This is a genomic window from Sorangium sp. KYC3313 (assembly GCF_052075895.1).
Taxonomy (GTDB): Bacteria; Myxococcota_A; Polyangia; order Polyangiales; family Polyangiaceae; genus Sorangium; species Sorangium cellulosum_B.
The window spans coordinates 9,372,672-9,430,342 of sequence record NZ_CP197255.1; the positions used below are offsets into that span (position 1 = coordinate 9,372,672).

Annotated in this window: 42 protein-coding genes and 1 tRNA gene (2 of these 43 cut by a window edge); 33 read left to right on the plus strand and 10 right to left on the minus strand. The window is 70.4% G+C overall.

Annotated elements, in window-relative coordinates:
- A protein-coding gene (locus ACSRUE_RS35460; RefSeq protein ID WP_441287450.1) for a leucine-rich repeat domain-containing protein crosses the window boundary here: on the minus strand, positions 1–908 show its 5' portion. 448 nt of this gene lie to the left of the window's left edge; 908 of the gene's 1,356 nt are visible here — the first part of the coding sequence; it begins with the start codon at positions 906–908; its stop codon lies beyond the left edge, outside the window.
- A gap of 262 nt (positions 909–1,170) precedes the next feature.
- On the opposite strand from ACSRUE_RS35460, the gene ACSRUE_RS35465 reads away from it, so the two are divergent.
- A tRNA-Arg gene (locus ACSRUE_RS35465) sits at positions 1,171–1,308 on the plus strand.
- Between the two features lie 165 nt (positions 1,309–1,473).
- Positions 1,474–3,105 (plus strand): TROVE domain-containing protein, encoded by a 1,632-nt coding sequence (locus tag ACSRUE_RS35470; protein ID WP_441287451.1) that lies wholly within the window; start codon positions 1,474–1,476, stop codon positions 3,103–3,105.
- Positions 3,106–3,275: 170 nt separating this feature from the next.
- On the opposite strand, the gene ACSRUE_RS35475 is transcribed toward ACSRUE_RS35470, so the two are convergent.
- Both ACSRUE_RS35475 and ACSRUE_RS35480 read right to left on the minus strand, forming a co-directional pair.
- Complete coding sequence (locus tag ACSRUE_RS35475; protein ID WP_441287452.1) at positions 3,276–3,677, minus strand: hypothetical protein; 402 nt, start codon at positions 3,675–3,677, stop codon at positions 3,276–3,278.
- Positions 3,678–4,538: 861 nt separating this feature from the next.
- Positions 4,539–5,786: an aspartate kinase gene (locus ACSRUE_RS35480; protein WP_437769860.1), complete on the minus strand. Its 1,248-nt coding sequence runs from the start codon at positions 5,784–5,786 to the stop codon at positions 4,539–4,541.
- Positions 5,787–6,163: 377 nt separating this feature from the next.
- On the opposite strand from ACSRUE_RS35480, the gene ACSRUE_RS35485 reads away from it, so the two are divergent.
- The 10 genes from ACSRUE_RS35485 (at position 6,164) to ACSRUE_RS35530 (ending at position 19,046) form a co-directional block, all read left to right on the plus strand.
- Complete coding sequence (locus ACSRUE_RS35485; RefSeq protein WP_441287453.1) at positions 6,164–7,351, plus strand: ATP-binding cassette domain-containing protein; 1,188 nt, start codon at positions 6,164–6,166, stop codon at positions 7,349–7,351.
- A 5-nt stretch (positions 7,352–7,356) separates the two neighbouring features.
- Positions 7,357–8,091, plus strand: coding sequence for an ABC transporter permease (locus tag ACSRUE_RS35490; RefSeq protein WP_437552361.1), 735 nt, complete (start codon positions 7,357–7,359; stop codon positions 8,089–8,091).
- Positions 8,092–8,100: 9 nt separating this feature from the next.
- A complete protein-coding gene (locus ACSRUE_RS35495) occupies positions 8,101–9,945 on the plus strand; it encodes a GldG family protein (RefSeq protein ID WP_437768627.1) in 1,845 nt (614 codons plus the stop codon).
- A 27-nt stretch (positions 9,946–9,972) separates the two neighbouring features.
- Entirely contained in the window at positions 9,973–11,049 is a 1,077-nt protein-coding gene (locus ACSRUE_RS35500; protein ID WP_441287454.1) for a DUF4340 domain-containing protein, read from the plus strand.
- A gap of 629 nt (positions 11,050–11,678) precedes the next feature.
- On the plus strand, positions 11,679–13,466 hold the full coding sequence (locus ACSRUE_RS35505) for a fatty acyl-AMP ligase (RefSeq protein ID WP_441287455.1): 1,788 nt from the start codon (positions 11,679–11,681) through the stop codon (positions 13,464–13,466).
- The gene (locus ACSRUE_RS35510) at positions 13,453–14,337 is read left to right on the plus strand and encodes a class I SAM-dependent methyltransferase (protein WP_437768630.1); all 885 of its coding nucleotides are present in this window, start codon (positions 13,453–13,455) and stop codon (positions 14,335–14,337) included. Before ACSRUE_RS35505 ends, ACSRUE_RS35510 begins: the two co-directional genes overlap by 14 nt.
- A gap of 3 nt (positions 14,338–14,340) precedes the next feature.
- A complete protein-coding gene (locus ACSRUE_RS35515; RefSeq protein WP_437768631.1) occupies positions 14,341–14,592 on the plus strand; it encodes an acyl carrier protein in 252 nt (83 codons plus the stop codon).
- Positions 14,589–15,464 carry an acyl-ACP desaturase gene (locus ACSRUE_RS35520; protein WP_441287456.1) on the plus strand — a complete coding sequence of 292 codons (876 nt, stop codon included), beginning with the start codon at positions 14,589–14,591 and terminating at the stop codon, positions 15,462–15,464. Before ACSRUE_RS35515 ends, ACSRUE_RS35520 begins: the two co-directional genes overlap by 4 nt.
- A gap of 35 nt (positions 15,465–15,499) precedes the next feature.
- The gene (locus tag ACSRUE_RS35525; RefSeq protein WP_441287457.1) at positions 15,500–16,828 is read left to right on the plus strand and encodes a beta-ketoacyl-[acyl-carrier-protein] synthase family protein; all 1,329 of its coding nucleotides are present in this window, start codon (positions 15,500–15,502) and stop codon (positions 16,826–16,828) included.
- A gap of 67 nt (positions 16,829–16,895) precedes the next feature.
- Positions 16,896–19,046, plus strand: a complete 2,151-nt coding sequence (locus tag ACSRUE_RS35530; RefSeq protein WP_441287458.1) for a thioredoxin domain-containing protein — start codon at positions 16,896–16,898, stop codon at positions 19,044–19,046.
- Between the two features lie 278 nt (positions 19,047–19,324).
- Here ACSRUE_RS35530 and ACSRUE_RS35535 read toward each other — a convergent pair whose 3' ends face one another.
- The gene (locus ACSRUE_RS35535; protein WP_437768635.1) at positions 19,325–21,010 is read right to left on the minus strand and encodes an OmpA family protein; all 1,686 of its coding nucleotides are present in this window, start codon (positions 21,008–21,010) and stop codon (positions 19,325–19,327) included.
- 353 nt (positions 21,011–21,363) lie between these two features.
- On the opposite strand from ACSRUE_RS35535, the gene rpmH reads away from it, so the two are divergent.
- The 13 genes from rpmH to ACSRUE_RS35600 all read left to right on the plus strand — a co-directional run bounded on the left by rpmH (position 21,364) and on the right by ACSRUE_RS35600 (position 39,254).
- Complete coding sequence (rpmH, locus tag ACSRUE_RS35540) at positions 21,364–21,513, plus strand: 50S ribosomal protein L34 (RefSeq protein WP_012235155.1); 150 nt, start codon at positions 21,364–21,366, stop codon at positions 21,511–21,513.
- A 10-nt stretch (positions 21,514–21,523) separates the two neighbouring features.
- Positions 21,524–22,069 carry a ribonuclease P protein component gene (rnpA, locus tag ACSRUE_RS35545; protein ID WP_441287459.1) on the plus strand — a complete coding sequence of 182 codons (546 nt, stop codon included), beginning with the start codon at positions 21,524–21,526 and terminating at the stop codon, positions 22,067–22,069.
- Between the two features lie 75 nt (positions 22,070–22,144).
- Positions 22,145–22,525 carry a membrane protein insertion efficiency factor YidD gene (gene yidD, locus ACSRUE_RS35550; RefSeq protein ID WP_441287460.1) on the plus strand — a complete coding sequence of 127 codons (381 nt, stop codon included), beginning with the start codon at positions 22,145–22,147 and terminating at the stop codon, positions 22,523–22,525.
- Positions 22,526–22,683: 158 nt separating this feature from the next.
- Entirely contained in the window at positions 22,684–24,468 is a 1,785-nt protein-coding gene (yidC, locus tag ACSRUE_RS35555) for a membrane protein insertase YidC (protein WP_441287461.1), read from the plus strand.
- Entirely contained in the window at positions 24,461–25,018 is a 558-nt protein-coding gene (locus ACSRUE_RS35560) for a protein jag (protein ID WP_437768639.1), read from the plus strand. The genes yidC and ACSRUE_RS35560 overlap by 8 nt, the downstream gene beginning before the upstream one ends.
- Positions 25,019–25,336: 318 nt before the next feature.
- On the plus strand, positions 25,337–25,690 hold the full coding sequence (gene rplS / locus ACSRUE_RS35565) for a 50S ribosomal protein L19 (RefSeq protein ID WP_437552348.1): 354 nt from the start codon (positions 25,337–25,339) through the stop codon (positions 25,688–25,690).
- A gap of 281 nt (positions 25,691–25,971) precedes the next feature.
- The gene (locus tag ACSRUE_RS35570; protein ID WP_441287462.1) at positions 25,972–27,156 is read left to right on the plus strand and encodes an FHA domain-containing protein; all 1,185 of its coding nucleotides are present in this window, start codon (positions 25,972–25,974) and stop codon (positions 27,154–27,156) included.
- A gap of 225 nt (positions 27,157–27,381) precedes the next feature.
- Positions 27,382–29,523 carry an FHA domain-containing protein gene (locus ACSRUE_RS35575; protein ID WP_441287463.1) on the plus strand — a complete coding sequence of 714 codons (2,142 nt, stop codon included), beginning with the start codon at positions 27,382–27,384 and terminating at the stop codon, positions 29,521–29,523.
- 42 nt (positions 29,524–29,565) lie between these two features.
- Positions 29,566–31,692, plus strand: coding sequence for a protein phosphatase 2C domain-containing protein (locus tag ACSRUE_RS35580; protein ID WP_441287464.1), 2,127 nt, complete (start codon positions 29,566–29,568; stop codon positions 31,690–31,692).
- Between the two features lie 197 nt (positions 31,693–31,889).
- Positions 31,890–32,027 (plus strand): hypothetical protein, encoded by a 138-nt coding sequence (locus ACSRUE_RS35585; RefSeq protein WP_441287465.1) that lies wholly within the window; start codon positions 31,890–31,892, stop codon positions 32,025–32,027.
- A gap of 220 nt (positions 32,028–32,247) precedes the next feature.
- Positions 32,248–35,292, plus strand: coding sequence for an FHA domain-containing protein (locus tag ACSRUE_RS35590; protein WP_441287466.1), 3,045 nt, complete (start codon positions 32,248–32,250; stop codon positions 35,290–35,292).
- Position 35,293: 1 nt separating this feature from the next.
- On the plus strand, positions 35,294–38,116 hold the full coding sequence (locus tag ACSRUE_RS35595) for a TonB-dependent receptor domain-containing protein (RefSeq protein WP_441287467.1): 2,823 nt from the start codon (positions 35,294–35,296) through the stop codon (positions 38,114–38,116).
- A 1-nt stretch (position 38,117) separates the two neighbouring features.
- Positions 38,118–39,254 (plus strand): hypothetical protein, encoded by a 1,137-nt coding sequence (locus ACSRUE_RS35600; RefSeq protein ID WP_437768646.1) that lies wholly within the window; start codon positions 38,118–38,120, stop codon positions 39,252–39,254.
- Positions 39,255–39,281: 27 nt separating this feature from the next.
- On the opposite strand, the gene ACSRUE_RS35605 is transcribed toward ACSRUE_RS35600, so the two are convergent.
- From ACSRUE_RS35605 to ACSRUE_RS35615, 3 genes are all read right to left on the minus strand, one after another.
- Entirely contained in the window at positions 39,282–40,151 is an 870-nt protein-coding gene (locus ACSRUE_RS35605; RefSeq protein WP_441287468.1) for a PTS sugar transporter subunit IIA, read from the minus strand.
- Between the two features lie 6 nt (positions 40,152–40,157).
- Positions 40,158–42,353 carry a cation:proton antiporter domain-containing protein gene (locus tag ACSRUE_RS35610; RefSeq protein ID WP_441287469.1) on the minus strand — a complete coding sequence of 732 codons (2,196 nt, stop codon included), beginning with the start codon at positions 42,351–42,353 and terminating at the stop codon, positions 40,158–40,160.
- Between the two features lie 260 nt (positions 42,354–42,613).
- A complete protein-coding gene (locus tag ACSRUE_RS35615) occupies positions 42,614–44,203 on the minus strand; it encodes an SDR family NAD(P)-dependent oxidoreductase (RefSeq protein WP_441287470.1) in 1,590 nt (529 codons plus the stop codon).
- A 243-nt stretch (positions 44,204–44,446) separates the two neighbouring features.
- Here ACSRUE_RS35615 and ACSRUE_RS35620 point away from each other — a divergent pair, with 243 nt between their 5' ends.
- Positions 44,447–45,664, plus strand: coding sequence for a sensor histidine kinase (locus ACSRUE_RS35620; RefSeq protein WP_441287471.1), 1,218 nt, complete (start codon positions 44,447–44,449; stop codon positions 45,662–45,664).
- A 9-nt stretch (positions 45,665–45,673) separates the two neighbouring features.
- Positions 45,674–46,027: a response regulator gene (locus ACSRUE_RS35625; RefSeq protein WP_441287472.1), complete on the plus strand. Its 354-nt coding sequence runs from the start codon at positions 45,674–45,676 to the stop codon at positions 46,025–46,027.
- Positions 46,028–46,054: 27 nt separating this feature from the next.
- Here ACSRUE_RS35625 and ACSRUE_RS35630 read toward each other — a convergent pair whose 3' ends face one another.
- The 3 genes from ACSRUE_RS35630 to ACSRUE_RS35640 form a co-directional block, all read right to left on the minus strand.
- On the minus strand, positions 46,055–46,612 hold the full coding sequence (locus ACSRUE_RS35630; RefSeq protein ID WP_437768650.1) for a hypothetical protein: 558 nt from the start codon (positions 46,610–46,612) through the stop codon (positions 46,055–46,057).
- Positions 46,613–46,747: 135 nt separating this feature from the next.
- Complete coding sequence (locus tag ACSRUE_RS35635; protein ID WP_441287473.1) at positions 46,748–49,798, minus strand: SNF2-related protein; 3,051 nt, start codon at positions 49,796–49,798, stop codon at positions 46,748–46,750.
- 220 nt (positions 49,799–50,018) lie between these two features.
- Positions 50,019–50,864, minus strand: coding sequence for a hypothetical protein (locus ACSRUE_RS35640; RefSeq protein WP_441287474.1), 846 nt, complete (start codon positions 50,862–50,864; stop codon positions 50,019–50,021).
- Positions 50,865–51,531: 667 nt separating this feature from the next.
- On the opposite strand from ACSRUE_RS35640, the gene ACSRUE_RS35645 reads away from it, so the two are divergent.
- The 6 genes from ACSRUE_RS35645 to ACSRUE_RS35670 form a co-directional block, all read left to right on the plus strand.
- The gene (locus ACSRUE_RS35645) at positions 51,532–52,482 is read left to right on the plus strand and encodes a hypothetical protein (protein WP_441287475.1); all 951 of its coding nucleotides are present in this window, start codon (positions 51,532–51,534) and stop codon (positions 52,480–52,482) included.
- Positions 52,483–53,035: 553 nt separating this feature from the next.
- Complete coding sequence (locus ACSRUE_RS35650) at positions 53,036–53,533, plus strand: hypothetical protein (RefSeq protein WP_437768654.1); 498 nt, start codon at positions 53,036–53,038, stop codon at positions 53,531–53,533.
- Between the two features lie 86 nt (positions 53,534–53,619).
- Complete coding sequence (locus tag ACSRUE_RS35655) at positions 53,620–54,741, plus strand: hypothetical protein (RefSeq protein WP_441287476.1); 1,122 nt, start codon at positions 53,620–53,622, stop codon at positions 54,739–54,741.
- A 97-nt stretch (positions 54,742–54,838) separates the two neighbouring features.
- Positions 54,839–56,125: an RNA polymerase sigma factor gene (locus tag ACSRUE_RS35660; protein WP_441287477.1), complete on the plus strand. Its 1,287-nt coding sequence runs from the start codon at positions 54,839–54,841 to the stop codon at positions 56,123–56,125.
- Positions 56,126–56,421: 296 nt separating this feature from the next.
- On the plus strand, positions 56,422–57,195 hold the full coding sequence (locus tag ACSRUE_RS35665) for an RNA polymerase sigma factor (protein ID WP_441287478.1): 774 nt from the start codon (positions 56,422–56,424) through the stop codon (positions 57,193–57,195).
- A gap of 216 nt (positions 57,196–57,411) precedes the next feature.
- Positions 57,412–57,671: the 5' portion of a 3-deoxy-7-phosphoheptulonate synthase gene (locus tag ACSRUE_RS35670; RefSeq protein ID WP_441287479.1), read on the plus strand. 808 nt of this gene lie beyond the right edge of the window; the window shows 260 of its 1,068 coding nt (coding positions 1–260); the start codon lies at positions 57,412–57,414; its stop codon lies off the right edge, out of view.

The following is a 57,671-nucleotide window of genomic DNA, read 5'->3' on the forward strand; positions in this document are numbered from 1 at the left end:
GCGATCGACGCGATGTGATTGCCGTTGAGGTTCAGGTTCGCCAGGGCCGGAAGGACCGCGCCGAGGCTCACGTCATCGACCTCCGCGTCATCCAGGATCAGCGTGGTCAGGGAGTGGAGGCCCGGCAGCGTCGCGAGGCTCGTCACCTCGGTGTCGGTGAAGTCCGCATTGTTCAGGCGCGGAAACCTGGAGAGGCTCGAGAGCTCGGCGACGTCGGTGTGGTCGACCGAGAGATGGTACAGGGCGTGTGTGCCGTCCAGGCCTTCGAGGGCCTCGAGCGGATTGCCCGACAAGATCAGGTTCTGAAGCTCCGCAAGGTCCTTGAGGTCGCTCGTCGACGAGACGAGATTGTCCCTCGCGTACAGCGCGAAAAGCGCCGGGTGCCCGGAGAGCGCGCCCAGCGAGACGATCCGATTCCCGTCCAGGTGCAGGTTGTAGAGCCGCGGCAGGCGCGCGAGGACCGAGATGTCCTCGATCCGATTGCCGTGGAGGAACAGCTGCTCGACCGATCTGGCGCACTCGAGGCCGCTCAGGTTCTCGATGCCGAGGCCGGCGAGGTCGAGCACTTCAGGCGCGGCGACCGCCGCCCCCGGGATCGGTTCGCCGGCGCCGAGGCCGAGCTGCTCTCGCAAGCCCGCGGCGAGCGCTGGATCCGGCACCGCCAGATAACCGTTGCAGCCCTCCGGAGCCGGCCTGGCGTCGACGCTCCCGCCGCCCGGAGCGCCCGTATCGCTCGACGTATCCCCACCGTCGACGACGCTGGCACAGCCGAAGAGGGAAAGGCACATGGCCCAGACGAAGGAGCTCCGCGTGCTGGTGAGCATGAGGCGGCTCCAGCAAACCCGGTGCCGCCGCCGAGCACAGCCAGTTCTGGCCGATCTGGCGCATCGACCCGACAGATGAGTCATCTTGCGCCACCTCCCCTGTGCCAAGCCGCGGCCTGCTCACTCGACGGGCGCACTCCTCGGCGGCGCGCCCCCTTCTGACGCGAGGACCATGGCGACCGCCCCGATCTATCGGTTCATCTAGGATTTTATCTCATGGGATAGGTCCACTACCGGCGGGAGACGTCCGCTGCCCTTGCCGCCGCCCGCTTCACCGGGGTTTCTGCGGTCGGCACCGGCCGAGACCACCTTGGCATCCGCCCTGCAATACCCCCCGAGCGTCCACGCCAGAGTAGCTCAGCGGTTAGAGCGCGAAAACAACTCCGGACGGTGTTCTCCGGCGCGATGAGCGCCGGCAGTGAGATCCGGGGTTACTTCCCTTCTAAGGACGAGGTCGCGGGTTCGAGTCCCGCCTCTGGCACCAGGGCGCAGCGCGGCAGTGAGCGTCACGGCTCCTTCGTTTTGACACGACCAACCCCGTGACCACCATCCTCCGCGCTGCGCCCGCTTTCTCGAGCGGGGCGCACCTTCGACCTGCGCCCCGCTCTCGACCCCTCGCCGCGCGTGCGTCGAGGATGGAGGTGTCATCATGGCGTTCTTTCAGCATCTCAAGCGTCAGGACAAGCGCAGCGCCGACTCGCACCTGAACTGGATGGGCGGCCGCTCCTACGACATCGCCGATCCGCTGAAGCGCCTGCGCCTCGCGGCCTCGTCGTGCTTCTTCGGCGAGCCCATGTACTACCACCTCGAGCCCGCGGATCCGCGCCCGGCGAAGGCCGTGAACGCGGCAAAGGCGAAGACGTCGGCGAAGGCGGCGAAGAAGGCGGCCGCCCGCGCGCGCCTCTCGGACGCGGAGGTGCGGCGCCTGCGCGAGACGCTCGGCGCCGTGGACCCGGCCGAGTGGCGCAAGCTCTCGCCGGCGGCGCTGATCGAGAAGGCCATCGACGAGGCGCTCGCGGCCGACCCGGAGGCGACGCTCGCCGAGGCGGCGCGGCTGCGCGAGGAGGAGCACATGCGCACGACGCCCCAGGTCATCCTGGTGCGCGCGGCGAACACCGCGTCCGTGCGCGGGACGGGCCTCGTGCGCAGCTACGCGCCGCGCATCCTGAAGCGCGCGGACGAGCCGGCGGTCGCCCTCGCGTACCAGCTCTACCGCTTCGGCAAGCCGGTGCCGAACGCGCTGAAGCGCGCGCTGCGCGACGCGCTCGAGCGCTTCGACGATCACGCCCTCGCGAAGTACCGGCTCGAGGGCAAGGGGAGCAAGACCGTGGACGTCATGAACCTCGTGCACCCGAAGAGCCCCAGCGTGGACCGCCTCGCGAAGGGCGCGCTCCGCGCGACGGGCCGCACGTGGGAGGCGATCGTCTCGGCGCGCGGCTCGAACCGGACGGCGTGGCGCAAGGCGCTGCCGGTCATGGGCCACATGGCGCTGCTGCGCAACCTGCGCAACCTGATCGCGGCGGGCGTGCCGTTCGACCAGTTCCTGCCGAAGCTCGTCGAGACGGCCGCGGAGGGGAAGCAGCTGCCGTTCCGGTACTACAGCGCTTACCGCGCCGTGAAGGGCTGCGCGCCGGGCGCCGTGCTCGACGCGGTGGAGAAGTGCCTGAACCGCTCGCTCGGCCAGGTGCCGTACTTCCCCGGCCGCGTGATGGTGCTCTGCGACAACAGCGGCTCCGCGCAGGGCACGACCACGAGCAGCCTCGGGACGATGCAGATCTCCACGATCGCGAACCTCACGGGGGTCGTGGCCGGGATGCGCGCGAGCGACGGGCACCTCGGCGTCTTCGGTGACCGGCTGGAGACCTTCGCGGTGCGCAAGCAGGAGAGCGTGTTCTCGCAGCTCGAGAAGGCGGAGCACATCGCCCGCACGATCGGGACGGCGACCGAGAACGGCGTGTGGCTCTTCTGGGATCGCGCGATCCGCGAGCGGCAGCGCTGGGACTCGGTGTTCGTGATGAGCGACATGCAGGCCGGCCACGGCGGCCTGTACGGTACGCGGCCGAAGGACTACGCGGACTTCGCCTGGAACGGGCACACCATCGACGTGGCGAAGCTCGTGGCGACGTACCGCGCGCGGGTGAACCGCGACGTGCGCGTGTTCCTGGTCCAGGTCGCCGGGTACCAGGACACGCTCGTGCCCGAGTTCTACGACCGCACGTACATCCTCGGCGGCTGGGGCGAGGGGCTGCTGCGCTTCGCCGCGGCGATGGCGCAGGACTAGCGTCCCGTCCCTGGAGAGCGCGAACTCAAGGAGCGCAGCAGCGGGTGCCGAGTCCGCTGCTGCGCCAAGGACGGCCGCTCGATCCGGCAGGCGCCGATCAGAAGCTCAAGGCGTTCGGCGCCCGCGTCGCGCGCGACGTGCGGCGGTGAAGGTCGGCGCGGGCTGCGCCGTCACTCGCACGCGTAGCCCACTCCGCTGCAGTCGTTCGGGCACTCGTCGCAGTAGACGCAGGAATATATGGCATGGGCCAGGGCGGCGCCCGCCGGGAACGTCTCCGCGCATTCGGCCACGCATTCAGGATCCAGCCCGCACGTGACCGTAGTGCACTCCAGGTAGAAGATGCATGGGTCGCTGACCCCGCAGGCGTCGAGAGCAGCCGAGCAGTTGCCTGCGAGCGCGCATTGGACGCACCCGCTGGTGGAATCTCCGCAGACGCTCGTGTTGTCGCAGACGAGCTCTTCCTCCAGGGCGAAGGCGTCTGTCGCGTGGCTCTCGCTGTCACACCCCGCCTCGCCCGGCGCGCAGTCGCTCGCGTCGCCTGGTGAGGCGACCGTGCACGACGCCGCGGACACGGCACTCCCGCGGCGACGCAGAACAACATGAGCGATGATGCAACCCTGAAGCGCAAAGCGAGCTTTTTCGTTGTCATTGTTCTTCCTCCAGCAGACGTGGTGACGAGGCGGGTTCTAGACTAAATACATGTCGAAGACAGGCCTGTCCCCGCCCCACGGCAGCGATAACCTAATCAGAGGATCCGATCAAGCGGCCGCTGCTCTGACGCAGCGGCGTGACATGTCACGTGACATGGGACATCGAAGGCCCGACTCCGCAGGCCGGCCGTGAAGTGAAATTGGCCCCTTCGATATGTGGATAGGGAATCGATACAGCATCACTTTTCCAGCAGAGATGCAGTTCACGAAAGGAGCCTTCTGTCACCTGAAGTGGGCGCGGCGATTCGCCCTTGACATCCTCGAATTGTTTTACTCTTCCTTCTCCGTCGTGCAGCTCTCCGCCGAGGGCGAGAACCTCTGCCCGTACGTCCCGAAGGACCGGAGCTGGGGCACGCCGCGCGCTTGTTCGCCGGCTGCGAGCTCCGGATACAGAAGTTGTTTTGAACGAAGCGATCGACCAGCGTGAAAACGATATCCACGCTCGAGGAGATCGGCCCCTCGTGCCAGGCGCTCGGCGCTCCGCCCATGGACTGGCCCTTGTCCACCACCCGCGCAGGGCCGCCCTGGAGGTGGACGTTTCCACGGGTGCCGAGCCGACGGCAACGTCGCTCGATCCGATGACCTCATCGCTCGCATGGAGCGACGCCGTGCACCTCTGACGGAGCGATGACGACGCCACAACGCAACACGCCGCGAGCAGCCTCACCGACCGGGTCGGGGGCCGCTCACGGCGAGCGCATCACGACGGTGGCAGAGGTTCGCTCAGGCTTTGCCGCCGAGCCCGAAGCCATCGTGCAGCGCACGGACGGCGAGCTCGGCATACTTCGTCGAGACAAGGCACGAGATCTTGATCTCGCTCGTGGAGATCGCCTGGATGTTGATCCCCTCCGCCGCGAGCAGCTGAAACATCCGCGCCGCCACGCCCGCGTGCGTCCGCATCCCGAGGCCGACGATCGACACCTTCACGATGTCCTCCTCGTAACGAATGCTCACGGCGCGCACGCCGCTGGAGACCTTCTCCATCACGAGCTTCGCCCGCGGGAGATCCGCCTTGCCGACGGTGAACGTGACGTCGGCCTTCACCTCGCCGGAGGCGCCGCGCGCCTCCAGGCCGTAGCTCGGCGCGTTCTGGATGATCATGTCGACGCTGATGTTCTCCTCGGCCAGCGCGCCGAAGATCTGCGCCACCACGCCCGGCTTGTCGTCGACGCCGACGAGCATCACCCGCGCCTCGTTCCGGTCGAGCGCCACGCCCGTCACCGTCACGCTCTCGAGAGACTGCTCCTCGCTGACGACCCACGTGCCCGGCACGTCCGAGAACGACGACCGCACATGCACCGGGACACCGTACTTCATCGCAACCTCCACGCTCCGTATCTGAAGGACCTTCGCTCCCAGCGAGGCGAGCTCCAGCATCTCTTCGTAGCTGATCCGCTCGATCTTCCGCGCCGTCTTGCAGATGTTCGGGTCCGTTGTGTAAACGCCGTCGACGTCCGTGTAGATCTCGCACTCGGCGCCCACCGCCGCCGCGATCGCCACGGCGCTCGTGTCGCTGCCGCCTCGGCCGAGCGTCGTGATGTTGCCCGCGTCGTCCACGCCCTGGAACCCGGCGACCACCGCGATCTTCCCCCCGGCCAGCGCCTCGTGCAGCCGCTGGGCGTCGATCGCCTTGATCCGCGCCTTCGTGTAGGCGCTGTCCGTCAGGATCTTCAGCTGGTGGCCAAGGAAGCTCCGCGCCTGGCCCCCCTGCGCCTGGATCGCCATCGCCATCAGCGCGGCCGAGACCTGCTCGCCTGTCGCCGCCAGCGCGTCCATCTCCCGCGCGTCGGGCACCGGCGCGATGTCCGACGCCAGCTTGAGCAGCCGGTTCGTCTCGCCGGCCATCGCGCTGACGATGACCACGACGTCATGACCGGCCTGCTGTGTGGCGAGCGCCCGCGCGGCCGCCCGCTGGATGCGCTCGATGGACCCGACGGACGTGCCGCCGAACTTCTGGACGATGAGGCTCACGCGAGGTGTGGCCAACTAGTCCAACACAGACGCCCAGGTCAAGGAGAAATTCGACCGCCGCGCACGCCCGGCGAGCCCGCCCTGCGCACGACATGTCGCGGAGAAACCGCTGCGATCCCGCCAAACCGGGGATAGCCCGGACAACCGCGCCCGGAGCGGCCCCGATCGCCGGGAATAAACCGCAGGTTCAACCGCTTCGGGTCGGCGCTGTTGACAGAGATCCACCCGCCGCTACGATGGCGCCGCCTTTCACCTGGGTAATGGGTGATCCAGGGTGCTACAACGGCGCGCCCGCCGGCCATGGCGGGGGGGATCGCCAGGGGCGAACGACGGAGCAGGGCGCTCCGCTTCTCAAGGAACCATCTAAGGAGGTCATTTTGGCTAGCGATGTGATGATCGAGGCGAGCTCGCTGACCAAGCGCTATGGGTCGCTGCGCGCGCTCGACAAGGTGAGCTTCGAGGTCCATCGCGGCGAGGTCGTCGGCTTCCTGGGACCGAACGGGGCCGGCAAGTCGACGACGATGCGCATCCTCACCTGCTTCCTCTCGGCGTCGGCCGGGACGGCGCGGGTCCACGGGTACGACGTCTTCGACGACCCGCTCGATGTCCGGCGCAAGCTCGGGTACCTGCCCCAGCGCGCCCCGCTCTACGGCGAGATGAACGTCTGGGAATACCTCTCGTTCGTCGCCGACATGCGCGGCCTCGATCACTCGCTCTTCAGGAAGCGGATGAAGGGGATCGTCGAGGTGTGCGGCCTCGCCCAGGTGCTCGGCAAGGACATCGGCACGCTCTCCCACGGCTATCGCCAGCGCGTCGGCCTCGGCCAGGCGCTCGTCCACGACCCCCCGATCCTCATCCTCGACGAGCCGACGAGCGACCTCGACCCGAACGAGAAGGCGGAGGTCATCCGCTACATCAAGGAGATCGGCAAGGAGCGGACGATCCTCCTCTCCACCCACAACCTCTCCGAGGTCGAGGCCGCCTGTGCCCGCGCCATCGTCGTCTCCAAGGGGCGCGTCGTCGCCGACGGGCCGCTCGACGACATCCGCGCCAAGAGCGGCAAGGTCCGGTACGTCATCACCGTCCACGAGAAGAAGGTCTTCGAGGGCGGCGACGGTTACCGGTCGGGCGCGCGCAAGCCCCCGACGGCCCAGGAGGTCCAGGAGGCGCTCTCCGGTCTGCCCGGGGTCACCAGCGTCACCGAGCTGCCGACCGGCGACAGCGCCCACAGCTTCCAGCTGCTCGGCGCGCTCGGCGGCGACATCCGGCCCGAGCTCTTCCAGCTCGTCGTGCAGAAGGGCTGGCTCCTCCTCGAGATGCGGCGCGACTCGCAGAGCCTCGAGGACGTGTTCAAGGCGCTCACGCGCGGCGACGAGCGCAAGGACCGCGGCCGCAAGCTGATCACCGACGACCTCGACGACGAGGACGAGGCGAGCGCGACGGCCGACGACGAGGACGACGAGGACGAGGACGACGACAGCGCCGGCGACGAAGCCAAGGGCGACGGCGACGGCGACGAGGACGAAGGCGCAGAGGAAGAAGCGCCCGCCAAGAAGAAGGGCTGAACGGTATGAGCACCACCCTGACCATCGCGAAGCGGGAGTTCCGCTCCAACTTCGATTCCCCCCTGGCCTATGTCGTGATCTGCTTCGGGCTGATCGCGCTCGGCGTCATCTTCTTCCTGATGAACGGCGGCTTCTGGCAGGCGGACCGCGCCTCGCTCGTGCAGCTGTTCAGCTGGGCGCCGATAGGGCTCTCCTTCCTCATCATCCCCGTCATCACGATGCGGCTCCTCGCCGAGGAGAAGCGGAGCGGCACGCTGGAGATGCTGATCACCCTGCCCGTGCAGGATCACGAGGTCGTCCTCGGCAAGTTCCTCGGCGCGTGGGGGCTCGTCCTCGTGCTCGTCTTCTCGACGATCCTCTACCCGCTGATGATGTTCGTGTGGCCCTGGCACCTCGGCGCGCTCGACAGCGGGCCGGTGCTCTCGGGGTACATCGGCCTCGTGCTCTACAGCGCGGCGGCGGTCTCGATCGGCCTCCTCATCTCGTCGCTGACCGACAGCCAGGTGATCGCGTTCTTCATCACCTTCCTGGTGCTCGGCTTCCTGCACGGCGTGGACAACCTCGCCGACTACGCCCCGTCGCTCTTCCGCGACGTCCTCTCCTTCATCAGCTTCGACACCCGCCTCACGCCGTTCGCGCGCGGCATGGTGTCCACCCGAGACATCGTCTTCTTCCTCTCGATCACAGCGGGCTGCCTCATGGCCTCGTTCAGGGCGCTCGAGCGCAGGAAGTGGGCGTAAGGACCAACCATGGAACGGAAAGCCAAAGCCGCGACGCAGACAGGCGTCTACCTGGCCATCGTGGCCGCCATCCTCGTGGCGGCCAACATCATCTCGTACGGCGCCTACAAGCGCTTCGACATGACGAAGGCCGAGAGGTTCACCCTCTCGAAGGGCTCGGCCCACCTCGTCCGCGAGGGGCTCAAGCAGGATCTCCAGATCGACGTCTACGTCACCCGGGGGCTCCCGAAGCACGAGGCGTTCATCCAGGACCTCACCGACCTCATGAACGAGTACGAGCAGGCCTCGAACGGCAAGCTCCACTACACGATCATCGAGGCGAAGACGGACGAGCAGCGCGCCGCCGCCAAGGAGGCGGGCCTGCAGGAGGCCGCCTTCGGCGAGGGGAGCGAGACCGGCCAGGATCAGGCCACGATCACCCGCGGGTTCATGGGCATCGCCTTCAAGTACGGCAGCGAGAAGGAGGCGATCCCGATGCTCTCGCCGGACCAGGCGCAGGGCCTCGAGTTCTGGATCACGAACACCATCCGCGAGATCCGCGACAAGGCGGACGCCATCGACACCAAGATCGGCGTCGTGACCGGCAAGGATGAGATCAAGCTGACCGACGCGAACCTCGTCGCGTCGCAGGGCGGCCGGGGCGGCGGCCCGTCGATGCGCGCGCTGCTCGAGCACCACTTCCCGTTCTACAAGTTCGAGGACGTCGACCTGAAGGGCGGCGACAGCGAGATCAACAAGGAGCTCGCCGGCCTCGTGATCACGCAGCCGGGCAAGGAGTTCACCGAGAAGGAGCTGCGCCGCATCGACCAGTTCATGATGCTGGGCAACAAGGCGCTCGCCGTGTTCGCCGGCGCGGTGAACCTCAAGGCGTCCGACCCGGCGATGAAGGCGTCGCTCAACACCTGGGGCCTCGAGAAGCTGCTCGACGGCTACGGCGTCGAGATGAAGAAGGAGGCGATCCTCGACTGGAGCCGCTCGATGGCCATCCCGGTGCAGACGCAGTCGGGCCAGATGATGTGGTTCCGCGCGCCGGGCATCCTCCAGCTCCAGGAGGACAGCCGCTTCGACGAGAAGGAGCAGATCCTCGACTCGTCGTTCCCCGGCTTCTTCCGCCTCCCCGAGCTCTCCTTCCCCTTCCCGTCGACCCTCGTGCCGCACCCGGAGAAGCAGCCCGAGGCGACGATGAAGGTCGTCGCGCGCTCGACGCCGAAGACGACGGTCGACGTGTCCGAGGCCATCGACATGAAGTTCTCGGCCGACTGGAAGCCGAAGGGCGAGTACGCGCAGCGCGCGATCGCGGTGACGGTCGAGGGCAAGCTGAAGAGCGCCTTCGGCGGCCAGGAGGGGCTCGGCATCAGCGCGCCCGCGGAGAGCGCGGACAAGGGCCGGATCCTCGTGCTCTCGGCGTCGCAGTTCCTCGCGAACCCGTTCGCCCGCTCCGGCAACCCGCCCCCCATGCCGCCGCAGATGGCGATGATGGGCGGGATGGGCGGCGACGAGGATCTGCTGATGCTCTCGCAGCCGTACGCGCAGAAGTACCTGACCGCCACCATCCTGGCGTTCAAGAACACCCTCGACTGGATGGCGGGGGACAGCACGCTGCTCGCCGCGACCGCGAAGATGTTCGGCGAGACGAACCTGACCTACGCGGGCATCGAGAAGCCGAAGCAGGAGGCCACGGACGACGAGGCCACCCTGGCCAAGAAGGCCGAGGAGTACCGGGCGGAGCGCAAGACCGTGCAGCAGCGCGTGCAGTGGACGCTGACGCTCCTGCCGGCGGCGCTCTTCGCCGTGTTCGGCCTCATCCGGTGGCGGCTTCGCGAGAACGCCCGCGAGAACATCACGCTCGACTGAGCCAGAGCCCCATCGGGTGAAAGAGCCATGAAGACCGAGCACAGAATCTACATCGCCTTCGCCGTCCTCGCGCTCCTCGGCCTCGGCGTGTACTTCACGCAGAAGAAGCAGAAGGACGAGCTCGCCGCGCACTCGGCGACCGCCGCCACGGCGGATCTGCCGAAGGTGGGGGTCTCGAAGGAAGACGTCGAGAAGGTCACGAAGATCGCGATCAAGAACGCCGACAAGTCCGACGTGACGCTCGAGAAGAAGGGCGACACGTGGGAGGTCACGAAGCCCGTCAACGCGAAGGCGAACGCGGCGAACGTGCGGAGCCTCCTCGACAACCTGAAGGAGCTCAAGCTGAAGGAGGTCATCGACCGGACGAGCGGCACGTATCCTCAGTACGAGCTCACCGACGAGAAGGCGGTCCACGTCGTCGCGTACAAGGGCGAGGAGAAGGCGCTCGACCTGTACTTCGGCAAGAGCGGCTCGCGCGGGCAGATGGCGCGCGTCGACGGGCAGGACGGCGTCTACATCGCGGGCGGCTACTCGAGCTACCTCTACACGCGGGAGCCGAAGAACTGGCGCGAGACGTCGATCCTCAAGTTCGAGGACGAGAACGCAATCCAGGTCTCGGTCGAGAACAAGAACGGCCTGTTCAGCTTCTCGAAGAACGGCGACAAGTGGGCCGGCACGTTCGCTCAGCGCGACAAGGGCGGCAAGCTGGGCGCGCCCTCCGCGAAGTGGGAGAAGTTCGACGAGGCCAAGGTGAAGGACCTGCTGCGCGCCTACAAGAACCTCGGCGCGGAGGACTTCGGCGACGAGAAGTCGGACACCGGGCTCGACGCGGCGGCCTCGAACGGCGGCATCATCACGATCAAGCTGAAGGACAACGCGGGCGACTTCACCGTCAAGGTGGGCAAGACCGCGAAGGGGTCGAGCCGCTACGCCACGAAGGAAGGCGGCGACGGCACGATCTACGTCCTGTCGTCGTGGTCGGCCGACTGGGCCCTCGGGGAGCCGAAGAGGTTCGAGAAGACCGAGAAGAAGGACGACAAGAAGGGCGAAGACGCCCATGACGATGAGGCGGCGGGCCACATGGGCCTGGACGGCGTCGAGTAGCAGGCGACGTCGCGCATGAGAGCGGGAGGCGCTGGGAGACCGGCGCCTCCTTGCATTTTGTGCGCCCGCCTCCTGCTGCTCAACCTCAACCTGGGTCGGTGCCAGCAACCTCAACCTGGGTCGGTGCCGGCAACCTCCGGCAACCTCAACCTGGGTCGGTGCCGGCAACCTCCGGCAACCTCAACCTGGGTCGGTGCCGGCAACCTCAACCTGGGTCGGTGCCGGCAACCTCAACCTGGGTCGGCGCCGGCAACCTCCGGCAACCTCAACCTGGGTCGGCGCCGGCAACCTCAACCTGGGTCGGTCCAATCAATCGGCCCGGTGTGGTTCCCGCGCCACGCGAACCTCGATTCGCACTCAGGGGCCGATGTGACGAATATTCGACGCACTCTGCGCACGATTTTTCGTCACCTATGACCCTCGCGCCCGGTGGGTTCAGAGGCGTTCACGGCGGAATCAAGCTCAAACCCTGGACTCCCGTGTTTTCTGTTTGCCCTGGCTCGATTTTCGCTTATGGCTGCGCTCACTCAGGCCCCCGCTGTCCTTAACGGACGGATCACGACGTCCGGCCGACCTGAGCCGCCAGAGAGCCTATGCGCACGTTCGTCGAAGTCCTTCAGCAGAATTCGGTGCACGCCGACCGCGCAGTCACGTTCGTTCGCAGCTCCGGGGAGGAGCGAGCGATCAGCTACGCCGAGCTCTGGCTCGAGGCGAGGCGCCGGGCCTACGCGCTTCGCAAGCTCGGGCTCCGCAAGGGCGACCGCGTCGCGCTGATCCTGACGGAGGCCGACGAGTTCGTCCTGACCTTCGTGGGCGCGCTGACGGCAGGCATCGTCGCCGTCCCGATGTACCCGCCGCAGTCGCTGGCCAAGCTCGAGGCGTACGGCGAGACGGTGCAGCACATCCTCGAGGCGTCAGGCGCCAGCGTGCTCGTCACGAACGAGCAGCTCAAGGAGATGATCGACGCCTACCTCGCGGCGAACCGAGAGAGCCGTGAGGCCCTGCCAGGCCTGCGCGTCGTCCTCGAGCGCGACCTGCGCGCGCGCGATGGGTTGGACGCGTCCGACGCGTCGCACGAGGCCGAGCCCTGGCGCGTGTCCCTCGACGACCTCGCGTTCCTGCAGTTCACGTCGGGGAGCACCTCGCGGCCGAAGGGCGTGATGGTGACCCACCGCAACCTGACGGTGAACAGCCACGCCATCATGTTCGACGGGCTGCGCTCCACGCCGGAAGATCGCGGCGTCAGCTGGCTGCCCCTCTACCACGACATGGGGCTCATCGGCTTCGTCATCGCGCCGCTCTACGCGCTCGTGCCGGTGATGTTCCTGCCGACGACGGCGTTCATCCGCCGCCCCTCGCTCTGGCTCGACGCGATCCACAGGTTCCGCGGCACGATCACCTTTGCCCCGAACTTCGCCTTCGCCCTCGCCACGCGCGCCGTCACCGACGCGCAGGCGGGCAGCTGGGACCTCTCCTGCGTGCGCGCGCTCGGGTGCGGCGCCGAGCCGATCCAGGCCGACGTGCTCCGCGCGTTCCTCCGCCGCTTCAGCGAGCGGGGGCTCCGCCCGGAGAGCGTCCTTCCCTCGTACGGCATGGCCGAGGCCACGCTGGCGATCACGTTCAGCGACCTCAAGGCCCCGCTCACCACCGATCGCGTGGACGCGAAGGCGATGCAGGCCGGCAAGGCGTGGCCCGCGAACGGCGGCGCGTCGCTGGAGCTCGTCTCCTGCGGTCGCCCCCTCCCCTGCCACGAGCTCATCATCGCGGGCCCTGGCGGATCGCCGCTCGGCCCGCGTGAGGTCGGGGAGATCTGGGTGCGCGGCCCGAGCGTCGCCGCCGGCTACTTCAACGAGCCAGAGGCGACCGAGGCGGCGTTCGGAGGGGGCTGGCTGCGGACAGGCGATCTCGGCTATACCGTCGCCGGCGAGGTGTACCTCTGCGGTCGCTCCAAAGATCTCATCATCCTGGGCGGCAAGAACTACTTCCCCCAGGACATCGAGCGCATCGCGTCCTCCGTCGAGGGGGTGCGTGACGGCCACTGCGTCGCGTTCTCGTGCCTCACCGCCGAGGGGGCCGAGCGCGCGATCGTCATCGCCGAGGCCAAGCGGAGCGTGGCCGGCGTCGCGCAGGCGATCACCCAGGCCGTGCGCGCCCAGCTCGGCGTGCAGCTGTCCGAGGTCGCGCTGATCAAGCGGGGGACGCTGGCGAAGACGTCGAGCGGCAAGGTGCGGCGCCGCGAGATGAAGCGGCGCTTCGAGGCCGGCGAGCTCGAGGTCGCCTCGGACGTTGACGAGGGCGCGACGCCCTCTCCCCATGGCGACGTGGTCCGCGCGGGCGGCCCTGTGTCGCGAACCGAAGGGGGCCGCGCGGGCGGCGCCCCGGCACGTGTCGAAGGAGTCATCGATGGGATCCAGTAAGGCCGAGGTCGAGGTCAGCTACGACGTCTCGAACGAGTTCTTCAGGCTCTGGCTCGACGAGCGCATGAACTACACATGCGCCGTCTACGAGTCCCCCGAGCAGTCGCTCGAGGCCGCGCAGCTGAACAAGCTCCGGGTCCTGTCGGACTTCGCCAAGGCGGGGCCCGGGAAGAAGGTGCTCGACATCGGCTGCGGCTGGGGCGCGGCGCTCGAGTACGTGGCCACGGCGCGCGGCGTGACGCGCGCGGTCGGCGTCACCCTGTCCACCGCGCAGGCCGCCGAGGTGAACGCCCGGAAGATCCCCGGCGTCGAGGTGGTCGGCGGCGACTTCCGGACCTTCGCGACGGCCGAGCGGTTCGACAGCCTCATCTCGATCTGTATGATCGATCACCTGTGCTCGCCGGAGGAGGCGCGCCAGGGCAAGGCGATCGACATCTATCGGGCTTACTTCAAGAAGGCCTGGGAGCTCACGAACAAGGGCGCCTGGTTCGGCCTCCAGACCATCCTCCGCAACCGGACGCCGCGGATGACGCCCTGGGGCGGGCTCCCCGCCGGCACGAGGAAAGATCTGGAGGACATCTACTTCGTCACGCGGGAGATCTTCCCCGGCGGCCTGAACCCTCGGCTCGAGGACATCATCCAGGCGGCGAACCCCTACTGGGAGGTGATGCAGGTGAACACGCGGCGCGAGCACTACCAGCGCACCACCGCGGAGTGGCTCCGCCGGCTCAGGCTGAACGAGAAGACCATCCGGTCGACGTGGGGGGACAAGGTCTTCGATGACTACGATCGTTACCTGTCGACGTGCGTGAACGCGTTCGACAAGCACTACAGCTCCCTCGCTCAATACGAGCTTCGCAGGATCGACTGAACCATGACGGACAAGACCAATCTGCTCGAGATGTTCAAGACGGTTGCCGCCCGGGTGGACAAGCGCGAGTTCCCGAACGTCACCGCGACCTCTGTGATCACGGAGCTCGGCATCGACTCGCTCTCGATGATGCAGATCGTCGGAGAGATGGAGACCGAGCTCGGTGTCATGATTCCGGACGAGGATCTGGTCGAGCTCATCACCGTGGGCGACCTCTGCAAGAAGGTCGGAGAGCGGCTGGAGGCGACGGTATGAGCCGGCTGGAGGAGAAGATCTTCCAGGAGTACATGACGTTCTTCGAGAAGGCGGAGCGCGAGCGCCGCTGGAACGTCTTCCAGGACATCCCGTGGGAGCGCGTGAACAAGGACGCGAGCGAGGAGCTCGCCCTGTGCGCGGAGACCTTCTGCTCGGTCGAGATGTACCTGCCCGACTACGTGGCGAACGGCATCAACCTCGTGCGGAAGTACTTCGGCCAGGCGTGGTTCCAGGCCAACTGGGCCTACGAAGAGTCGAAGCACTCGCTCACGCTGATGCAGTACCTCCTGCGCTCCGGCAAGCGCACGGAGGAGCAGCTCAACGATCTGCAGCACCAGATCTTCGCGAAGAAGTGGGACCTCCCGTTCCACACGCCGCGGCAGATGACGTTCTACGGCTGCGTGCAGGAGATGGCGACGTTCGTCATCTACGTGAAGCACCGGGAGCGGGCCGCGACGGAGGGCGACGAGTGCCTGCGGACGATCTACGACTACATCGCCCGCGACGAGATCGCCCATTGCCGCTTCTACCAGAGCGTCGTCAAGGTGCTGCTCGAGGAGGACCGGCCGGGGACGCTCGCGGACATGGCGCACGTGTTCGCGAACTTCGAGATGCCGGGCGTCGGGATCGTCCCCGACTACGACTCGCGCATCCTGAAGATGCGCGAGGCCGGCGTCGACCGGAACGTGTTCATCCAGAAGGTCTACATGCCGATCCTCAAGTACCTCGGCGTGGGCCGGCACGAGATGCTCGCCGCCCAGCGCGCCGCGCTCGATCTGCGGCGCGGCGGCGAGCACCGTGACACCTCGATCGAGGGCCTCGCAGGCGCTCCCAACCTGGGCAGCACTGCGCCCCAGGCGCTGTCCGCCTGAACCCTTCCACCTCCCTCCCCCAACGAGCAGCCCCGATGCGAAGGCGCGTCGTCGTCACCGGGATCGGCGCCGTTTGCCCGCTGGGCAACGACGCCGCCACCACCTGGCAGAACCTCCTCGCCGGCCGATCCGGCGTGGACTACATCCGCGATTTCCCCGTCGACAGGCTCCGCAGCGACATCGCCGCCAGCGTGAAGGGGTTCGATGTCGGGAGGTACCTGTCGCCCAAGGAGGCGGAGATCTATGGCCGCGTGACCCACTTCAGCCTCGCGGCCGCGGTGGAGGCGCTGCGCGAGGCTGGCATCGTGCCGATCGAGCGCTCCTCTGCCGCGGAGGACGAGGCGGCGGAGCGCGCGGGCGCGCGGGCACAGGGCGCGCCGCCGCTCCCCGCCGCGGCGCCGGCGAGCGGCCTCGACCGGACCCGCGTCGGATGCCTGATGTCCACGGGCATGGGGTCGGTCGAGATCTTCGAAGAGCAGGTCGGCAGGAGCGCGGCGCGCGGCCCGCGGGCCGTGTCGCCCTACTTCATCCCGGGGGTCATGCCGAACGGCGCGGCGGCGCTCATCTCCATGCGATACGGGCTCATGGGGCCGTCGTACAACCTCGCGAGCGCGTGCGCGACGGGCACGCACTCGATCGCGACCTCGGCCCTGATGATCGAGGCGGGCGAGGCCGACGTGATGGTCGCGGGGGGCGCCGAGGCCGCGACGCGGCTCAACACCGTCGCGGGGTTCGGTAATGCGAAGGCGCTCGCCAGGGCCGTCGACGGCGACCCGGCGCGCGCGAGCCGCCCGTTCGACCGGCGCCGCCAGGGCTTCGTGATGGGCGAGGGAGCAGGCGCGCTCGTGCTCGAGGAGGAGCAGCACGCGCTCGCGCGCGGCGCGAAGCCGCTCGCCGTCGTGGCCGGCTTCGGGATGACCACGGACGCGGAGCACCTCACGCGGCCGCACTCGGGGGGGCTCGGGCTCACGCTCGCGCTGGAGCGCGCCCTCGCCAGGGCGGGCACGGCGCCGGAGGCGATCGGCTACATCAACCCGCACGCGACCTCGACGCCGCAGGGCGACGCCGCCGAGGTGCTCGCGCTGCGGCGCGTCTTCGGCGAGCGCCTCGCGCGCATCCCGATCTCGGCGACCAAGTCGATGATCGGGCACCTGCTCGGCGGCGCCGGCGCCGTCGAGACGATCGCGGTCGTGTGCTCGCTGCGCGACCAGCTGCTGCACCCGTCGATCAACGTGGATGAGCTCGATCCGGAGTTCACCCTGGACGTCGTGCGGGAGCGGCGAGCGGTCGATCTGCGTCACGCGGTGAAGTGCTCGGCGGGCTTCGGCGGACACAACTGCGCGCTGGTGCTGGCGCGGGCGTAGCGCCGGCGACCGCGCCACGGCTGGCGGACGGCTGGCGGCCCCCCGCGCCCGGCTCTACGTGGGGCCCATGGCAGCCCACAAGAACAGGCTCGCGAGCGAGTCGTCGCCGTACCTCCTGCAGCACGCGCACAACCCGGTCGCGTGGTACCCGTGGGGCGCCGAGGCGCTCGATCTTGCGCGCCGAGAGGACAAGCCGATCCTCCTGTCCATCGGCTACGCCGCCTGCCACTGGTGCCACGTGATGGAGCGCGAGTCGTTCGAGGACGAGGCGATCGCCCGGCACATGAACGACCTCTTCGTGAACATCAAGGTCGACCGGGAAGAGCGGCCCGATCTCGACCACATCTACCAGCTCGTCGTGCAGCTCATGGGCCGGAGCGGCGGCTGGCCGCTGACGGTGTTCCTCACCCCGGACCAGCGCCCCTTCTTCGCGGGCACGTACTTCCCGCCGAAGGACGCGCTCGGCATGCCCGGCTTCCCGAAGGTGCTCGCCAAGATCGCCGACGCCTTCAGGAACCGGCGCGACGACGTCGAGCAGCAGGCGCAGGAGATCACCGAGGCCATCGAGCGCGCGCAGCGCGCGCCGGCCCGCGCCGCAGGCGTCGTCGAGCCCGCGTCGTCCGATCTGCTCCGGCGCGCGTCGCGGCAGCTGCTCGCGCGCCTCGACCCCCGCCACGGCGGCATCGGATCGCGGCCGAAGTTCCCGAACACGATGGCGCTCGACGTGCTGCTCCGCCGCGGCGTGCTGGAGGGCGACCGCGTCGCGGCGGAGGGCGTCGAGCTCACGCTGGACAGGATGCGGGACGGCGGCATCTGGGATCACCTGCGCGGCGGCTTCCACCGCTACTCGACGGACGAGCGCTGGCTCGTGCCCCACTTCGAGAAGATGCTCTACGACAACGCGCTGCTCCTGCGCCTCTACGCCGACGGGTTCCGCGCCTTCAAGAAGCCGATCTACGCCGAGACGGCGCGCGAGATCGTCGGCTACCTGTTCGCCGAGATGCGCGACCCGGAGGGCGGCTTCTACGCGTCGCAGGACGCCGACTCGGAGGGGTGCGAGGGCAAGTTCTTCGTGTGGACGCTCGATCAGCTCCGCGACGCCGTCGGCGAGGATCAGCTCGCGTACGACGTGGCCCGCCTCGTCTTCGGCATCAGCGAGGAGGGCAACTTCGAGGAAAGCGGCGCGACGGTGCTCTCGCAGCACCGCACGCTCGATCAGGCCGCGGCGGTCATCGACGACGGCGCGGGAGGTGGCTCCTCGACCCACCTCGATCGGTGCCGCGACGCGCTCGCGCGCGCCAGGGTCGCGATGCTCGCGGCGCGCGACGCGAGGCCTCGACCGGCGCGCGACGACAAGGTGCTCGCGAGCTGGAACGGGTTGCTCATCGGGGCGCTCGCCGACGCCGGCCGCGCGCTGGACGAGCCCGCCTGGGTCGACGCCGCGGCGCGCGCCTTCGCGCTGATCGAGCGGAAGCTCATCCGCGGCGGCCGCGTCGGCCGCTATCTCAAGGACGGCGCGCCCGCGGGCGCGACGAGCGAGCGCGGCGGCTCCGGGGCGGCCGTGGGCGACGTCCGGCCAGGGTTCCTCGACGACCAGGCGTACGTCGGGAACGCGGCCCTCGACCTGTACGAGGCCACCTCCGACCCGCGCTACGTCGACGCCGCGCGCGCGATCGCCGACGCGATGATCGCGCACCACTGGGACGAGGCCGCGCCCGGGTTCTTCTTCACGCCGGACGACGGCGACGCGCTGATCGCGCGCACGCAGGACATCTACGACCAGGCCGCGCCCTCGGCCGCCTCGATGGCGGCGCTCCTCTGCCTGCGCCTCTCCGAGATCGCCGACGAGCGTTACCTCCCACCGGCAGAGCGGCAGCTGGGCGTCCTCGCGCCGACAGCGCTCGAGAACGCCTTCGGTCTCGGCCAGACCGTGTGCGTGCTCGACCGCCTGACGCGCGGTGCAGTGACGGTCGTCGTGGTCGGCGAGGCGGGCTCGGCGCCGGCTACCGATCTCGCGCGCGAGGCGTTCAAGGCGTACCTGCCGAACCGGGCGATCGTGATCGTGGATCCGGCTCGGCCGGAGAGCGCCGCGGCGGTGAAGGTCGTCGCCGAGGGCAAGGCCGCGCACCCTGGCGGGGTGGTCGCCTACGCGTGTCGCGGGCGGACGTGCTCGGCGCCCGTCACGACGCCGGCCGACCTCAGGGCGCTGCTGGGGTAACGCGGCACGCGCCGAGCTCGCACGGGCCGCGATCCGGGGCGCTTTCGCAGGTGCATCCGGACACCGGGCCCGGCGCGTGGGTCTGCGCGCATCCACGTCCGACGCCTTCGGCGCGGGCGTCGCTCGGAGCGCAGACCTCCACGTCGAGCCTCGAGTCGTCGTCGAAATCCGTGACGAAGGTGCAGCTGCAACGGTACGGCGTGCCCTGCTCAGGGCGGCACGCCGGCGAGAGCGCCATGCACAGCAGGGCTCCCGCGCGCGCCGCCCGGATGGGCCATCTACGGCGTGACGGTGCCGCCACCCTTGTCGCCGTCTGCCTTGTTCCCGCCCGTGTTGCTCTCGCGGATGTGGAACTCGACGCGCCGGTTCTTCTGGCGCCCGGCCTCGGTGTTGTTGTCGTCGATCGGCCGCTTCGGACCAAAGCCCGCCGCCGTGAGCCGGGCGGGATCGATGCCGCCCCGCTCGATCAGGTAAGTCCGGACCGAGTGAGCGCGATCGTTCGAGAGCTTCTCGTTGAGCTGGTCCGAGCCCCGGTTGTCGGTGTGGCCCTCGATCGCGACGAGCGTGATCTCGGGGTTCACCTTGAGGAGCCGGACGACCTCGTCCAGGATGCTGTAGCTGTTCGGCAAGATCCTCGCGCTGCCGGTCGCGAACTGCACCTGCTTCAGGATCTGGATCTCGCTCGACCCCGTGATGCGACGGATGAACTGCGGGCAGCCGTTCTTCGTCGGATCGGGGCTCGGCTGGCCCGGCTCCTTGGGGCAGGCGTCCTTCGCGTCCGGGATGCTGTCCTCGTCGGCGTCGTCCTCCGGGCAACCGTCGGCGTCGTTGATCTTGTCGAAGTCCTCGGGCTGATCCGGGCACTTGTCGCTGATGTCGGGGATGCCGTCGCCGTCGCGATCGGGCAGCGCCGGGCAGCCGTCGTCGGGGTTCGGCGGCTTGCCGTCCTCGGGATCGGTCGGGCAGAGATCGATGTCGTCCGGGAGCCCGTCCTTGTCCGTATCCGCGGCGCGGGGCGGGACCGCCTGGAAGCGCCTGTCAGGAGACGCGGGCTCGACATCCTTGATGCCGAACGAGTAGCCGACGACGCCGACCATCCGGAAATCCGGCGCGTAGCCGCCCGACAGCCGCGTTCCGGCGCCGACCCCGAGCCACCCCTTCTTCCGCTGATCGAGCGCGAGCCGCCCCTCGGCCATCCACTCCAGCGGCGTGTTGTCGCCGGTGAACGTCGTGCCGCGGCCGAGGCCCGTCGATCCGAAGATCTGCGCGCCGAGCCGCAGCGCCCCGTTCCGCAGCGGCAGGAAGCCGCCGACCCCCCACCGCCACTCGTTCGTCACGGCGAAGTCGTTGAGCGATGAGTACGGACGGAAGTGCACCCCGGTGTTCAGGACGAAGAACATCGATTTGAGATCGATCTCACCCGAGAGCCCGATCATCGTGCTCGCGGCGTTGTCGCCCGAGAACGAGAGCTTGCTGCCGGTAGGCACCCACGCCGTCACGTTGGCGCCCAGCTTGAAGAAGCGATCCTCGGTGCGGTAGAGGATCGCCCGCCCGTCGAGCCGGATGTCCATGAACGCGGCGGTCGCCGGGCTCGCCGCGTCCTCTGCGCCGGCGACGCTCGGGTCGTTCGTCGGGTTGCTCGTCTGGAGGGCGATGATCGGCAGCCCCACCTGGAGCGAGAAGCGGTCGAGCAGCTCGACGCCCCCGTTGAAGTAGCCGATGAGCTGCGACGACACCGGCGAGCCGTGTTCCCTGCTGAACCGCCCCGCGGCCTGCTCGTCGTTCAGCATGTTCTCGACCCGGAAGGGATTGAGGCCGAGGCCGAGCCCGAACTGCCCGAAGAAGCGCGTCTCCGGCGCCACTTGCGGTCGCCAGAGCGCGATCGAGTCGTCGGGAGCGCCGGCCATGTAGAGCCGGTCCAGGTAGAACGTTCTGGTCTGAGCGCTCCCGGGGAGCGCGCTCAAGAACAAGGCTCCCGCCGCAGCAGCCGCCAGCGCGCGTCGCTTGACGCCCCGTGCGGGCGCGTGCTGCTTTTCCCCCTCATGTCCTCCGGTGCGCGTCAAATTCCCTCCTGTGACCCGCTTTTGAACGGCCGTTGCGGTCGATCGGAGGCTACACGCTAACCCAGGCCTCTAGAAAGGTGAGAGAGAACGGCGAACCTGGGCAAGGCGCGTAACCGCGCGTCAAACTGCGCGTCACCACGCACCACCACGTCGTCTGGTGTTGACCTGGGCCAAATGCCGTGCTTTCTTGCGCGCCCGCTTGACGTGCGGCCAGGATGCCGCCGTTTGCGGTCCAGACCGAGGGACCACCAGCCATGAAGCGCACCTACCAGCCCCATAACACCCGCCGCGCCCGGACCCACGGCTTCCGTGCGCGTATGGCGACCGCCGGCGGTCGCAAGGTCATCAACAACCGGCGCCGCAAGGGCCGGGCCCGGCTCGCGCCCACCATCTACAAGAAGTAACGCGGCGGTGATGGCGCCAGCGCACCCGCGCTCGTCGGCGCCCTCCTCCTCGTTCCCGCGCGAGCGCCGCATTCGCAGGCGGGCAGAATTCGTCCGCATCCAGAACGGTGGCCATCGCGTCAGCACCCGCCACCTGCTGATCCTCGTCGCGGCCCCCACCGAGGGAACTGCTCGCGGCGGGGCCCCCCGCGGCACGAAGCGCGCTGCCGCGCCTGTCCTGTCCAGCGCGCCTCGCCTGGGCCTCGTCGCCTCACGCAAGGTGGGCGGCGCCGTGGCGCGCAACCGCGCGAAGCGCCTGCTCAGGGAGGCGTTCCGGAGATTTCCGGAGCTCTTCCCGGAGCACGTCGATATCGTGGTGATCCTCCGCACTGGCGCCGGCTCGCTCGTTCTCGATGACGTCCTCGCGGAGCTTCGTGGCGTGGTTCCGGTGCTCCGCCGCCGGGCGAGGGAGGCGCTCACCGCCGCGCCGCGCGCGCGAACGGAGGTCATGGCCGAGCGCAGCGCAGGCGATCCGCCGGCGCCCGCGCCAGACGCGCCAGACCAGACCGACGGCTAGAAGGAAGATGGCGCGGCATACCTTGCGCCGTGGTGCGCTGGGCCCCAAGCTCCTCGCTCTCTCACGGCTCACCGCATGCTGGCGACGCTCCTCCTCGCGCTGATCCGCGCCTACCAGATGACGCTCTCCAGGCTCATCGTGGCGGTGATGGGCCCGGTCTGTCGGTTCGAGCCCTCCTGCTCGCGCTACGCCGCCGCCTGCATCGTGGACCACGGAGCGCTCCGGGGGAGCTTGCTTTCGCTCAAGCGACTGTGTAGGTGTCACCCGTTTCATCCAGGCGGGTTCGACCCTCCGCCACCTCGTCTTCACCGTGCCGCGGCTGCCCGGATGCCGCGGCAACGGGACGCTGACCCGCGGGATACGACACGCTGTTCGTCTACTGGCGCGGAGCTCGCCTCGCACGCCTCATCCCCTTGTCGAGCGGGCTTCAGCGGCCGGGTCACCCTCATGGACTAATCCCGCTCGGCCATCGACAAGGCCCCCCCTGCGGCACGGCGCCCGACACGCCGCGGAGCCAAGCCCGCACGGAGCGACCCTGGGCAGCCTCGTGAGGTGTCACGAGACGTCCGCAGCGAAGGGCGCGGCTCGAGATCCTGGGATCGACGAAGGACTTCATGGAACGCAGCAATATCGCCAAATGGCTGTTCCTCGGCCTCGCCATCATCCTGTTCTTCCAGTTCGGCAAGCCGCTCCTCTTCGGCCATGACGCGCCGCAGCTGCAGCCGCTCGACGTCAACGACAGCACGGCCCCCGCAGAACGCGCTCCCCCGGAGATGTGCGTCATCGACGGAGATCGCTTCAAGGCTGAGCTGTCGACGCACGGCGGGTCGCTCCGGCACCTCTGGATGACGGACCCGAAGTACACGACGGGGAACGGCGAGCGCAGGCCGATGGACCTGGTCACGACCTCGCTCGAGTCGCGGATGCCTCTCAGGACGGACCTGCACCTGCCCGGCGGCAGCGCGCAGCAGGTGCCGTTCGACGACCTCGACTGGAAGCTCTCGGCGCAGGACGGCAAGAGCTGCACGTTCACCTACGCCGACGACGCGACGAGGCTCACCAAGGTCGTCGCGGCCACGGGGCGCCCCTTCGAGCTCTCGGTGCAGATGACGGTCGAGAACCTCGCGCAGGAGCCGCGCAAGCACCGGCTCGCCGTCGAGCAGACATCGTGGCGAACCCAGAAGGAGACGGAGGGCCACCTCGGCCTGATCTCGGAGTGGATCACCGAGACGGTCGCCGCGACCGACCAGAAGACCGAGCGCCAGCACCCCGACGCCTTCGAGCCCGGCGACTTCAAGGACCCGGAGTTCACCGCCGAGCGCTGGCGGCGCACCCCGGGCAACGCGCGGTTCGCCGCGGTCTCGAGCAGCTACTTCAGCAAGATCGCGATCCCGCTGGAAGGGCCGGGGCAGCCCGTGGCCGAGACGCAGATCGAGGACGTCTGGGATGCATCGAAGTTCCAGGACAAAGGCAAGGACCCGAACTACGGGCACGTCTATCGCGCGCGCCTCGCCTATCCGGAGCACGAGCTCGCGCCCGGCGGCGCGGTGACCTACAAGCTCCTGTCCTTCACCGGACCGAAGGAGCGCGAGCTGCTCGCCGCCGTCGACCACGGGGCGAGCGAGGTCATCAACCTCGGCTGGTTCTCGCCGATCGCGAAGCTCCTCGTCTCGTACCTCTACGTCCTCTACGGCGCCGTGGGCAGCTGGGGGTGGGCGATCGTCCTGCTCACCATCACCGTCCGGCTCCTGCTCTTCCCGCTGAGCATCCAGCAGATCAAGAGCGCCGCGGCGATGCGCAAGCTCAAGCCGGAGATGGATGAGATCAACGCGAGGTACAAGGACGACGCCGCCCAGCGCGGCCTCGCGATGCAGGAGCTCTGGCGCAAGAACAAGGTCGCGAACCCGGTCGTCGGCTGCTTCCCGATGCTGCTCCAGATGCCGGTATGGTTCGCCCTCTACACCGCGCTCCAGACCGCGGTGGAGCTCTACCACACCCCGTTCGGCCCCGTGATTCCGGACCTGTCGGCCCCGGGAAAGTACTTCATCATTCCCATCGTCCTCGGCGGCTCGAGCTTCATCCAGCAGAAGCTCATGCCCCCGCAGGGCGACCCGGCGCAGCAGAAGATGATGATGTACCTGATGCCCGGCATCTTCACCGCGATGATGCTCTTCCTCCCGGCCGGCCTCGGCGTTTACATGTTGACGAACACCTGGCTCGGCATCGGGCAGCAGGTGCTCGTCGAGCGGTACCTGAAGGCGAAGAACGAACGGGCCGGCGGCATCCAGGTGCGAGAGATCGCGAGCGCGGAGCCCCAATCCGCGATGAAGAAGACTTCGGGCGACGACGACAAGTCGGCCCCTGCTCTCGGAAAGGGAAAAGCACGTGTCCGTGGATAGTGAAGTTGCCGAAAGGGGAATCGACGCGGCGGACGTCGATGCCGAGGCGCAGGGCGCTGGCGACGCGGCCGAGTTCGAGGAGGACGGGCGCGCCGACGTCGCGCTCGACTTCGTCATCGATGTGCTCGCGGCGATGGGCATGGACTGCACCGTCGACCTCCTCGAGAACGAGGAAGAGGATCCGCCCGAGGAGATCCGGCTCGAGATCGAGGGGAAGGACGCGGGCCGCGTGATCGGCAAGAAGGGGCAGACGCTCTCGGCGCTGCAGTTCCTCGCCAACCGCGTGATCAACCGGCCGGGCAAGAAGCGGCGTCATGTGATCATCGACGCCGAGGGCTACCGGCAGCGGCGCGAGGACACGCTCTCTTCCATGGCGCGCAGGCTGGGCAAGCAGGCGGTCGAGGAAGGCAAGATCATCACCTTCGAGCCGATGAACCCGCAGGACCGCCGCGTCGTCCACCTGGCGCTGGCGAAGTTCCCGGGCGTCGTCACCAAGAGCGACGGCGAGGGCGAGGCCCGCCGCGTGCAGATCATCCCCGTCCGCCGCTGAGGCAGAGGGCCCGGCACGAAACGCGCGCCAAACGCGCGCATCAAGAGCGACTGCGCCGCTGCCGGCGTTGACACCGGATCGCCCGCATGCATAATGCCGCACCTCTCCGGTACCCCCCGGGGAGGTGCGCGGGCACGCGCTCATGTTCTCCCGGAACCGCAACCGGGTTCCATCTGCGTTCATCGCGTGAAGCACGAGGGCCGCGCGCGGTCCCCGCTCCGCCGGACGCAGTCCACGAACGGCGGCGGCCCAGCCCTCTTGAGCACGGGCACGGGACCGCGAAGACGGATCCCCGACCCTTTGAAGGATTGACCGACCATGCAGACCTCGAACATCCTCGCGAAGATCGAAGCTCCCCTGTTCCGCGAGGGGATCCCGGATTTCCGGGTCGGCGATACGGTGCGCGTCCACTACAAGATCGTCGAGGGCGAGAAGGAGCGCATCCAGGTGTTCCAGGGTGTCGTTCTGAAGCGCCACCGCGCCGGGGTCCGGAGCACCTTCACCGTGCGCAAGGTGAGCTTCACGGTTGGCGTCGAGCGCATGTTCCTCCTCCACAGCCCTCGCATCGACAAGGTCGAGATCGTCTCGCGTGGCGTGGTCCGCCGTTCGCGGCTCTTCTACCTGCGCAACCTGGCAGGCAAGGCCGCTCGCGTCCGCGACGCAAAGGATTGATCCCGCCCGCGGGCACCATCCATCCCGCGCGAGAGCGCTCCCGCAGAGCAGATGGCCGGGGGGACAGCCGGCTCCCTCGTTCGATCGTGCGCGCAAGCATCCATGGCGCAGCGCGGAAGCAGCTGCGCGCTGGGCGTTGACGGCTGCATGCGCGCGCACGCGCCGCGTTGCCGGCCTGTAGCAAGGGTTCCCGCATACTTCTTCCTTGATCCTCGGCCGAGCGGCCACGGTATGCTCGCGGCGGCGGTGCCCCAGCGCCGCGAAACCCGAGAAGGATCACCATGCTCTGTCCGCGTTGCGGTGCGCCCGCGACCCCCGCCGATAAATTCTGCGCTGTGTGCGCCTCGCCGCTCACCCCGTCCGGGCCTGGAGCGTTCGGGGCTCCGCCTCCGCCGCCGCCTCCTCCTCCGCCGTTTCCTGCTCCGGGCTTCGGGGCGCCCCCCGAGCCTCCCCCGAACTATGGCTCGCCGAGCGGCGGTTTTGGTCCGCCCCCGCCGGCGCCTTTCGGGGCTCCTCCAGGCTCGCCTCCCGGGTTCCCGCCGGCGCCCGAGGGCGGCCCGGCCGGCTTCGGTCCGCCTCCGCCCTTCGGGCCGCAGCCTGGTGGTTTCGGGGCGCCCCAGCCGCCCCCTCCGGTCCCGCCGTTCCCGCCGGAGCCGCCGATCTACGGCGCGCCGGGCGGCGGCTATGGCTCGGCCCCGAGCTTCCCGGAGCAGCAGGGCAGCTACCCCGGCCCTCCGCTCCCGCGGCCCGGCTTCGGCCCGCCCCCGCAGCCCGGGTTCGGTCCGCCCCAGCAGCCCGGGTTCGGCCCGCCCCCGCAGCCGCAGGGCGCGCGCTGCGTGCAGGGGCACGCGATCCCGGCGGGCGGCTCGTTCTGCATGGAGGGAGGCCACCCGATCGCCCTCGACGGCATCCAGATGAGCGGCGATCCCTTCAACCAGACGGCCTATGCGCCCAACCAGCAAGGCGCCTCCGCGCCGCCGCCGATGCCGCAGGCGAGCGGCAGCGGAGCCTACGGCGAGCCGCCGCAGCCACAGCAGAACATCGCCCCGCCGGGCCCGCCGCCCGCGTACATCCCGCCTCCTCCCGCGGTGCGCCCGCCGACGCCGGCGCCGCCGAGGGCCGCGGGGCAGGAGAGCCGCCGCACCCTCGCCGGCTTCCTCGTCAGCTTCCAGGACGACGCGCTCGGCAGGTTCTGGCCGCTCTGGCAAGGCAAGAACATCGTCGGCCGCGCCGAGACAGGGCAGAAGGTCGACATCGAGATTGCGCACGGGACGACCTCGACACATCACGCGACGGTCGAGATCGACGGCGGTCGGATCGTCCTCGCCGACCTCGGCTCCACCAACGGGACATTCCACAACGAGGAGGCGATCGGCTTCCAGGGCCGACGCGAGCTGCGCGATGGCGACAAGATCCGCTTCGGCGGGTTCAGCGTCATCCTGCTCAGCGTGGCCGCGCGGGCCTGACGGGCCCATCGCACGAGGAGAGGCGTTGCCGAGTCTGGCCCCCTTCCCCCGCGACGTTCGACCGGCACCTGGCCCGGCCAGGCTGCGTGAAAACCAACCGGATAGCCGCCGCCAGCGCGCGGCGGCCGCCCCGCTCGCGCAGGGAGCGCTCCTCGGCTCCCTCGCGCCCGCTGGAGATCCCCACGCATGACTCCCTCTCATGACGCGACTCGCCCGATCCACTCCATGAGCGCCTCCGCCCGTCGCGGCAGGCGCGAGGGCAAGGCCCTGCGCTGCGCGAGGCTCCTCGCGCTCGCGGCCGCTGTCCTCGCGCTCGTCGCCGGACAGCGGCGCGCCGAGGCCGCGCCCGAAGCGCACCTGCTCCGCATCGACCCGCGCGCGAGCTCCGTGGACGGCTCCCCCGTGCTCACGACCGTGCTCGAGGTGGTGCAGAACAAGCGCCTCAGCGATCTGACCCGCAACTGCGCCGCGCTCACGGGCAACGCGAACCTCGACTGCGTCGCCGACGCGATCGAGCAGCCGTCGGCGCTCTACTCGTCGTTCGACTTCCCGGACAAGAACGCGATCCTCTCCGTCACGGTCGACGGCACGGATCTGCCTGCGAAGTTCGAGTCGAAGGCGCGGTGGGGCGACAGCGCCGGTCAGCCGGGCGTCGGGACGGCGTGGCTCATCCTGATCGACGCCGCGTCGAGCATGGGCAACCGCTTCGACGAGGCGAAGGCGGTCGCGAGCGCGTTCGTCAACGCGATGCAGCCGAACGACATCGTCGACGTGATGTTCTTCAACGATCGCGGCATCGTCGAGGACTCGAAGTGGGTGAGCAACAAGCAGGCGGCGGCGCAGGCGATCGCCGGCGTCGCGCGCACCTACCCGACGCAGGGCCGCACGCGCCCGCTCTTCACGATCATCAAGAACGCCGCGACCGACGCGTTCAAGGAGCTCGGCAACGCAGGTCAGGGCGTCCAGGTGCCGATGCACCAGGCGATGGTGGTCCTCTCGAACGGCTCCGCCGGCGCGGATCCCAGCTCGACCGCCGCCGCGTCGAACCTCCTCCGCGAGTACCTGACGAAGGGGCGGTTCCCCGAGAACAACGACGTCCTGCCGAAGACGCCGGTGCCCGTCATCTCGATCTGGTTCCCGAGCCAGCTCGTCGAGGAGTTCACGGCGAACGCCCGCGAGTTCATGGAAGGGATGGCGAACACCGAGATCGGCGGCTTCTTCAGCGTGGTGCGCGACGGCCAGCAGCGGCGCGCGGCCAACATCGTCAACGCGATCCGCACCCGCTTCAACAAGATGCACATCGTGAAGTGGCGCGTCTCGTGCGTCGCGCCGAGCATCACGCAGACGTTCAAGCTCGCCTTCATCAACACGGATCCGCCGATCGCGGGCGACGCCACCTTCCAGAACGTCCCCGTCGGCATCGATCCGACCGCGTGGCCGCTCGACGTCGACCGCGACGCGACCGACCGCGCCGCGAAGAAGACGCCGATCTATCCCGGCGGCACGGTCAAGATCTTCGGCAACTTCTGCTGGGGTGGCAACGCGCAGCGGGCCGAGATCTACATGGTCCCGAAGAACCAGGCCGCGCCGCAGTCGCTGCAGGGCGGGAACATCGAGGACGCGAAGAAGGCCCAGCGGACGCTGATCGAGGGCGGGATGCGCGGCAAGGCGATCTCGGCCGGCGACAGCGTCGTCGAGTTCGAGCTCCCGGACACCGACAAGTTCCTCGTCGGCAAGGGCGACCAGATGACGGCGCGCCTCATCATCTACGACAACCAGGCGCGGCGGACGAGCGCGGTCACGGCCGACAAGATCCTCACGCTGAAGGCGAAGGAGGCGCCGCTGCCGTACCTGCTCATCGGCGGCGTGACCTTCGGCGGCGTCGTCATCGTGCTGCTCCTCGTCTCCATCTTCCGCGGCGGCGGGAAGCGACGGGGCGGCACGGTGGCGGCCGCGCCCCCGAGGCCCATCGTGGCGGGGAGCGGGCCGCCTCCGCCCTACGCGCCCGCGCCGCCGCCCCCGGGCGACTTCGGCTATGGCGGCGGGCCGATGATGGGCTCTCCCATGGGCGGGGCCAGCCGGGCGACGCTCTCGGGCGCGGCGGGCATCTTCACCGTGCACCCCGGCGCCGAGGTGCGCGCCGGGCGCGACGGCGCATCGTGCCTGATCGCGCTGTCGGAGCCGCGCGTGTCCGGCACCCATGCGAGCGTGAAGCTCGAGGCCGGCCAGCTGTTCGTGCGGGACGAGAACTCCAACAACGGGACCTACGTGAACGGCCAGCGCATCGCCGCGTCCGTGTGGACGCTCGTGCCGCCCGGCGCGTCGTTGCGGTTCGGCCCCGTCGAGTTCAGCGTCCGTTTGGAGTAGCGTGTCCGGGGCCCGTTTTCGCGCCCCGAGCGACGCCCCCCCATGATGCCCCCGACCGAGTCCTCCCCGCACCTCAAGATCGAGTTCGCCCAGGCCAGCGATGCTGGCCGGGACCCGAACAAGCAGGTCAACGAGGATGCCTGCGGCTACGCCGAGACCAAGTTCGGTTACCTGTGCGTCCTGTGCGACGGCATGGGCGGACACTATGGCGGCAGCGAGGCGAGCCGCACCGCCATCCAGACCATCTTCGAGATGATCGAGCGCTCGCCCGCCACCGTGGATCCGAGCGCGGCGCTCAAGGCCGCGATCGAGGAAGCGGGGCGCCGCGTCTACCAGCTGGGCGGGCCGCCGGAGAACCGCGTCCGGCCCGGATCGACCGTCGTCGCGATGGTCCTCCACGAGCGCGGCGTCGATGTCGCGCACGTCGGCGACAGCCGCGCGTACGTGATCCGGAGCCACCAGATCTACCCCCTCACGCGCGACCACTCGATGGTGCAGGGGATGATCGACGCGGGCATGATCACGGAGGCGCAGGCGATCGGCCACCCCGACGCGAACAAGATCACGCGCGCGCTCGGGATGAGGCCGGAGGTGGAGGTCGAAGTTCGACCCGAGCCGATGGAGCTCTACCCGGGAGACGTGCTGATCCAGTCGAGCGACGGGCTCACCGACCTCGTGCTCCCCGGCGACATCCTCGGGTGCACGCGGCAAGCGCTCGCGTCGGGCTCGGTCGATCACGCGTGCCGGATGCTCGTGCAGCTCGCGAACCACCGCGGCGGTCACGACAACATCACCGTCCAGATGGTCCGGGTGCTCGAGACGGGCAGCCGCTCGCTGACCATCGCGCACGGGCCGCCAGGGGCGGCTGGCCCGGGCGACGGCGTCAATCCTGCGCGCGCTTCACGCCCTCAGGAGACCGTCGCGATGACCCGGTCCGAGGCGGCGGCGCCCGGCAAGCAGCACGCGACGAGCACGCCGCTCCCCCACGGCCATGGCGCTCCTGCGGCCGCGAGCGGCGCGGCGGCGGGCATGGCGGCAGCAGGAAACGCGCCGGCGCCGTACCCGGCGTCCATCAACAACGCGATCACCGTGGTCCCGACGGGCTCCCCCGACACGCCGCGCCCCACGCCCACCAGCGACGCGGTCACCGTGGTCCCGGCAGGCTCCACCGGCGCGCCGGGGCTGCGTCCAGCGTCCCCCCGCTCCGCGGCGGCCGCGGCCTCGACGGGCTCCGACAACGCGCCGGCCGTCGCGCCGACAGCCACCGACAACGTGCCGGCCGTCGCGCCGACAGCCACCGACAACGTGCCGGCCGTCGCGCCGGGCGCTGTCCATGGCGCGCCGGCGCTTCGCCCCACCACCGTCGACAGCGCGCCGGCCGTGAGCCCCACGGCCACCGACGAGCTGCCCCCCGTGGCTCCGGCTGCTGCCCCCAGCGCGAATGCCGTGAGCCCCACGGCGGCCGACGGCGGGTCGGCCATGACGCCCACGCCGATGGACTCCGCGCTGGCGCTGCCTCCAACCGTGCCAGGCGCCCATCCCCCGGTGGCTTACCCGAACGCGCCCGACGCGCCCGCCGTGCTGTCTCCGCTTCCGCTAAGCGCTCCCGCGCCGCCTCCGATGGGCCGCGCCGCGGCCCCTCAGCCTGGTTCGTTCGGAGCGCCGCCTCACCCAGGCGCCGCTTACGGCGCTCCGCCCCACCCCGCCGTCCCCTACGGCGCGCCGCACCCTCCTGGCGCCGCCTACGGCGCGCCGCACCCTCCTGGCGTCCCCTACGGTACGCCGCACCCTCCTGGCGCCGCCTACGGCGCGCCGCCTCACCCAGGCGCCGCCTACGGCGCGCCGCTTCACGCGACCGAGCAGGATGTTCCGCCGCCTTCGGTGGCCTTCCCGGGGCACAACCCGGCAGCGCCCGGTGGTCCCCCGGTCGCCGTCGCCTCGCCCCCCCACCTCGCGCCCGCGCCGCTGCATGCACACGCGTACGCCGCGACCGGCCCGCGCCCCGCGCCAGCATCGAGCTTCTCCGGACCCGTCTCGTCCTCCGGAGCATCGAGCGTGCCGAGCACCGTGCGCGCCCCGCGCGGCGTCTACATCGCCCTCATCGCCTCGGCCTCGGCCGTGATCCTCGTGCTGTTCATCTTCCTGCTCTGGAAGCTCCTCGGCAGCTGAGCGCGGCGCGGAAAGGCCGCCCCCCACCGCCCCGCACGGATGAGCGGAAACCGCGACGGAAACGAGAACGAGAACGAGGACGAGGACCGCGCTCGACTCGCTCGGCTCAGGCGACCACCGCGCAACGGCCCCGCTCACGGAATGCGATTGAAGAAAGCTCGGATTCTGGATTAGCCTAACTTTCTGGAGGTCCCTCCATGCCTGGCGACCAAGAGATCGAGCACGGCGACGACATGGATGGCGCGCCTGAGGATCTGGAAGAAGAGGTGCCGGAGTCGACCGGTGCACCCTCTCTCGAGGAGGCCCGCGCCGGCTTCATGCTGCTCGATCTGTGACCCGCTGAACCACCTGTTCCCGGAAGTCACGACGCTCCGCGCCGACACGCCGTTCGTCCAGCGGGCGAGAGTCTCCCACCGAACGGCGCCCATCGCCGCGCGTGTGCAGGAGCGCGCTCCTCTCCCGCGAGCGGCGCCGCGCCGGCGTGGCGAGAGGCCGCGCACGGGGCGCGCCTCTTCCCTTGCCCTCCCCGACGGCCTGTGGTGAAACGCGGCCCGCATGATCCCGGGGCTAGGCAAACAAAGCATCACGATCGGCAGCGCCCCCACCTGCGATGTGGTGCTCGTCGCTCCCGGCGTCCTGCCCGAGCACGCGCGCATCGTCCACCAGGGGGGTGGCAAGCTGCTCTTCTCCTGCGGGCAAGGGCCGGCGTCGGCGAACGGGCGGCCCCTCTCGCCGGGAGAGCAGGTTCCGTTCGACTTCCGCACCCAGTTCGTGGTCGCGCAGACGCCGGTCCCGCTCAACCATCCGGCCATCACGCTGATGCTGGCGTCGCCCGGGAGCCTCGCGCCCGCGCCCGGCCAGGTCGTGATCGGACGAGACCCCGGGCGCGCCTCCTTGGTGCTCCAGCACCCGAGCGTCTCGAGCCAGCACGCGACCGTCACGCTCGATCGCATGATGGTCATCGACCACAACTCGACGAGCGGCACGTACGTCGGCGCGCAGCGCATCGCCGCTGGCTCGCCGACGCCCATCGATCCGCAAGGCGCCATCGCCTTCGGGCCCGTCCCGGTCCAGATCAGCCTGCTCGTCCAGCTCGCGCAGGCCGCCCGGCAATCCGCCCTGCCGGCCGCCTCCGGCGCCCCGCCCGCGGCGAGCGTCCTGCCGCCGCAGCCTGCCGCTTCCGGCTACGCGCCGCCGCAGCAGCCCGGCGCCGGGGGTTACGCGCCGCCGCAGCAGCCCGCGCACGCGGCGTCCTCGGTGCCCGCCGCCGGCGCGCCCGGGAGGAAGAACAAGACGGTCCTCGGCCAGCTCGACTTCTCCGGCGGCGGATCGAACGTCAAGCAGATCGGCCGCACGCCCGACAACGACATCGTGCTCGCCCACCCCCAGGTGTCGAGCCACCACGCGCTCCTGCACGCGATCAACGGGCAGCTCTACGTCGAGGATCGCGGCAGCGCGAACGGGACCTACGTCCGCGGCAACCGCATCGCGCCCGGCCAGAAGATCGCCGTGCAGAGCGGCGAGAAGATCTACATCGGGCCCATGCCCCTCCAGATCGAGATGGGGGGCGCGGGCGCCGTCGAGGTCGTCCAGGAGGAGTACTCCGCCGATCGGTGGGCAGGGCGCCCGCTCTACGAGATCGAGGCGTGGAGCCTCGTCCTCCAGGTCCCCGACCGGGACAACCCGAACGAGCAGAAGACCCTGCTCGACAACGTGTCGTTCAAGGCGCTGCCGGGCGACATGATCGCGCTCATGGGGCCGTCGGGCGCCGGCAAGACGACGCTCCTGCTCACGCTGAACGGCTACCTGCCGCCGACGAGCGGCGTCGTCCGCATCAACGGCGAGGACCTCTACAACATCTACGACACGCTCCGCGGATCCATCGGCTACGTGCCGCAGGACGATCTCGTCCACCCGGAGCTCACCGTCTTCGAGGCCGTCCGCTACAGCGCGAAGTTCCGCCTCCCGCCCGACTACACCGAGGCCGAGATCGACGCGCGCGTCGAGCAGACCATCAAGGATCTCGGCCTCGAGGGCGTCAAGAACCTCCAGATCGGCAAGCCCGAGAACAAGATCCTCTCGGGCGGGCAGCGCAAGCGCGTCAACATCGCGCTCGAGCTCGTGACCGATCCGGTCATCCTCTTCCTCGACGAGCCGACCTCGGGCCTCGCCGCCGACGACACGACCGCGCTGATCAGCCTGCTGCATGAGCTCACGAAGGCCACCGGCAAGACGATCATCATGACGATCCACCAGCCGGCGAAGGACGAGTTCGAGAAGTTCAGCCACGCGCTCATCCTGGGCTACGGCGGCATCCCGATGTTCTTCGGGCCGACCCGGCCCGACGCGTACCGCTTCTTCGGCAGCTGGAAGGAGCGGCACGGCCAGCAGAACGACGTCGACAACCCGCGCGACATGTTCGAGATGCTCGCGCTCCGGGAGCGGCCCATCTTCGATCAGCTCCGCGCGCGCAACCCGAACGCGTCGCGCGGCGACGCCAGGAAGCTCGCCGCCATCGAGTGGCGCAAGGAGTTCTTCAGCGACGGCAACCCGACGTACCGCCGGATGTACTCCGGCCGGCGCGAGATCGGCACCGGCCAGGGGCAGCGCGGCATCCCGGCCGGGCGCGCCACGACCAAGGGGCAGCTCGGCCTGCTCCTGTCGCGCTACTTCAAGGTGAAGAAGCGCGACATCGGCGGCACCCTGATCATGCTCCTCCAGGCCCCGATCATCGGCATCCTGCTCGCGATCGTGTTCGGCGGGCAGGAGAAGGCGATCCCGGCGTGGTGCCTCGGCGCGCTCCAGGAGCTCGGCCGCCGCGCCGGCGGCGCGGACAAGAGCACCGACGTCATCAAGGGCATGGAGGTCACCACCGACCACACCGCGGCGATCTTCTTCCTCGTCGTCGCCGCGGTCTGGTTCGGGACCTCGAACGCGGCCCGCGAGATCGTCAGCGAGCGGGCCATCTACCTCCGCGAGCGCATGGTCAACCTGGGGCTCGTCAACTACGTGCTCTCCAAGTACCTGCTGCTCGCCGGCTTCTGCCTCGTCCAGTGCACCGTCCTGCTCGCGATCGTGTTCTTCGCCCTCGGCTTCCACGGCGGCATGCAGGCGTTCGGCATGCAGCTCGCCGCGCTGACCGCCACCTCGCTCAGCGCCGTCGCGATGGGGCTCCTCCTCTCCACGGTGGTCGCCTCGTCCGAGGCGGCGATGGCGCTCACGCCGATCGCGCTCATCCCGCAGGTCGTCCTCGGGGGGCTCATGGTGCCGATGACGACCGTGCCGCACCTCCGGCCGCTCATGTACATCATCCCGGCGCGCTGGGGCTTCGAGGGCGCGATCGCGCCGGAGCGGCTCGCGACCGCGGAGGACCCGGCGTGGGTCATCGATCTGCACCGCACCGACACGAGCGCCGCGGACTTCATCGAGGGCGGCAAGTTCAAGTGCGCCATCGCGCAGATGGCGGCCGACAACTACGCGGGCGCGTGGGGCTTCACCACGTACGATCAGACCTGGATGCCCTATGCGGTGCTCGCCGGGATGACGTTCATCATCCTCGTCACGCTCTGCGCGGTGCTGAAGCGGCGCGACCCGGTGTGACGTGGTGACCACGCAGGCGCCCGCCGCCTCCATCCGCATCGATGACCGGCGCGCGCGCGGCGATCGCAGGTCGGCCGCCGCGGCGCTGCTCTCGCTGCTCGCCGCCCTCGCGCCCTCCCCGGCGCGGGCGCAGCAGCAAGGCCAGGACGGGCAGGCGGCGCCGCAGGCGCCCGGGGGCGGGGCGGCCGTGCCCCGAGGCCCGGGCGGCGCGATCGTCACGCCGCCTGCCTCCACGGCCGCGCCGGCGGGGAAGGCGACGCCGCCGCGGGCGCTCAACTACACGCCCCCGGCGTACCCGCCGGAGGCCGAGAAGCAGGGGCGCGAAGCGTCGGTCACCCTGCAGCTCGACATCGACCGCGACGGGCGCGTGAAGCACGCCGTCGTCGTCGAGAGCGCGGGGCACGGGTTCGATGAGTCGGCGCTGGCCGCGGCCCAGAAGCTCGAGTTCGAGCCCGCCCGCCGCGCCGACGGGACCCCCGCCCCGGCCCGCATCCTGTACCGCTACTCGTTCACCCTGAAGACGGCCTCGCCGCCGCCGGCCGCGGGCGAGCCCGCGAGGCCCGCCGAGAGCCTCCGCGGCGCCGTGCTCGCCAGCGGGGGCGACGTCCCGCTCGCCGGCGCCACCGTCTCGGTCGCGCGCATCGCCGGCGCGGGCGCGGGCGCAGCGACGCCCGCCGCGCCGCCGGAGCTCACGACCGACGAGGGCGGTGCCTTCGCCTTCGCCGCGCTGCCGCCGGGGCGCTACCAGGTCTCCATCGCGGCGCCCGGCTTCGAGCCGCTCTCCGTCGAGGAGGCGCTCGCCCCCGGAGAGCAGCTCGAGGTGAAGTACCGGCTCGTGCCGCAAGGCGACGGCCTCGAGGTCACGGTCCGCGGCAAGCGGCCGCCGCGCGAGGTCACGAAGCGCACGATCGAGCAGCGCGAGATCAACCGCATCCCCGGCACGAACGGCGACGCCCTGCGCTCGCTGCAGAACCTGCCGGGCGTCGCCCGCCCGCCGAGCATCGCGGGGCTGCTCATCGTCCGCGGCTCCGGCCCGCAGGACACGCAGACCTTCGTCGACGGCACGCAGGTGCCGCTCATCTACCACTTCGGCGGCCTCTCCTCGGTCGTGCCGACCGAGATGCTGGATCGGATCGACTTCTACCCCGGCAACTTCAGCGCCAAGTACGGCCGGGTGCAGGGCGGCATCGTCGACGTGGCCCTCCGCTCGCCCAAGGAGGACGGCAAGCTCCACGGCCTCGCGCAGATGGACCTCATCGACGCGCGCGTCCTGCTCGAGGGCCCCGTGCCGTTCCTCGACAACACCCGCTTCATGGTGGCAGGACGGCGGAGCTACATCGGCGAGTCGTTCGGCCCCGTGCTCGAGGCCGCGGGCGCAGGCGTCACGCAGGCGCCGGTCTATTACGACTACCAGGTCCTCCTCGAGACCGAGCCCACGCCCTCCTCGCGGGTGCGCCTCACGTTCTTCGGCTCCGACGACGCCCTCGAGCTGCTGCTCAGCGACCCGGCGCCCAACGAGCCGGCCCTCTCCGGCAACGTCGGGCTGCACACGGCGTTTCAGCGGCTCCAGCTCCGCTACGATCACGAGCTCACCGACAAGGACCGGCTCGACGGCGTGCTCGCGATCGCGCGCGACGACGCCGACTTCGGGATCGGGCCGATCTACTTCCAGCTCGATCTCAAGACGATCTCCGGCCGCCTCGAGTACGCGCGGCGCATCTCGAAGGGCACGGTGTTCAACGCGGGGCTCGACGTGTTCGCCGGCCTCTACGCCGTGAACCTCCGCGCCCCCGGGCCGAACCGCCCCGGCGAGCCGCCGAACCAGCCGTTCTCGACGCGCACCCTCCAGGAGGTCTCGCGCGACGGCGAGTTCTTCTACCCCGCGGCGTACGCCGAGCTCGAGCTCGCCCCGACCCCTCGGGCGAAGATCGTCCCGGGCCTGCGCGTCGACTACCAGGACCTGAACCAGCAGGTCACCGTGAGCCCGCGCGTGAACGGGCGCTTCGACGTCGTCCCCGGGTTCCCGCGGACCACGGTGAAGGGCGGCCTCGGGGTGTTCCATCAGCCGCCGCAGTTCCAGGAGGTGATCCCGCCGCTCGGCAACCCCGGCCTGAAGTCGACCCGGGCGCTGCACTATGCGGCCGGCGTCGAGCAGGAGCTGACCCGGCACGTCGAGGCGTCGGCGGAGGGGTTCTACAAGCAGCTCGACGAGCTCGTCGTCGGCGTGAACCGACCCGGGTCGATCCAGCTCGACTACCAGAACGTCGGCTCGGGCAGGGTCATCGGCGGCGAGTTCCTGCTCAAGTACAAGCCCGACGATCGCTTCTTCGGCTGGGCCGCGTACACGCTGTCCCGCAGCACGCGGGTGCCGGAGCCCGGCGAGCCGGAGCGGCTCGTCTCCTTCGATCAGACCCACATCCTGACGGTGCTCGGCAGCTACCGCCTGGGCGACGGCTGGGAGTTCGGCGCCCGGTTCCGGCTCGTCTCCGGCAACCTGGTCACGCCCAACGTGTGCAACGTCAACGAGCAGAGCTGCGATCCGTACCGCACCAACGCGCTCTTCTACGCGCCCACCGGGACGTATACGCCCATCCCGTTCTCCGGCCCGAACAGCGAGCGGCTCCCGGCGTTCCACCAGCTCGATCTGCGCCTGGACAAGACGTGGAAGTTCAAGACCTGGCGGCTCTCGGCCTACCTCGACGTGCAGAACGTCTACAACAACGCGAACAGCGAGGCGATTCAGTACAACTACAATTACACAGCCCGACAGTACGTCACGGGGCTGCCCATCCTGCCGAGCTTCGGGATGCGAGGAGAGTTCTGACATGCGCGGGGCGCAGGCGATGAACGGCGCGTCGAAGCGCGAGCGTCCCGAGCGCCGCGGGCGCCGGTGGCGGCGCGCGGTGCTGGGGACGCTCGCGCTCGCGGCGATCGCGTCGCCGGCGATCGCCGCGGGCTGCGTCGCGGGCTTCGATCCGCCGAGCCTCGTGGGCGGGCTCCGCGTCTTCGCGGTGGTCGCCGACAAGCCGTACGCCAACCCCGGCGACCAGGTCACCTTCCGGATCCACTACCAGGACGGGCTGGGCGGCCCCGAGGACGGGTCGCGCCCTGTCTCGGTCTACTGGTTCGGCGGGTGCGAGAACCCCGTCGGGGACGACTACTACGGCTGCTACGCGCAGCTCGCGGGCATCGCCTCCGAGATCGAGGCGTGGGTGGAGCGAGGCGACCCGACGGTCCCGCTGCCCGACCTCAACGGCGTGCGCCCCGGCTTCGGGGACACGTACACGATCACGCTCAGCGACGACATCCTCGCCGGCCGCAAGCCGCCCGCCACGGGGGGTCCGGCCTTCGGGAGCGCGTACGTCTTCTTCGTCGCCTGCACCGGGGAGCTCGGCCTCGTGGAGGACCAGGGCACCGGCCGCGCCGGGACGTTCCCCGCCGCCTGCTTCAGCGGCGGGCGCCGGCTCGGCCCGGACAGCTTCGTGCCCGGCTACACCCAGATCTACGCCTTCGAGGGGGGTCGCGAGAACGCGAACCCGGAGGTGCAGGGGCTCACGCTCGACGGCGAGCCCCTGCCAGAGGACTTCGCCGACATCCCCACCGTCCAGCGCTGCCGCGTGAGCGCGGAGGCGCGGCGCGAGGCCGGCTGCAGCGCGGAGGATCCGTTCGTCGAGTGCACGACCTACGAGCTCGAGGCGATCGTCGATCCCGACGTAGCGGAGGACGATCCCAGCGCGCAGCAGCAGGCGCTGAAGGAGATCGTCTGGGTCGATTACTTCGCCGATCTGGGCGATCTCGACGGGGGCATCAAGCTCGTGAGCGACGCGAACGAGGGGTACATCGGCGATCACGCCGTGACGTGGATCCCGCCTGCCGAGCCGGGCGTCGCCACGATCACCGCGGTCCTGCGCGACGCGCGCGGCGGCTCGTCCGTGGTGCGGCGCCTCGTCCGCGTCGAGTGACGGCGGCCCCGCGGCCCCCCGCGGCGATCAGCCGCAGCCCGCTTCGATCTGCGCGAGCTGGTCGATGAGCTGCGCGGGGTCGCGGGCGGCGCACAGCGCGTCGGCGGCGCCGAGGCTGGCGAGCCTGGCCGCCTGGGCGAGCAGCTCGAGGTGCGCGCGGCCCCCCTCGCCGCAGACGAGGACGACGAACAGCCGGAGCGGGGCGCCGCCCGGCGTCGGCACCGCGAGCGGCTCGGCCAGGGTCGCGAGCACGGCCGCCTGGCAGGCGCCGGGGACGATCGCGTGCGGGACCGCGACGCCGTTGCCGAGCGCCGTCGGCGACTCGAGCTCGCGCCGCAGGATCTGCTGGGCGAGCGCGCTCGCCGAGATCGGGCCGCCGGGGGGCGCGAGCCGGGACGCCGCGACGTCGATGACGTCCTCGATGTCCGCGCACGAGAGGTGGAGCACGACCCGCTCCGGCGTGAGCAGGCCGCTGAGCCGCCGCGCGGGCGCCCCCCCGAAGGCCGCGCTCGCCGGGAACTCGGCGTCGATGAACGCCTTGACGCGCGCGAGCTGGGGGGCGCTGAGGTTGCGCCGCGCGAGCTCCGCGCAGAGCGCCTTCGCCGACGGAACGCGCTCGAGGTAGCGCGAGACGAGCGGCTCGACCTGGTGGCCCAGATCGAGGAGCACCGCCGGCGGGAGCTCGAGCGCGCCCGCGATCGCAGTGAGCCGGTCGGGCGTGGGGATGGCGTCGTGCCCATGCTCGACGCGGCTCAGGTAGGCGCTGGAGACGCCGATGCGGTGCGCGAGCGCGCGCAGGCTCAGGCCCGCCTCGACGCGGAGGAGCCGCAGCGCGGCGCCGAACGCGGCGACCGCGCGGGCGCGCGCGGCGCCGTCAGCATCGGACATCGCTGGCATGGGGCCTCAGGTGCGATCGGGCTCGACCGCGAGGGCGGTCGGGAGGACTTTCGGGACGGGCGCCGCGGCCGGGGCGGACACGGCGGCGGGCTCGTAGTGCCGCACGACGAGCAGCGAGGTCGGGCACCCCTGGATGATGTGCTCGGCGCGGATGCCGAACCGGCGCTGCGCGAGGCCCCACTCGGGACCGACGCCGACGAGGACGAGGTCGTAGCCGCGCTTCGCCTCCTCGAGGGCCGCGTCCGCGGGGGAGTCGTGCTCCACCACCTTGAGAAGCACCTTGGACTTCTGCAGCGCGCCGCCCTCCTCGCCCTCGAACACCTCGTCGACCGTCCGCTGCGCGCCGAGCGCGTCGTCGGACCTGCGCTTCGGCTTGACCACGTGGAGGATGGTGACGTCGGCGCCGACCTGCTGCGCGAGCCGGCGGGCGAGCGAGAGCGCCGCCCTGTCGTGCAACGTGCCGTGGAACGGCACGAGCAGCTTGCGGACCGCGGCGAGCCCGCGATCGATGAGCACGCCGACGTCGGTGTGGGCGCCGCGCATGACCTCGTAGACGGTGCCGCCGAGCACGGTCTGGCTGAGGATGGGCTTGTGCCAGCCGACCAGCACGAGGTCGGCCTGCTTCACGTCGGCGACGTTGCAGATGTCGTGGCTCGGCTTGGGCGAGACGAAGGAGAGCTGCCGGACCTCGGCGCCCAGCTCCTTGGCCCGCGACAGGAGCGGCGCGAGCGCGGCCGCCCCCTGCCGCTCGGGCCCCTGGTCGAGGTAGAACGAGCCGCGATCGGTCGGCGGGATGAGGCGCAGGGCGTAGAGGCGCCTCGCCTCGGGGCCCGTGCCGGCGAGGGCGCTCGCGAGCGTCACCATGCCGGGGCCGGAGCGCTCGTAGGAGACGCACATGAGCACGGTGAACACCTCTGCCGCCGTGGGCAGAGGCGTCCGCTCCGGCACGTCGGCGAGCTCCTTGGCGAGCTCCTCCGGCGGGTAGATCCAGCGCAGGAGCGGCGAGGTCATGAAGGTGGTGACCAGCGCCATGAGCACCATCATCGTGAACAGCTTGGGCGAGATGATGCCCAGATCGAAGCCCAGGTTCAGGACGATGAGCTCCATCAGGCCGCGGGTGTTCATGAGGATGCCGACCGCGCTCGCCTCCCGCCAGCCCTGGCCGGTGAAGCGGGCGGCCACGGCGCTGCCGCCGAACTTGCCGACGCAGGCGATCAGGATGATGAGGCCGCACATCATCCAGCCGTCGGCCGAGTTGAGCAGCCCGATGTGCGTGCGCAGGCCGCTGTAGGCGAAGAACAGCGGGAGCAGGAAGACCACCGCGAAGTCCTCGAGCTTCTCGGCGAGGCTCTGCGCGAAGCCGGTGCCCTTCGGCATGATCGCGCCGAGCATGAAGGCCCCGAACAGCGGGTGGATGCCGATCATCTCCGTCGTCCAGCTCGACACGATGAGCAGGAGGAGCGTGACGGCGACGAGGTCCTGCGAGAGCCCTTCCTTGTTGGAGCCGCGCTCGCCGAGCCGGACGAGGAAGGGGCGGACCAGGAACAGCATGCCGGCGATGTAGGCGACGGCGAAGACGGTGGTCCAGACGGCGCCCACGAGCCCCGTGGCCCGCGCGATCGAGACGACGAACGCGAGGATGCACCAGGCGGTCACGTCGTCGACGGCGGCGCACGTGATGGCGAGAGCGCCGACCTTCGTGCGCAGCAGGCGCCGCTCGGTGAGGATGCGCGCGAGCACCGGGAACGCCGTGATGCTCATGGCCACGCCCATGAACAGCGTGAACGACGAGAACGGGACGGAGCTGTCGGAGAGCCGGGGGTACAGGTAGAGCGCGAGGAGCCCGCCCAGCGCGAACGGCACGACGATGCTCGTGTGGCTGATGATGACCGAGGCGTGGCCCCGCCCGCGCAAGAGCTTCGGATCGAGCTCCAGCCCGATGAGGAACATGAAGACGATGAGGCCGACCTCGCTCACCAGCTTCAGGAGCGGCAGCGAATCATTCGCGAACAGGACCGCCGACGCATCGGGGAAGAGCCAGCCGAACAGCGACGGGCCGAGCAGGATGCCCGCCGTGACCTCGGCGATGACCATCGGCTGCTCCATCCGGCGGGCCACCAGGCCCACGAGCCGCGCGCAGGCGATGATCAAGAACGCCTGGATGAGGAAGCGGGTCAGCGGGTTGTGAATCAGGATCTCCATGCGGAGCGCTCCCTCCCGGCGGTAAGTGTTAAGTTATCGCTTATCAACGGGCTCTCTCGACTGTCAAGAAAGGGATGCGCAGCGTCAAGCGACCTGAACAGGACGTGGGAGGCGCGCAGACGGCGCGTCAGGCAGGCCGAGCGAGCGGGTGCACCGCACGAGCGGACGAGCGAGCCCAGCCGGACCAGCGCGTCGCCCGGTGGCCTCTCGCGGGCGTGGTTGAGTGAAGGAGGAGCGCGCCCTGGCGCGGGCGGCGGCGGCTACCAATCGGTCGGCATGTAGTCTTTGAAGAACTGGCCGTACGCGTGCTGGCCGCTGAGCAGACCGGAGAAGATGGGGTCGCAGATGCGGGCGGCGCCGTCGACGATATCGAGCGGCGGATGAAAGCCGTGCTCCTCGAGCTTGCGCGCGGCGAGCGCGGCGGGGTCCTCGTCGGTGACCCACCCGGTATCGACGCTGTTCATGAAGATGCCGTCCTTCACATAATCGGGCGCGGACGTGCGCGTCATCATGTTGAGCGCGGCTTTCGCCATGTTGGTGTGAGGGTGCCTGTCCGTCTTGTAACGGCGGTAGAACTGCCCCTCCATCGCCGAGACGTTGACGATGTGCCTGTCGAACGTGGGCCGTCGCGTCATGAGCGGCTTCAGCCGGGAGTTCAGGACGAAGGGGGCGACCGCGTTGACGAGCTGCACCTCGAGCATCTCGACGGTCGGGACCTCGGCGAGGGTGAGCCGCCAGCTGTTCAGCGTCCGGAGATCGACCTGCTGGAGATCGGCGTCGTAGCGCCCCTGGGGGAAGAGCAGCTCGTCGAGGCGCTCATCGCCCGGAGCCGGGATCTGGGAGAGCAAGGCGGGCTCGCGCAGGCCCGCCGTGGGGTCGGCGCCGGCGACGAGGGGGAGCGTGCCGCACGCGCGGAGCGCGTCGTACTCGCGGAGCGGGGGCTGAGCGCCCCGCGGGAGGGAGTGGACGGGCGCGGTCTCGCCCTCGATGAGGTGGCCGTAGAAGCCCGGCGGTCGCCGCACGGTCTGACAGGCGTTGTTGATGATGAAATCGAGCCGGTCGAGCGTGTGGAGGAGGTGGCGCGTGAAGAGCTCGACGCTCGGCGTGTGCCGGAGATCGAGGCCGTAGATCGCGACCCGTGATCCCCAGGCGTCGAAGTCGCGCTCCGCCGAGAAGCGGCGCGCGGCGTCGTGCGGGAAGCGGGTCGTGACGATGACCCGCGCGCCGGCGCGGAGGAGCATGATCGCCGCCTGATAACCGATCTTGACGCGCGCGCCCGTGACGAGCGCGACGCGGCCGTCGAGCGGCGCGGTCTGGCTGCGTTTGCGGTAGTTGAAGTCGCCGCACGCGGCGCACATCGCGTCGTAGAAGAAGTGGAGTTTGCGGAACTCTGCCTTGCAGACGTAACACTTGCGCGGCCGCGCGAGCTCCGGCGCGCCCGGCTCGGCCGGCGGCCCGGGCTCCTCGGTGGCCTCGGGCCGCGACGCGGGCTCCTCGGCGGGGTCGGCCCACGACAGCGGGGGCGCGGCCGGGGCGAGCGCGTCCGGCGTGCGGAACACCGGCTCTCGGCGGGCAACGCGGATGCCGACCGCATCGAGCAGGGCGGCGTCGGCGGACTTCTGCGCGTGCCGGTCGCGCTTGCGGAACGCCCTGGCGAGCTCTCGCTGCTCGGCGCGCTCGGGGCGCGAGACGCGGCCGGCGGCCAGGAGAAGCCGGCGGCGGTCCTCGGAGCTGATGGAGGCGAGCTGCGCGCGATCGAGGGCCAGCGCCTCCAGCACCTTGAGGCAAGCGTCGAGATCGGCGGCAGTGAACGGGCGGCCTGCGCCGGCGGCTTCGCGGTCGGGACTCATCGAAGCGTGCGTGCATAGCACGCGGGAGACCGCGCGCGAGCCGCAGCGGCGCTTCGGGTCTGCCGGCGCTCTTCTGGTTGCGTCGCGTCGCGTCGCATCGCGTCGCACCGGGCCGCATCGCACCGCGCCGCGCCCGGAGCCCCGTGGACGAGCCGCGCGAGCCGCGTCCTGTTCGCCAGCCGAGGATTGTACACTATGCCCGCACATCCCCCTGAGCCCTCGGAAACTCCAGCAGAGGAACTTATGCTCGAGTCGCCACATAGTTTGTTCGCGACGGAATTCATGCCCCATGGCCATTGCTACCTCTGGCAGCCGGGCATGGTCTGGCTGCAGGTCATCACCAACCTGGTGATCGGCTTCGCCTATCTCTCGATCTCCCTGACCCTCGCCCATCTGGTCCGGCGCATCCGGGACATCCCCTTCCAGTGGGTGTACCTCGCGTTCGGCACCTTCATCGTTGCCTGTGGGTTCACGCACTTCATGGATGCATGGGTCATCTGGCAGCCGCTGCACTGGCTGGACGGGGCCCTCCGTGCCATCACGGCGATCGCCTCCGTCGGCACCGCGATCCTGCTCATTCCGCTGCTCCCCAAGGTGGTCGCGCTGGCGGCAGCCGCGCGCGCCGCACGCGCGCACGAGCTCCGCACAGAGGAGCTGAACCGCCCGCTCTCGGCGCTCTACGAGGAGCAGAAGATCGCGGCGGAGGAGCGCGAGGTGATGCTCCAGCAGGCGCGAGAGGCCGTGAGGGCGCGAGAGATCTTCCTCGCCGTCGCGGCCCATGAGCTCAAGACACCGATCACGCCGCTGCGCGCCGAGGTGGAGAGCGTGCTTCGCGCGGCGCGCGCCGCGCGCGCGGACCGCCTCACGCCCGAGCGCCTGGTCATCAAGCTATCGGTCGTGGAGCGGCAGATCGATCGCCTGGAACGGCTCGTCTCCGACCTGCTCGACGTCTCGCGCATCGCCGCTGGACGGATCGAGCTTCAGATACAGGAGGTCGACCTCGCGGAGGTCGTGTGCGAGGTGGTCGAGCAGCACAAATACGACCTCGCCAGGAACTCGATGTCGCTCCAGCTCGCCGCCGACGCCACGGGCGGCTGGGATCGCAGGCGCCTCGACCAGGTGGTGAACAACCTCCTCGCCAATGCGCTCAAATACGGCCGTGGACGTCCGATCACGATCACCGTGTGGTCGAGCGACGCACGCGCGTGGCTCACGATCACGGACCAGGGCATCGGCATCGCGCCCGAGCACCAGGCCATCATCTTCAACCAGTTCGAGCGCGCGGTCTCGGAGCGGCACTACGGCGGGCTCGGCCTCGGGCTGTGGATCGTGCGGCAGGTCGTCGAGGCCATGGGTGGGACGGTGTCCGTCGCGAGTGAACCTGACGTCGGCTCGACCTTTACGGTGGAGTTGCCTCGACAACGTGGGAACCTCGATGACACCGAGACAAAATCTTCTTAAACTGACACGATGAAGCACATCCTGTTGGTGGAGGACAACGAGGATATCCAGCTCTCGCTCCGCGATGCGCTGGAGGAAGACGGTGCTTACAGCGTCATGACGGCTGGAAACGGAGCGGAGGCGCTCGCGCTGCTCGAGCGCGGCGAGCGGCCGAATATGATGCTCGTCGACCTGTTGATGCCCGTCATGGACGGTGTGGAGTTGATCGACCGGATGCGGCGCGACGCGCGGTTCGCGGGCATCCCGGTCGTCGTCCTGTCGGCCGCGTCGATCACGTCCCCGCCGCCCGGAACACCGTTGCTCAGGAAGCCGATCCGCTACGAGGCCCTCCTTGGAGCGGTCCAGAAGGCGTGCGGGTGCTGAGAGCGGTGCGCTCGCGCACAGAGGACGCTACTTGCCGGCGGGCGCGTAGGGGCAGGAAGCGCCGCCTTCTCCGGTCTCGGCGAGGGCGCCCGTCGAAGGATCGATGGTGAGCGTGGTCGGGAACGGGTGAGCGCCCGGCCCCTGCGACCCTTCGGAGACCGAGAGCAGGAGCGTCCTGTCGGCGCGCTTGAACGCCCCCTTGCGATGGACGATGCCCGACCAGACGCACACCACGCTCGGCGGGCAGGGAGAGACGCGATCCTCGGCGACGAAGCTGCCGTCTTTCGCGAGGGAGAGCCGGCGCTCGTACTTGCGCGGACCGCACGCGGCGGAGCTCCACGTGCCGAACAGCGCTTCCTCGCCGGGCGCGGTGGTCGCGGTCCGCGCCGTCGTAGCCGGCGCTTGCGTCGTCGCGGTGACCGTGGCCGAAGCCTGCGGCGCGGGCGCGCCCGGCGCCGCGGTGGACAGCGGCTCCGGGGGCTCCACGGGTGATGACGGCTCGGGCGCCGGCTCGCGCGGACCGTTGCCGCTGCACGCAGCGAGCGGCGCCAGCAGCGCGGCGAGGGGGAGGATGAACGTTCGCATCACGCCCGCTCATCCCATGGCCGCGCAACGCGCGCAACGCGTGCACCGCCAGAGGCAGAGGCCGCGGCGATGCGCCCGTCCCGCGAGCGACGACACGGCGGGGAGCGCCGCGCGGAAGGCCGCGCTCGATGTGCGCTACCCCAGCAGCGCGAGCAGATCCTCCCGCGTCAGCGAGGCCGCCCTGTCCGCCTCGCCCAGCGCGGCGCCCGCGATCGCGCGCTTCCGCTCCTGCAGCGCGAGGATCCCCTCCTCCACCGTGTCCTTGGCGACGAGCCGGTGGACCATCACCGGCCGGTGCTGTCCGATGCGGTGGGCCCGATCGGCCGCCTGATCTTCGACCGCCGGGTTCCACCAGGGATCGAGCAGGAAGACGTGATCCGCCGCGGTCAGGTTCAGGCCGGTGCCGCCCGCCTTGAGCGAGATGAGCATCACCGGCGGGCCGCCCGGCGACTGGAACTCGTTGACCACCCCGGCGCGGTCGCGCGTCCCGCCGTCGAGGCGGCTCCACGGGATCCCCGCCGCGCCGAGGTGCGGCTCGACCAGGTCGAGCAGCGAGGTCCACTGCGAGAACACGAGCGCCTTGTGGCCGTCCGCGACGCACTCCTCGAGCGCCTCGATCAGCCGCGTCACCTTGGAGGAGGGCGTGCTCCGCGCCGCCGGCGCCGCGCCGCCGGCGCTCGATCCCGGGATCAGCGCCGGATGGCAGGCCGCCTGGCGCAGGCGGAGCAGCGCCTCCAGCGCCGCCATGACGCTCGCCCCCTCCGCGAGCTTCTCCACGACATCCTTGCGGGTGGCCGCGCGCACCGCATCGTAGAGCTCGCGCTCTGCCTCCTCGAGCTCGCAGTAGAGCACCATCTCCGATCGCGGCGGCAGCTCCGGCGCCACCTCGCCCTTCAGCCGCCGCAGCACGAAGGGGCGGATCTTCTGCCGCAGCTCGGCCGCGGCGCCCTGCACGCCCTCGGCGATCGGCCGGCCGTAGCGCTCCTGGAAGGCGCTCCGCCCGCCGAGCAGGCCGCGGTTCGTGAAGTGGAGCAGGCTCCAGAGCTCCTCGAGCCGGTTCTCGACCGGCGTGCCGCTCAGCGCCACGCGCAGCTCGGCGCGGAGCGCGAACGCCGCCCGCGCCGCCTGGCTGTCGGGGTTCTTGATCGCCTGCGCCTCGTCGAGCACCACGGCCTCCCAGGCCTGCGCCGCGAGCAGCTCGGCGTCGTTGCGGAGCACGGCGTACGTCGTCAGCGTGACGTTGGCCGCTGGATCGAGCGCGCGCCGCGTGCCGTGGTAGATCGCGAACCGGAGGCCCGGGCGGAAGCGCCGGATCTCGTCGGCCCAGTTGTGGACGACGCTGCGCGGGCACACGACGAGCGTCCGCCCGCGCAGCGCGCAGAGCGTCTGCAGCGTCTTGCCGAGCCCCATGTCGTCGGCGAGCACCGCGCCGAGGCCGGCGTCGCGCAGGAACGACAGCCAGTCGACGCCCCGTCGCTGGTAGGGGCGCAGCGTCGCGGTCAGGTCGGAGGGCAGCGGCGCCTCCGGGAGCGACGCGAAGCCGTCGAGCAGCGGCATGAGCTTGTCGAAGCCCGACGGGCGCGGGTACTCGATCTCGTCGCACAGCGCGGCCAGCGCCGGGAGCGCCGCGGGCGGCACCTCCTTGTCTTCGCGCCGCGCCGCGAGCAGATCGGCGACGCGCGCGCCGTACCTGTCGAGCCACGCCGAGGGCAGCGGCGCCCACCCGCCGCCGAGGAGCGGCACGAGCGGCAGGCCGTCCTGCCACGCGCGGATCACGGCCGTCGCGTCCGCGCGCTTCGGGGGCGCGCCGGCGCCGTCGCCCTCGTCGTCGTCGCGCCCCGCCGAGAGCTCGAACTCGACGTCGAAGGCCCGGTCCTCGATGACGAAGCGCGGCACGAGCGCGGCCTTGCCGAAGATCTCGCCGCGCGCGTCGGCGAAGGCGCGGGCGTCCCACGACTCGAGGCGCGAGGCGAAGCGGATCGCCTCGACGCCGTCGAAGTCGACCCGGCGGCCCGGGATGAGGTGGAGCTCGTCGCGCAGCCGGATCAGCAACATGCGCTCCGCGGGCTCGTCGCGGACGGGCACGGCGCCGGACAGGTGCACGAGCCGGCCGTTCTCGATGCGCGCCTCCGGCGGGTCGCCGTACACGAGGCTGGGCACGACGGAGAGCGTGTGCTCCTTCTGGCTGAGCTCCAGGAGGATCCGCGGCCGGGACGCGCCGCCCGCGCGCGGCAGGCGCTGGCTCTGGATCGTGACCGGGACGCGCTTGGTCAGCTCCGGCAGGACGTCGGTCACCAGCTTGCCGAGGTCCCCCCGCGGGAACACCCGCCGGAGCGGCAGCCGCTCGAGCTTCGGCCCCGTGAGGTCCATCTCCCGGAGCAGGTGCAGCGTGCCGCCGCACCGCACGACCCCCGACGCGATCACCTCGTCGACGCGCGGGTCCCGCTCCACGATGAGCGCCGCGCCATCGTCGTGATCGCGCACCGCCGCGCGGGGGCCGATCGCCTCGCTGGAGACGCGCACGGGCGCGCCGTCGAGCTCCACGTCCGCGACGCCCGCCAGCGCCGCGAAGAGCTCGGGCTGGCGATCCGAGGGGAAGTAGCCGTGCTGCTTCGTGCCCACGAGGCGGTCGACCGCCAGGTCCTCGTGCGTCGGGTAGAGCTCGGGCAGCCTCGGCCCCGGCCGCTCCGGGCTCGCTGGAGCCCGCACGGCGCGGCCGGCGAGGCTGGCGAGCGAGACCCGGAGCGGCTCCTCGGCGCCGCTCGCGTGCACGATCATCCGCTCGAGCGCGAGCACGAGCCCCTTGCGCCGGAGCCGGTACCGCAGCCGCGCCGGCGGCGCAGCCGCGGCGGTCGCGCCGCCCTGCGCCGCTGGCTGCCCCTGCGCCGCTGGCTGGCTCTGCGCGGCCGGCTGGCCTTGCGCGGCGGGTTGCGAGAGCGACAGCGTCGCCGCGACAGCGTGCGCGCAGGGGTCGATTTTTCCACCGCAGTCGCACGTCCACTCGGCGTCCGCTGGGTAGAGGGTGACGGTGGGTGCAACGGGCTGCCCGGCCGCCTTGATGCGGACCACGATGACATCGCCGCGATCCTCCCGTCCGAACGCAGCGCCCTCACGGGCGAGCTTGACGCCCTGGGACCAGAGGCCCGGAAGACAGGCTTTCCTGATGGCTTCGAGAAGACCCTGCACTGAGACTCCAGACACTGGCGGCTGGCCGCGGTAGCTCGCGCGCTCTCCCGGGACCAGCGCCACTTCTTGGGATGTTCACAGAAAGACGAAGATGACGGAAAGAGGTTCAGGCGTCTTCTTCCTCTTCTTCCGCTGCCTCGTCTTCCAGATTCCGGGAGCTTGCCCGGCATGAGCGGGGCGCTGCTGTAGCAGGTATCCGCGCGGCATCACGCCGCGAGCTTCACCGGCGCGTCAGGTGCTCGCGGTAGCGCGTCGTGAGCTCCATCCAGCGCAGCGTGAGGATCGGCTCGCGCTCGAGCCGATCCTGCCAGCTGCGATCGACGGCCTTCCACAGGTCGCGGTCGGCGATGCCGTGGCGCAGGAGCGCCTGGTCGAACGACGAGGCCGCTCCGATCGACGACTCGGCGCAGAGGACCGCGTACTGCTGAAGGCTGAGCGAGGGCAGCGCGCCCCGCGCGCCCGGAAGGTCGCTCCGCGAGGCGGGCGCGGGGGCCGCACCGCTCGGCGTCGCCTGCGCCGACGCGGCCGGCCCGGCGCCGCTCGCGTCGAGCTCGCCGGGAGATCGCCGGAGGGTGACCCCCGACCGCGCGTTGCCGCCATCGAGCTCCAGCGGCTCGGCCTCCGGCGGGAGCTTGATAGAGGGCAGCGGCAGGGCCCGCGGCACCTCGACGGCCTCGCCCTCCGAGGGGGGGCGATCTCCGCTCGACATGGGGACGATCACGGACTGCGGCGGCGAGGCCGCGCGCCGCGGCGGCGCGGAGGAGGCGCTCCCCCGGCCGCCTCGCCGTGCGCCGGCGCGCTCGCCGTCGGGCGCCGCGAACGACAGCACCGGACCGGCGTCGGTGATCTCCATCTGCAGGATGATCTCACCCGTCCTTCCGCGGACGACGAGCCGATCGCCCGCCGACGTCACCTTCATCTCGTAGCGCCGCCCGGAGGAGAGCGAGACGGTCGCCGCGGGGACCGGCGCGCCGCTCGCCGCCCCCTGCGAGCCCGTCTCTTCTTCCTGAGGACGGAGCCCGGCCTGATGCAGCCCGCGCTCGCTGTCGGGTGGATCCCCACTCATCAGGATCGGAGCTTAACGCAGCAAGCGCACGCCCCGCGAGCGCTTTCGACGCGTTCGACGCTCGCACCGACCCCCTCCGACGCGGTGCGCTCGGTCGCCCTGGCCCGTGCCTGAGCGCCGCGGCCTGCGCTCGGTCACGCAGGATTGCGCAGGATTGCGCAGGATTGCGCAGGGTTGCGCAGGAGCGCGCTCGGTCACCCAGGAGTTGGGTCGAGGGTGCGCTCCGACACCGAGCGCTTACGTGGCCCAGCGTGTCTTCATTTCACGAGGTGCCTCGCTGCGCTCGAGCCCGGGCTGCGCTGACAAAAATCGCCGCGGTTGGCGTTCTCTTGGAATTCCCCGGCGCTGATCGCAATGCGTCGAGAGGGGTCATTCCTGGCGTAGCCCGGTCCATCTTCGCTTGAAACGGGCGCGTCTGTAGTAAAGCGGGCGGCGAGCTCTTCCCGACAGGAGGTCTATGAAGACTACCTCTCTCGCGCTTGCGCTGCTGTTCACCGCGTGCCTCCCAGGCTGCTTCTACACCAGAGAGACTATCGAAACATGCGACACCGAGTGTGAGAACGTGCCCAACCAGGAGGCGTGTCTAGCGGAATGCGGGACATGCGTGGATCAATGTTATAGCGAGCCCTACGGGCCCGACCGTTGGGATTGCATAGCGGAATGTCGGATGTGCGCGAAAGTGTGCAGAAACCAGCCCGACCGCGACGCGTGCATCTCGGCATGCGACGACACGTGCAGCGGCGACCAGTGTGTCGAGCCGGCTCCGGAGGGCTTCCATGGCCCGACGCTGCTCTGGGTCGGCAGAACGGTGGACGAGCCGCGCTGCCCCGACAGCGCCCCGAACAGGGTGTACAGGGGGAACGAGACCGCTGACTTCCCCTTCGCGTGCAGCCCATGTCGGTGCGGCGAGCCAGCCTGCGCCTTGCCCGACGATCTCAGGACGGCCGCCTCGCTGAAGTGCGGTGGCTCGCCGGTCTCGGTGCATGAGCCCCGGGACATGCTGAACGGCACCTGCGTGGTGCCGAACGACGCCCTCGTGAACGATCATCAATCGCTCGTCCTCGGCGAGACCCGAGTGACGCCCTGCGAAGCCAGCATCGAGCCCCCCCCGGTGCCACAGTTCAGCTTGCGGTGGTATCGCTCCGGCCTGGCGTGCGAAGGCCCCCCCAAGGAACGCACGTGCGCCTCTCCGTCGACGACGTGCGAGTCGCCCGATCAGGAACGGGGCTTCGCTCGGTGCCTCATGTACCTCGGCGAGGGCGAGGTGACCTGCCCGGAAGATTACCCGGAGGACGTCGTCCTTTACGACGGCATGAGGGACGAACGCCACTGCACGCCGTGTGAGTGCGGTCCTCCGACAGGCAGCGAGTGTTCCCTGGCGCTCCTTTCCTTCCGGGACGGCGCGTGCGGCGAGCTGATCACCGCCGGCACCGCTTCGAGCCATGCCCCGGGCTGCGTCGCCGCCGTGCCCGGGAAAACGCCCAAGAGCATGATGGCTATCTGGCAGGTCAACCAGCCCGGAAGCTGCGAGCCGAGCGGCGGAGAGCTGCGAGGCGAGATCGTCCTCACCGGTCCGAGCACGTTTTGCTGCCAAACACGTCCAGGCGAGAACGGGTGACGGTCACGCGCCGCGAAGGCGGCGCAGCGCCGCCCGAGCCACACGATTCGGGCTTCTCCTGAACCACGGTCGGGGTCGACCAGAACCAGCGATGTCAGGCAAAGGCGCCAAGTAGATGGATCCGTGGGCATGACGGAAAAATCTCTCGATAGGGAGAAATTGACGAGACAAAAGGCAATGCGACCCGCGCGCTCGGGAGCGCACACAAAAGCCTTTACGGGCGCTCCAAAGTCAGTATCTACAGGATCACGACGTGGGAGCGGCGACGTCGAGCCGGCCTCCGTCACGCGGCAGAGGTGCACTGTCCTACGGGCGCCGGAGACGTTGAAGAGGGGGGCCACATGGCGGGGTGTTGCGGCCGGACGGGAGACAGCGGCGTGCATCGGGTCGAGATGTCCATTCCGCTCCGTACCGCACCGATCCCGCCCTAGCCGGGACGCCGATGCGACGCGCCGGTTGTGCCGCCGTGTTCGTTGTCCTGATGGCGACGACCCCGGTGCACGCGGATACGCCTCGGTCTGAATCGGGACGGGAGACTCAGGAGGACGACCACATGTTCCGCGGCGAGATCTCCGCGTCACCGCTGCTCGCGGTGGGCCTCCTGCCCGCGCTCGGCGGAGGGGCGTCTTTCGCCACGGCGTTCCGCTGGCCCAGCCTGTCGATCGGCGTCGAGGCGCGGATGTTCACCTCCCTGGCGGACACCTTCGCGGACGGCGTCCTTGTCCATGCGAGCCTGGCGATGCCGACGCTCGACATCTGCGGTCATCGCGGGGTCCTGTCGGTGTGCGCCGTCTTCGACGCCGGCGAGCTGCAGATCACGAGCGACCCCGGCGTCAGCATTCAAGCGCGCCAGCCATGGGTCAGCTCGGTCGGCCTTCGGGTCGCGGGCGACTGGCGCTTCTCCGAGCAGCTGTTCCTGCGCGGGTTCGCCGAGCTGCACACGAACCACAGCCGTCCGTCCCTCTGGGTGAACAACAGAGAGGTATGGCGGGTCCCTCCGCTCTCCGGCGTGGTCGGCGTGGGGCTCGTGCTCCCCGTGGATGCCTTCTGAGCGAGGCACCCTGGCCGCTCTCTGGACGGGAATGCGGCCGATGACACCTGGCCTGAACGAGCGATCACCACGCCGCGATGAGCACCATGTCAGCAGCATCAGCAAGAGACACCGGGGCTGCCGCGGCAGCGCAGGGCCGACCCAGCTCCGCGCGTCGGCGCTCCCTGGCCGGGCCTCGGGCGGGCGGAACCAGCGTCCGGGCGCCGTTATGGCTCGTCGCTGCGGCCGCGGCCCTGCTGTCGCCCTGGCGCGCCGGCGCCGCGCCGCCCCGCGCCGCAGTGCAGCTCGAGTACCGTCGCGCGCCGGGGGCCGAGCGCTGCCCGGGCGAGGCGCTCCTGCGCGAGGAGCTTGCCAGGCAGCTCGGCTATGACCCGGTGGAGCCCGAGGCGGCCGCGCAGGCCAAAGCCCTTGTCTTCCGCGGTCCAGGGAGGGAGATACACGCCACCATGGATCTCTACGACGCGGATGGATCCATCGCATGGTCTCGGCACCTGGTCGTCTATCACGACGACTGCAAAGAGCTTGTCATGAACATGGCGCTCTCGCTCCGGATCGCGCTCGATCCGAGCCTCCACGTGCCCCCCGCCCCGCCCCCACCGCCGCCCTCCCCTGCCCCGCCCCCGCCCGACGCCGCTGCCGCCGCGCCCGCGCGGCGGGCGTGGCCCGACGTCAGGGTCGGCCTTGCGGGGTCCGCGGTGTTCGGAACCCTGCAGGAGACGACCGCCGGGACGGCGCTCCACGTCGCGCTCCGCTATCCATCCTTCACCCTCGGCATCGAAGGCCACGTTCAATTGCCGGTCACGATTCAGCTCGACGAGGCGACGAGCTTCTCGACATGGCTCGCGGCGGCGAACGTGATGCCGTGTTCGCAGCGCCGTCACCTCTTCGCTTGTGCCGTCGCGTCGGTCGGGGTCGTGACCACCTCCAGCGCCGACGCCAGGATCATCGACACCTCGTCGCTCTGGCTCGCCGCAGGGCCGCGCGCAGGCGTCGAGATACCGATCTCCGATCGGCTCGCCATCCAGTTCTACGGCGACATCGTGCTGCGCCTCACGCAGTTCCGCGTCGAGAGCCAGGAAGGCGTGCTCTGGACCCCGCCCGCCTACGGCGGGCTCGTGGGCCTCCGTCTGGACGTGAATCTCGATCCGCGGAGCGAGGCGCCCGCGCGTCGCGCTGCCCTCCCTCGGGGTGCCGAGGCAGCGCATTGACAAGCTTCGCGACGACGCCGTCGCCACGCTCGAGGGGGGAACAGAGATGGGGACACAGTCACGCAAAAACACATCCGCAGAGCCTTCCCACGCCCGCATGGCGGAGATCGCCGACGAGCACTTCTCGTTCATCGCCCGCTACCTCGCCCGCCTCGGGGTTCGCGCGCAGGACATCGAGGACGTCGCCCAGGAGGTCCTCGCCGGCGCCTACCGTGCGCTGCCGCGGTTCGATCCCAGCCGGGGCACCGTGCGGTCGTGGCTCATGGGCATCGCGACCCACCAGGCGTCGAACCATTTCCGACGGGCCCACCGCCGCCACGAGCGCCTCCGGCCGTTCGACGATCTCGCGGCGCTGCCTGACGTCACCCCCGACTCCGAGCAGCGCGCCATCGCGAGGGACCGGCGCTGCGTGCTCGACAAGCTGCTCCAGGAGATGCCCATGGAGCGCCGCTGCGTGTTCGTCGCCCATGAGCTCGAGGAGATCGACATGGCCGAGATCGCCCAGCAGCTGTCGATCCCCCTGAGCACCGCGTGGAGCCGTCACCGGCTCGCCTGGGTCGACATCGAGGCGGCGATGCGTCGCTGGCAGGCGCGGCAGCGCGGCCGCGGGCTCGCGCTCATCCCCTTCAGCGCCGGCGCGCTCGTCCAGGAGGCGCGCACGGGGGGCGAGGGCGCGCCCACGTTGTTCACGAGGCTGTACCGCAGCGTCCGCGGGGTGTTCTCTCCGTGGCCGTGGAAGCTCCCGATCGAGGGCGGCGCGCCTACGCGGGCAGGCTCGCTCCATGTCGCAGCGAGCATCGCAGTCCCGCTGGCGAGCGCCGCCGCCGTCATCGCGATCACGCTCGGCGCGCTGCGCGCCGCCTCGACGCCGGCCGCCGTCGGAACGCGCGCCGCGACCGGGCTCGCCATGGCGGTCATCCGGACGCCGCCGCCCCCACCCGCGCTGCCGCCGCCGTCCCCGACCGCGCCATCGCTGCCTTCCCTGGCCGCGCTGCCGCCGTCCCCGGCCGCGCTGCCGCCGCCGCTCGGCGCAGCTGCAGCGGCGGACGCTCCGCAGGGCGGCCGGATCGCGGCCGCCGGGAGCCCGCGAGCGACCAGCGCGGCGCTGCCCGCGCAGAAGGCCGCGCCCCGTCCGTCGGGCGGAGCGACCTTGCCCTCCGCGGCGCCGCCTGGGACGTCGAACGATCAGGAGATCGCCGCGGAGCGCACCCTCATCGACGGCGCGATCACGGCGTTTTCGCGCGGTCGTTATGCGGAGGCGAAGCGCCGCCTGATCGAACACCGGATGAGGTTCCCCGCTGGCCGCCTCGCCGCGGAGAGGAACGCGGCGCTGCGCGCGCTCCGCGCGAGGACGACAGCCGCCGGGCCCAGCCCGCTGCTCTAGAGCGACGGTCACCCGCGCAGCAGACGCTCCCTCCCACCGCCGCCGACTACTGCTCTCCCGCGCAGGAGACGCTCCCTCCCACCGCCGCCGACTACTGCTCTCCCGCGCAGGAGACGCTCCCTCCCACCGCCGCCGACTACTGCTCTCCCGTCCGCGGCGCCTGGGGGTGATGCGCTGGGGATCGCGCGCGCACAGAAGATCATTCTTCAGAGCCGATGGCTTTTTTTTGAGATGGGAGATCAGCTCCTCCTAATTAAGCGAGCATGGGACAACCGCATCGCACTCTCGCACCGTCGATGCCGCTGGATAGACAGCGGGCCTTCGTCCGGCTCTTTCGGGGGAAGACCTACGACTCCGTATGGAATTGGCTTAGGCGGCTCGGGGTCCCACGCCGTGATCGGCGAGACATTCTCCAGGATGTGTTCCTCGCCGGATACCAGAGCTTCCCATCCTACGACCCGCTCCGCGCGCGACCGGAGCGGTGGCTCAACAGGATCACCGTCCACGTGGCCGCCCACTACCGCGACCGCGCGCACCACCGGCGCGAAGAGCTGTCCTCCGGCCACGCCCCGCGCCGCGTCGCCGACGAGCGTCCGAACGCCGAGGAGCAGATCGACGCAGAGCAGACGCGCTCCCTCATCCTCTCGCGGCTCAGGTCGCTGCAGGCCGAGGAGCAGCAGATCCTCATCGCGCACGACATCGAAGGCGTGCCGATGGCGACGGTCGCCGCACAACACGGGATCCCGCTGTCGACGGCGTACAAGTGGCGCACGCGCGCGCTCGCGTCCCTGCGCGCGCTGCTCGAGGAGCCCCGCGCAGAGCGCAGGCAGCAACGACCGCCGCGGCCGACCGCGACCGACGTCACCGAGGCGGCGCGCCCGGCGAGCGCCACACGCTCGGTGCCCCCGCCACGCCGGACGGCGCTGGCAGAGCGACCCGTCCGCTCGACCCCAGCGGGCACCGAGCGGCCGGCGGCGCCCTGCCGCACGCAGCCGAAGGGCGCCCTGTTCCTGCGGCGACCGGGCGCGGAGCGGCCGGGGGAGCGGCCGCACGCGCCAGCGCGCAGTTGACCGGCGGAGGCGGCCAGCGCTCGCGCGAACGCCAGCGTGGGCCCGGATCCGACGGCCCCATGACCCGATGGCCCGCCCGCGCCTGCGAGACAAATCTTCACGCCGATCGCAGGCCGTACGGGATGTACGGGGCGCCGTACAGCGACCAGAAAGCGCCTCCGGCCCACGCGCGGGTAGTCGGGGCGTATGTCGTCGCGCTATGCTGGAGCCTCAACGATGTACTACTCGACCGACGACCTTCGTATTGCAGGGCTCAGGCCCTTGATCCCCCCCGCGATCCTTATCGAAGAGATCCCCGTCAGCCCCGCGGCCTCCGAGACCGTGGCCTTCACGCGCAAGGCCGCCGAGCGCGTGATCTCGGGCGACGACGACCGGATCATCGTGGTGGTGGGCCCCTGCTCCATCCACGACCCCAAGGCCGCCCTGGAGTACGCCGCGCAGCTCCGGGAGGCGCGCGACCGGCTGAGCGACGATCT

Coding starts and splice junctions, on each gene's coding strand:
- ACSRUE_RS35620 (WP_441287471.1), top strand. CDS start 44,447: ATGCTCGAGTCGCCACATAGTTTGTTCGCGACGGAATTCATGCCCCAT.
- ACSRUE_RS35645 (WP_441287475.1), top strand. CDS start 51,532: ATGTGCGCGAAAGTGTGCAGAAACCAGCCCGACCGCGACGCGTGCATC.
- ACSRUE_RS35490 (WP_437552361.1), top strand. CDS start 7,357: ATGAGCACCACCCTGACCATCGCGAAGCGGGAGTTCCGCTCCAACTTC.
- ACSRUE_RS35520 (WP_441287456.1), top strand. CDS start 14,589: ATGAGCCGGCTGGAGGAGAAGATCTTCCAGGAGTACATGACGTTCTTC.
- ACSRUE_RS35590 (WP_441287466.1), top strand. CDS start 32,248: ATGATCCCGGGGCTAGGCAAACAAAGCATCACGATCGGCAGCGCCCCC.
- yidC (WP_441287461.1), top strand. CDS start 22,684: ATGGAACGCAGCAATATCGCCAAATGGCTGTTCCTCGGCCTCGCCATC.
- ACSRUE_RS35525 (WP_441287457.1), top strand. CDS start 15,500: ATGCGAAGGCGCGTCGTCGTCACCGGGATCGGCGCCGTTTGCCCGCTG.
- ACSRUE_RS35665 (WP_441287478.1), top strand. CDS start 56,422: ATGCCGCTGGATAGACAGCGGGCCTTCGTCCGGCTCTTTCGGGGGAAG.
- ACSRUE_RS35495 (WP_437768627.1), top strand. CDS start 8,101: ATGGAACGGAAAGCCAAAGCCGCGACGCAGACAGGCGTCTACCTGGCC.
- ACSRUE_RS35600 (WP_437768646.1), top strand. CDS start 38,118: ATGCGCGGGGCGCAGGCGATGAACGGCGCGTCGAAGCGCGAGCGTCCC.
- ACSRUE_RS35650 (WP_437768654.1), top strand. CDS start 53,036: ATGTTCCGCGGCGAGATCTCCGCGTCACCGCTGCTCGCGGTGGGCCTC.
- ACSRUE_RS35530 (WP_441287458.1), top strand. CDS start 16,896: ATGGCAGCCCACAAGAACAGGCTCGCGAGCGAGTCGTCGCCGTACCTC.
- ACSRUE_RS35610 (WP_441287469.1), bottom strand. CDS start 42,353: ATGGAGATCCTGATTCACAACCCGCTGACCCGCTTCCTCATCCAGGCG.
- ACSRUE_RS35575 (WP_441287463.1), top strand. CDS start 27,382: ATGAGCGCCTCCGCCCGTCGCGGCAGGCGCGAGGGCAAGGCCCTGCGC.
- rplS (WP_437552348.1), top strand. CDS start 25,337: ATGCAGACCTCGAACATCCTCGCGAAGATCGAAGCTCCCCTGTTCCGC.
- ACSRUE_RS35570 (WP_441287462.1), top strand. CDS start 25,972: ATGCTCTGTCCGCGTTGCGGTGCGCCCGCGACCCCCGCCGATAAATTC.
- ACSRUE_RS35625 (WP_441287472.1), top strand. CDS start 45,674: ATGAAGCACATCCTGTTGGTGGAGGACAACGAGGATATCCAGCTCTCG.
- ACSRUE_RS35515 (WP_437768631.1), top strand. CDS start 14,341: ATGACGGACAAGACCAATCTGCTCGAGATGTTCAAGACGGTTGCCGCC.
- ACSRUE_RS35585 (WP_441287465.1), top strand. CDS start 31,890: ATGCCTGGCGACCAAGAGATCGAGCACGGCGACGACATGGATGGCGCG.
- ACSRUE_RS35500 (WP_441287454.1), top strand. CDS start 9,973: ATGAAGACCGAGCACAGAATCTACATCGCCTTCGCCGTCCTCGCGCTC.
- yidD (WP_441287460.1), top strand. CDS start 22,145: ATGCTGGCGACGCTCCTCCTCGCGCTGATCCGCGCCTACCAGATGACG.
- ACSRUE_RS35580 (WP_441287464.1), top strand. CDS start 29,566: ATGATGCCCCCGACCGAGTCCTCCCCGCACCTCAAGATCGAGTTCGCC.
- ACSRUE_RS35615 (WP_441287470.1), bottom strand. CDS start 44,203: ATGAGTCCCGACCGCGAAGCCGCCGGCGCAGGCCGCCCGTTCACTGCC.
- ACSRUE_RS35630 (WP_437768650.1), bottom strand. CDS start 46,612: ATGCGAACGTTCATCCTCCCCCTCGCCGCGCTGCTGGCGCCGCTCGCT.
- rpmH (WP_012235155.1), top strand. CDS start 21,364: ATGAAGCGCACCTACCAGCCCCATAACACCCGCCGCGCCCGGACCCAC.
- ACSRUE_RS35640 (WP_441287474.1), bottom strand. CDS start 50,864: ATGAGTGGGGATCCACCCGACAGCGAGCGCGGGCTGCATCAGGCCGGG.
- ACSRUE_RS35655 (WP_441287476.1), top strand. CDS start 53,620: ATGTCAGCAGCATCAGCAAGAGACACCGGGGCTGCCGCGGCAGCGCAG.
- ACSRUE_RS35660 (WP_441287477.1), top strand. CDS start 54,839: ATGGCGGAGATCGCCGACGAGCACTTCTCGTTCATCGCCCGCTACCTC.
- ACSRUE_RS35510 (WP_437768630.1), top strand. CDS start 13,453: ATGGGATCCAGTAAGGCCGAGGTCGAGGTCAGCTACGACGTCTCGAAC.
- ACSRUE_RS35470 (WP_441287451.1), top strand. CDS start 1,474: ATGGCGTTCTTTCAGCATCTCAAGCGTCAGGACAAGCGCAGCGCCGAC.
- rnpA (WP_441287459.1), top strand. CDS start 21,524: ATGGCGCCAGCGCACCCGCGCTCGTCGGCGCCCTCCTCCTCGTTCCCG.
- ACSRUE_RS35605 (WP_441287468.1), bottom strand. CDS start 40,151: ATGCCAGCGATGTCCGATGCTGACGGCGCCGCGCGCGCCCGCGCGGTC.